The sequence below is a fragment of the Pseudomonas sp. Ant30-3 genome (assembly GCF_000690905.1).
In the GTDB taxonomy this organism is placed as follows: Bacteria; Pseudomonadota; Gammaproteobacteria; order Pseudomonadales; family Pseudomonadaceae; genus Aquipseudomonas.
Window position 1 is genome coordinate 1 of the sequence record NZ_JMCL01000080.1, and the last position, 56,743, is coordinate 56,743.

The 56,743-nt window shown below is 58.7% G+C and carries 45 protein-coding genes, 3 tRNA genes and 1 pseudogene; 39 read left to right on the plus strand and 10 right to left on the minus strand.

All coding sequences use genetic code 11. The annotated features are described in order from the left end of the window. Positions 1-113 precede the first annotated feature (113 nt). Complete coding sequence (gene smpB, locus DU29_RS0119065; RefSeq protein WP_028623113.1) at positions 114-596, minus strand: SsrA-binding protein SmpB; 483 nt, start codon at positions 594-596, stop codon at positions 114-116. Between the two features lie 118 nt (positions 597-714). Between smpB and DU29_RS0119070 the strand changes: the two genes are divergently transcribed. From DU29_RS0119070 to DU29_RS0119080, 3 genes are read left to right on the plus strand one after another with little or no spacing between them, the layout of a single operon-like run. Continuing rightward, positions 715-2,118, plus strand: coding sequence for a sodium-dependent transporter (locus tag DU29_RS0119070; RefSeq protein WP_028623114.1), 1,404 nt, complete (start codon positions 715-717; stop codon positions 2,116-2,118). Between the two features lie 7 nt (positions 2,119-2,125). Further along, on the plus strand, positions 2,126-2,560 hold the full coding sequence (locus DU29_RS0119075; protein WP_028623115.1) for a type II toxin-antitoxin system RatA family toxin: 435 nt from the start codon (positions 2,126-2,128) through the stop codon (positions 2,558-2,560). Beyond that, complete coding sequence (locus DU29_RS0119080) at positions 2,553-2,867, plus strand: RnfH family protein (RefSeq protein WP_028623116.1); 315 nt, start codon at positions 2,553-2,555, stop codon at positions 2,865-2,867. The genes DU29_RS0119075 and DU29_RS0119080 overlap by 8 nt, the downstream gene beginning before the upstream one ends. 62 nt (positions 2,868-2,929) lie before the next feature. Here the strand turns inward: DU29_RS0119080 and DU29_RS0119085 are convergent, their stop codons facing one another. Then, positions 2,930-3,457, minus strand: coding sequence for an outer membrane protein assembly factor BamE (locus tag DU29_RS0119085; protein ID WP_028623117.1), 528 nt, complete (start codon positions 3,455-3,457; stop codon positions 2,930-2,932). Between the two features lie 97 nt (positions 3,458-3,554). Here DU29_RS0119085 and fur point away from each other — a divergent pair, with 97 nt between their 5' ends. Beyond that, positions 3,555-3,959, plus strand: a complete 405-nt coding sequence (gene fur, locus DU29_RS0119090; RefSeq protein ID WP_003197684.1) for a ferric iron uptake transcriptional regulator — start codon at positions 3,555-3,557, stop codon at positions 3,957-3,959. A 75-nt stretch (positions 3,960-4,034) separates the two neighbouring features. Here the strand turns inward: fur and recN are convergent, their stop codons facing one another. Continuing rightward, the gene (gene recN, locus DU29_RS0119095; RefSeq protein ID WP_028623118.1) at positions 4,035-5,708 is read right to left on the minus strand and encodes a DNA repair protein RecN; all 1,674 of its coding nucleotides are present in this window, start codon (positions 5,706-5,708) and stop codon (positions 4,035-4,037) included. A gap of 237 nt (positions 5,709-5,945) precedes the next feature. Between recN and grpE the strand changes: the two genes are divergently transcribed. The 7 genes from grpE (at position 5,946) to greA (ending at position 15,978) form a co-directional block, all read left to right on the plus strand. Beyond that, the gene (gene grpE, locus DU29_RS0119100; protein WP_028623119.1) at positions 5,946-6,512 is read left to right on the plus strand and encodes a nucleotide exchange factor GrpE; all 567 of its coding nucleotides are present in this window, start codon (positions 5,946-5,948) and stop codon (positions 6,510-6,512) included. 102 nt (positions 6,513-6,614) lie between these two features. Then, entirely contained in the window at positions 6,615-8,531 is a 1,917-nt protein-coding gene (gene dnaK / locus DU29_RS0119105; protein ID WP_028623120.1) for a molecular chaperone DnaK, read from the plus strand. A 298-nt stretch (positions 8,532-8,829) separates the two neighbouring features. Further along, positions 8,830-9,954 (plus strand): molecular chaperone DnaJ, encoded by a 1,125-nt coding sequence (gene dnaJ, locus DU29_RS0119110; protein WP_033050695.1) that lies wholly within the window; start codon positions 8,830-8,832, stop codon positions 9,952-9,954. 9 nt (positions 9,955-9,963) lie between these two features. Then, complete coding sequence (dapB, locus tag DU29_RS0119115) at positions 9,964-10,770, plus strand: 4-hydroxy-tetrahydrodipicolinate reductase (RefSeq protein ID WP_028623122.1); 807 nt, start codon at positions 9,964-9,966, stop codon at positions 10,768-10,770. Positions 10,771-11,028: 258 nt separating this feature from the next. Then, positions 11,029-12,165: a glutamine-hydrolyzing carbamoyl-phosphate synthase small subunit gene (gene carA, locus DU29_RS0119120; RefSeq protein WP_028623123.1), complete on the plus strand. Its 1,137-nt coding sequence runs from the start codon at positions 11,029-11,031 to the stop codon at positions 12,163-12,165. A gap of 118 nt (positions 12,166-12,283) precedes the next feature. Further along, positions 12,284-15,505 carry a carbamoyl-phosphate synthase large subunit gene (gene carB, locus DU29_RS0119125; protein ID WP_028623124.1) on the plus strand — a complete coding sequence of 1,074 codons (3,222 nt, stop codon included), beginning with the start codon at positions 12,284-12,286 and terminating at the stop codon, positions 15,503-15,505. After that, on the plus strand, positions 15,502-15,978 hold the full coding sequence (gene greA, locus DU29_RS0119130) for a transcription elongation factor GreA (RefSeq protein ID WP_028623125.1): 477 nt from the start codon (positions 15,502-15,504) through the stop codon (positions 15,976-15,978). Before carB ends, greA begins: the two co-directional genes overlap by 4 nt. A 141-nt stretch (positions 15,979-16,119) precedes the next feature. Here greA and DU29_RS0119135 read toward each other — a convergent pair whose 3' ends face one another. Next, positions 16,120-16,428 (minus strand): YhbY family RNA-binding protein, encoded by a 309-nt coding sequence (locus DU29_RS0119135; protein ID WP_028623126.1) that lies wholly within the window; start codon positions 16,426-16,428, stop codon positions 16,120-16,122. 105 nt (positions 16,429-16,533) lie between these two features. Here DU29_RS0119135 and rlmE point away from each other — a divergent pair, with 105 nt between their 5' ends. From rlmE to DU29_RS0119220, 17 genes are all read left to right on the plus strand, one after another. Continuing rightward, positions 16,534-17,163, plus strand: coding sequence for a 23S rRNA (uridine(2552)-2'-O)-methyltransferase RlmE (gene rlmE / locus DU29_RS0119140; protein ID WP_028623127.1), 630 nt, complete (start codon positions 16,534-16,536; stop codon positions 17,161-17,163). Positions 17,164-17,365: 202 nt separating this feature from the next. Further along, positions 17,366-19,276, plus strand: a complete 1,911-nt coding sequence (ftsH, locus tag DU29_RS0119145) for an ATP-dependent zinc metalloprotease FtsH (RefSeq protein ID WP_028623128.1) — start codon at positions 17,366-17,368, stop codon at positions 19,274-19,276. Positions 19,277-19,284: 8 nt separating this feature from the next. Next, positions 19,285-20,136: a dihydropteroate synthase gene (folP, locus tag DU29_RS0119150; protein WP_028623129.1), complete on the plus strand. Its 852-nt coding sequence runs from the start codon at positions 19,285-19,287 to the stop codon at positions 20,134-20,136. Positions 20,137-20,152: 16 nt separating this feature from the next. After that, the gene (gene glmM / locus DU29_RS0119155; protein ID WP_028623130.1) at positions 20,153-21,490 is read left to right on the plus strand and encodes a phosphoglucosamine mutase; all 1,338 of its coding nucleotides are present in this window, start codon (positions 20,153-20,155) and stop codon (positions 21,488-21,490) included. A 66-nt stretch (positions 21,491-21,556) separates the two neighbouring features. Continuing rightward, complete coding sequence (tpiA, locus tag DU29_RS0119160; protein ID WP_028623131.1) at positions 21,557-22,312, plus strand: triose-phosphate isomerase; 756 nt, start codon at positions 21,557-21,559, stop codon at positions 22,310-22,312. A gap of 4 nt (positions 22,313-22,316) precedes the next feature. Continuing rightward, complete coding sequence (gene secG, locus DU29_RS0119165) at positions 22,317-22,700, plus strand: preprotein translocase subunit SecG (protein ID WP_010463489.1); 384 nt, start codon at positions 22,317-22,319, stop codon at positions 22,698-22,700. A gap of 21 nt (positions 22,701-22,721) precedes the next feature. Further along, positions 22,722-22,807, plus strand: a tRNA-Leu gene (locus DU29_RS0119170). A gap of 96 nt (positions 22,808-22,903) precedes the next feature. Then, positions 22,904-22,980 (plus strand) — tRNA-Met (locus DU29_RS0119175). A 138-nt stretch (positions 22,981-23,118) separates the two neighbouring features. Further along, entirely contained in the window at positions 23,119-23,577 is a 459-nt protein-coding gene (gene rimP, locus DU29_RS0119180; protein WP_010463487.1) for a ribosome maturation factor RimP, read from the plus strand. A gap of 59 nt (positions 23,578-23,636) precedes the next feature. Then, positions 23,637-25,118, plus strand: coding sequence for a transcription termination factor NusA (gene nusA / locus DU29_RS0119185; protein WP_028623132.1), 1,482 nt, complete (start codon positions 23,637-23,639; stop codon positions 25,116-25,118). Positions 25,119-25,145: 27 nt separating this feature from the next. Further along, positions 25,146-27,677 (plus strand): translation initiation factor IF-2, encoded by a 2,532-nt coding sequence (gene infB, locus DU29_RS0119190; protein WP_028623133.1) that lies wholly within the window; start codon positions 25,146-25,148, stop codon positions 27,675-27,677. Positions 27,678-27,836: 159 nt separating this feature from the next. Beyond that, positions 27,837-28,238: a 30S ribosome-binding factor RbfA gene (gene rbfA / locus DU29_RS0119195; protein ID WP_028623134.1), complete on the plus strand. Its 402-nt coding sequence runs from the start codon at positions 27,837-27,839 to the stop codon at positions 28,236-28,238. Positions 28,239-28,241: 3 nt separating this feature from the next. Continuing rightward, positions 28,242-29,159: a tRNA pseudouridine(55) synthase TruB gene (truB, locus tag DU29_RS0119200; RefSeq protein WP_028623135.1), complete on the plus strand. Its 918-nt coding sequence runs from the start codon at positions 28,242-28,244 to the stop codon at positions 29,157-29,159. Positions 29,160-29,301: 142 nt separating this feature from the next. Beyond that, entirely contained in the window at positions 29,302-29,571 is a 270-nt protein-coding gene (rpsO, locus tag DU29_RS0119205; protein ID WP_028623136.1) for a 30S ribosomal protein S15, read from the plus strand. A 195-nt stretch (positions 29,572-29,766) separates the two neighbouring features. Continuing rightward, a complete protein-coding gene (gene pnp / locus DU29_RS0119210; protein WP_028623137.1) occupies positions 29,767-31,872 on the plus strand; it encodes a polyribonucleotide nucleotidyltransferase in 2,106 nt (701 codons plus the stop codon). A gap of 145 nt (positions 31,873-32,017) precedes the next feature. After that, positions 32,018-32,090 (plus strand) — tRNA-Thr (locus tag DU29_RS0119215). A gap of 139 nt (positions 32,091-32,229) precedes the next feature. Beyond that, on the plus strand, positions 32,230-32,535 hold the full coding sequence (locus DU29_RS0119220) for a DUF6388 family protein (protein ID WP_028623138.1): 306 nt from the start codon (positions 32,230-32,232) through the stop codon (positions 32,533-32,535). A gap of 117 nt (positions 32,536-32,652) precedes the next feature. Here the strand turns inward: DU29_RS0119220 and nadC are convergent, their stop codons facing one another. After that, positions 32,653-33,501: a carboxylating nicotinate-nucleotide diphosphorylase gene (gene nadC / locus DU29_RS0119225; protein WP_028623139.1), complete on the minus strand. Its 849-nt coding sequence runs from the start codon at positions 33,499-33,501 to the stop codon at positions 32,653-32,655. Between the two features lie 289 nt (positions 33,502-33,790). Between nadC and DU29_RS0119230 the strand changes: the two genes are divergently transcribed. From DU29_RS0119230 to DU29_RS1000000133805, 5 genes and pseudogenes are all read left to right on the plus strand, one after another. After that, positions 33,791-35,983 (plus strand): DUF1631 domain-containing protein, encoded by a 2,193-nt coding sequence (locus tag DU29_RS0119230; RefSeq protein ID WP_028623140.1) that lies wholly within the window; start codon positions 33,791-33,793, stop codon positions 35,981-35,983. 63 nt (positions 35,984-36,046) lie between these two features. Beyond that, on the plus strand, positions 36,047-36,622 hold the full coding sequence (gene ampD / locus DU29_RS0119235; protein ID WP_028623141.1) for a 1,6-anhydro-N-acetylmuramyl-L-alanine amidase AmpD: 576 nt from the start codon (positions 36,047-36,049) through the stop codon (positions 36,620-36,622). Further along, complete coding sequence (gene ampE / locus DU29_RS0119240; protein WP_028623142.1) at positions 36,619-37,455, plus strand: regulatory signaling modulator protein AmpE; 837 nt, start codon at positions 36,619-36,621, stop codon at positions 37,453-37,455. The genes ampD and ampE overlap by 4 nt, the downstream gene beginning before the upstream one ends. A gap of 1,266 nt (positions 37,456-38,721) precedes the next feature. After that, positions 38,722-38,925: pseudogene (locus DU29_RS1000000133800) on the plus strand (HAMP domain-containing protein); the annotation flags it as partial. Positions 38,926-39,078: 153 nt separating this feature from the next. Next, complete coding sequence (locus DU29_RS1000000133805) at positions 39,079-39,783, plus strand: methyl-accepting chemotaxis protein (RefSeq protein WP_442961320.1); 705 nt, start codon at positions 39,079-39,081, stop codon at positions 39,781-39,783. A 129-nt stretch (positions 39,784-39,912) separates the two neighbouring features. On the opposite strand, the gene DU29_RS0119250 is transcribed toward DU29_RS1000000133805, so the two are convergent. Both DU29_RS0119250 and cra read right to left on the minus strand, forming a co-directional pair. Then, positions 39,913-40,689: a TatD family hydrolase gene (locus DU29_RS0119250; RefSeq protein WP_028623144.1), complete on the minus strand. Its 777-nt coding sequence runs from the start codon at positions 40,687-40,689 to the stop codon at positions 39,913-39,915. Between the two features lie 3 nt (positions 40,690-40,692). After that, a complete protein-coding gene (gene cra, locus DU29_RS0119255) occupies positions 40,693-41,688 on the minus strand; it encodes a catabolite repressor/activator (protein WP_028623145.1) in 996 nt (331 codons plus the stop codon). 288 nt (positions 41,689-41,976) lie between these two features. Between cra and ptsP the strand changes: the two genes are divergently transcribed. The 4 genes from ptsP to DU29_RS0119275 all read left to right on the plus strand — a co-directional run bounded on the left by ptsP (position 41,977) and on the right by DU29_RS0119275 (position 48,132). Next, positions 41,977-44,838: a phosphoenolpyruvate--protein phosphotransferase gene (gene ptsP / locus DU29_RS0119260; RefSeq protein WP_028623146.1), complete on the plus strand. Its 2,862-nt coding sequence runs from the start codon at positions 41,977-41,979 to the stop codon at positions 44,836-44,838. Continuing rightward, on the plus strand, positions 44,838-45,779 hold the full coding sequence (gene pfkB, locus DU29_RS0119265; RefSeq protein WP_028623147.1) for a 1-phosphofructokinase: 942 nt from the start codon (positions 44,838-44,840) through the stop codon (positions 45,777-45,779). The genes ptsP and pfkB overlap by 1 nt, the downstream gene beginning before the upstream one ends. An 11-nt stretch (positions 45,780-45,790) precedes the next feature. Continuing rightward, positions 45,791-47,530: a PTS fructose-like transporter subunit IIB gene (locus DU29_RS0119270; protein ID WP_028623148.1), complete on the plus strand. Its 1,740-nt coding sequence runs from the start codon at positions 45,791-45,793 to the stop codon at positions 47,528-47,530. A 188-nt stretch (positions 47,531-47,718) separates the two neighbouring features. Next, complete coding sequence (locus DU29_RS0119275) at positions 47,719-48,132, plus strand: hypothetical protein (RefSeq protein ID WP_152635564.1); 414 nt, start codon at positions 47,719-47,721, stop codon at positions 48,130-48,132. A gap of 76 nt (positions 48,133-48,208) precedes the next feature. On the opposite strand, the gene DU29_RS0119280 is transcribed toward DU29_RS0119275, so the two are convergent. After that, positions 48,209-50,737: a PepSY domain-containing protein gene (locus DU29_RS0119280; RefSeq protein ID WP_028623150.1), complete on the minus strand. Its 2,529-nt coding sequence runs from the start codon at positions 50,735-50,737 to the stop codon at positions 48,209-48,211. A 242-nt stretch (positions 50,738-50,979) separates the two neighbouring features. Beyond that, positions 50,980-53,295, minus strand: a complete 2,316-nt coding sequence (locus DU29_RS0119285) for a TonB-dependent receptor (RefSeq protein WP_028623151.1) — start codon at positions 53,293-53,295, stop codon at positions 50,980-50,982. 207 nt (positions 53,296-53,502) lie between these two features. Between DU29_RS0119285 and DU29_RS0119290 the strand changes: the two genes are divergently transcribed. Further along, positions 53,503-54,183, plus strand: a complete 681-nt coding sequence (locus DU29_RS0119290) for a Fe2+-dependent dioxygenase (protein WP_028623152.1) — start codon at positions 53,503-53,505, stop codon at positions 54,181-54,183. Further along, entirely contained in the window at positions 54,180-54,947 is a 768-nt protein-coding gene (locus DU29_RS0119295) for a tetratricopeptide repeat protein (RefSeq protein WP_028623153.1), read from the plus strand. The genes DU29_RS0119290 and DU29_RS0119295 overlap by 4 nt, the downstream gene beginning before the upstream one ends. Before the next feature lie 157 nt (positions 54,948-55,104). On the opposite strand, the gene DU29_RS0119300 is transcribed toward DU29_RS0119295, so the two are convergent. Continuing rightward, positions 55,105-56,268, minus strand: a complete 1,164-nt coding sequence (locus tag DU29_RS0119300) for a type III PLP-dependent enzyme (protein WP_028623154.1) — start codon at positions 56,266-56,268, stop codon at positions 55,105-55,107. Positions 56,269-56,743 lie beyond the last annotated feature (475 nt).

Here is a 56,743-nt window from a genome sequence, read left to right on the forward strand (position 1 = left end):
GGCGAGGGAGCTTGCTCCCGCTCGGTTGCGCAGCAGTCGCAAAAGCGAGGGCTGCTTCGCATCCCAGCGGGAGCAAGCTCCCTCGCCACAGTCATCGCCACAGGCGCGGAAAATTAATCTTCCTTGCCCTTGTTGCGCACCGCGCGCTGCAGCTCTCGACCGGCGTCGCGCTCGCGCTCGGTGTCGCGCTTGTCGTATTCCTTCTTGCCCTTGCCCAAAGCAATTTCGCACTTGACCATGTGCTTGCTCCAGTACCAGGACAGGCATACGCAGGCGTAACCCTTTTGCTGCACGGCAGCAGCCAGCTTCTCCAGCTCGCGCCGGTTAAGCAGCAATTTGCGGGTGCGGGTCGGATCAGCGATGACGTGCGTACTCGCGGTCATCAGCGGCGTGATGTGGCTGCCAAGCAACCAGGCTTCGCCATCCTTGAGCAGTACATAACTGTCAACCAGCTGTAGCTTGCTTGCCCGCAGACTTTTTACTTCCCAGCCGGCCAGGACCAGACCAGCCTCGAACCGATGTTCGATGAAGTAATCGTGTCGCGCCTTTTTATTTTGCGCGATGGTCCCTGTTGGGTGTTTCTTCTGTTTAGCCATAGGGGCGGCATTATAGGGAGTTGCGCGCGAGTCGGCTACGGTATCGCTACGTGCTTGAGCAGGTTGATTGAATCCCGGACAATGCGCCCTCTTTTTTGAACGCTTGGGCGTGATAACGATGTCGACAGACAAGGTTTCTGTCCACGGCAGTTGGGCTAGCCGCTGGGTCTTCATACTCGCCGCGACCGGTTCGGCCGTGGGCTTGGGTAGCATCTGGAAATTCCCGTACATGGTTGGCGTCTACGGCGGCGGCGCCTTTGTGCTGATGTTCCTGGCGTGCATCGCGTTGATCGGTGTGCCGGTCATGCTGGCGGAAACCCTGATCGGCCGCCGCGCGCGGCAGAGTCCGGCCAACGCGCTGAAGGTGCTGGCGCTGGAAGCGGGGCATTCGGCGAAATGGTCCTGGGGCGCATTCGCCGGGATGATCACCGCGTTGCTGATTCTGTCCTTCTATAGCGTCGTCGGCGGCTGGTCGCTTGATTACATCATCGACATGGGGCGTGGCGATTTCCAGGGCGTCACGCCTGATCAGGTCGGTGCGTATTTCGGCAATGTGATCGCCGATCCATGGCGCCTGACACTTTGGCACACGATTTTCATGCTGCTTTCAGCACTGGTCATTGCCCGAGGAGTGGTTGCAGGTCTTGAACGAAGCCTGCGCATCATGATGCCGTTGCTGTTTGTAATGATTCTGGTGTTGCTGGGTTACAGCATGACCACCGGGCATTTCATGGAAGGCGTGCACTTCATGTTCGACTTCCACCCGGAAAAGGTCCTCGACGGTTTGCTGCCCGCCATGGGGCACGCCTTCTTTTCGCTGAGCGTCGGCGTGGGCTCGATCATGATCTACGGCGCTTACATGCCGAAGCATTCGTCGATTTCGGGTACCGTAGTTGGCGTCGCGCTGCTGGATACCTTCGTTTCGCTCGTGGCCGGTCTGGCATTGTTTCCGATTGTTTTTGCCGCGGGCCTGAATCCGAGTGAAGGGCCGGGTTTGATGTTCGTCAGCCTGCCTTTTGCGTTCGGTAACGTCGCGTTCGGCCAAGTGATGGGTGTAGTGTTTTTCGTTCTGGTGGCGATCGCCGCCTGGAGTTCGGCCATTTCCCTGCTCGAACCCATGGTGGCTTACTTGGTGGAGCGCTCGAAATTGAGCCGCGCCTGGGTGACGTTCTGGCTCGCATTCACGTGCTGGTTTGTTGGCTTGGGCACGGTGTTTTCCTTCAATATCTGGAAGGAAGCGAAGTTTTTCGTGAACGAAGGCGGGGCGTTTCATCTCTATCAATGGGGAGCGACTGGAGGTCTGGACTTCTTCGGCGTGATCGATTTCTTCACCTCGCGAATCATGTTGCCACTCGGTGGTTTGTGTTTCGTGGTGTTTGCAGGCTGGGTGATGGGCCGCGAGGCGGTGCGCGACGAATTGTCGATCCGCAGCCCGGTGTTGTTCGCCTTCAGTCTTTTCCTGATGCGCTATGTGGCGCCCATCGGCATTCTCGTAGTGTTTGCCGCCCAGCTGTGGAAGTGACGCTGACATGACGACACACATTCAACGTTCGGCCCTGCTGCCGTACCCGGCGCAAGCTCTGTATGACCTGGTAAACGATGTGGCGCGGTATCCGGAGTTTCTGCCGTGGTGCTCGTCGGCCGAAGTTCTGGAGAGCTCTGACGAACATATGCGCGCCAGTGTTGGCGTGGCCAAGGGTGGCCTCAGTCAGCATTTCGTCACGCGCAATACGCTGGTGCCGGGGCAATCGATCGAAATGAATCTTGAAGAAGGTCCCTTTACTCAGTTGCATGGCATTTGGGTATTCAAGGCGCTCACCGACAAGGCCTGCAAAATCAGTCTTGATCTGTCATTTGACTACGCGGGGCCGATCATTCGCGCGACGCTGGGGCCGTTGTTCAATCAGGCGGCCAACACGCTGGTCGATGCGTTCTGTCAGCGGGCGAAGCAGATGCATGGCTGAGGCGACGGTGGAAGTTGAGGTGGTCTACGCCGCTGTGGAGCGGCAAGCGCTCCTCACTGTCGCGGTGCCTGCTGGCACCGCTGTGCGTGCGGCGGTTGCGATGTCCGGAATAGGTGACGCGTTCCCGGAGCTGGACCTGAGCAATTGTCCGGTCGGTATTTTTGGCAAGGTCATTACCGATGCCGATACTCGAATCGTGCAGTCGGGGGATCGGATCGAGATCTATCGTCCGCTACTGGCAGATCCCAAAGAGATCCGCCGGCTTCGCGCCGCCAAGGCTGCCGAGGCTAAAGCGCGTAATCAGTAAACCCGAGCAATCGCCAGACAATAAAAATCCCGGACATGCCGGGTTTTTTATTGCGTCGCAAATTATTGCGGCGAGGTGTCCAACGGTTCTGGAGTCGGGACCGGAACGGTTTCTACACCGTCGACGTCCTTCTGGATTTGATCCAGCAACGAGCCTGGCTTGGCCGGAGTCTCCGGTTTCGGCTGCTCGGCGTTCTGCGCAGGATCAGTGACGGTTGTGTCAGTGTCCTTGCCGAGAATGGCATCGTCGCGACTCACGCCTGGCATGAAATCACCAGAGAGGCTGACAAGTTGGTCATTTGGGTTGAAGATAACGCTAATGCGTTCCTGTTGGCGTTCACCGCCACCCGGTTGCAGGCTGTACAGATAATCCCAGCGATCGGCATGGAACGTGTCGGTCAGCAGAGGGTTACCCATGATAAACCGTACTTGCCGACGGGTCATTCCCGGGCGTAACTGGTCTATCATGTCCTGCGTGACGACATTGCCCTGCTGGATGTCGATTTTGTAAACCCCGGGGAATGAACAACCGGCGAGTGCGAGCAGTCCCACAAAGGTGAAACTGGTTAGCAAGAGCTTGGTGTTTTGCATCGGTGGGCGACTTCCACTATCTTGGCTGGGACAACGTAAACGCCGATCATACCCGCATTAAGAGAAGCTGCGAAGCAGCATCGCGAGAAAGCTGACCATGGTTGAAAATAGCGAACTACGCAAAGCCGGCCTCAAAGTGACCCTGCCAAGGGTCAAGATTCTGCAAATGCTCGATTCCGCCGAGCAACGCCACATGAGTGCCGAGGACGTTTACAAGGCGCTCATGGAGGCTGGTGAGGACGTCGGTCTGGCCACGGTTTACCGTGTTCTGACTCAGTTCGAGGCAGCTGGCCTTGTGGTGCGGCACAACTTCGACGGAGGCCACGCGGTCTTCGAGCTGGATGACGGCAAGCATCACGACCACATGGTCAACGTCGAAACCAGTGAAGTGATCGAATTCTTCGACGAAGAAATCGAGCGCCTGCAGAAAGCCATCGTCGACAAGTATGGCTTCGAGATGGTTGATCACAATCTTGTGTTGTACGTACGCAAGAAAAAGTAAGCATGTCGCGCGAGCATGATGTTCGCGAAACGAGCGAAGGCGACCCCAGGGTCGCCTTCGTGCTGTCTGCCATCTTTATATTTTTGCGGTGACGACCATTTTCTTCGCGTGCGCCAAGGATTCCTTGGTCAGATCAATCCCGCCCAGCATCCGCGCCACTTCTTCCACGCGATCATTTTTACTCAGCTTGGAAACCGCGGTGCGAGTGGCATCTTCACCTCGTACCTTGTGCACAAACAGATGTTGATGCCCTTGGGCCGCCACTTGTGGCAGGTGAGTCACTGTCAACACCTGGCCACGTTCGCCCAGGCGACGCAGCAATTGACCGACGATCTCGGCCGTCGGGCCGCCGATGCCTACGTCCACTTCGTCAAATACCAGCGTCGGTACGCGTGACGTTTGCGCGGTGATCACCTGAATGGCCAGACTGATTCGCGACAACTCACCGCCCGACGCCACCTTGGCCAAGGCCTTCAACGGCTGACCCGGGTTGGCACTGACCAACAATTCAACTTGTTCGAGGCCGTTCGGTAGCAGCTCGTCGCTGCTGTTGGGGCGCAACTCGATAGTGAAGCGGCCGCCCGGCATTCCGAGGCGCTGGATTTCCTGTTCGACTGCACTGGCCAGGCTGCTGGAGGCCTGATGGCGCAGGTCGCTCAACTCCCGGGCTTTCTCCTGATAATGACGGGCATAAGAGGCCAGTTCATCGCTGAGGCGTTCGATCGACTCATCGTTTGCATTCAGGGTCTCGATTTCGTCCAGCAGGCGCTGTTGCATTTCGGCAACCTCGGTCGGCTGGATGCGGTGCTTGCGCGCCATGGTGTAGATCGAGTCGAGACGCTCCTCAAGGTATTGCAGGCGCGCCGGGTCAGCGTCGAAATTGTCGAGAAAGCGATTCAGCTCGCCAACGGCTTCTTCCACCTGAATCTGCGCGCTGGTCAGCAAGCTGCTGGCTTCGCCGAGCGCGCCCACCGAGGTGGTAACGCTCGACAGACGGTTAAGGCTGGCGGTCAGCGCATTCAAGACATTGCCGGAATCACTTTCACTGCATTGCTCAACCACTTGCCGGCAGATACCCAGAAGGGTTTCAGCGTTGGTCAGATTCTTGTGTTCCTGCTCAAGTTGCTCGAGTTCGTTTTCACCGAGACCGAGGTTCTCCAGCTCTTCGAGCTGATAGCTGAGTAACTGATGGCGAGCACGTTGTTCATCGCCGGAATTGGAAAGGCGTTCCAGTTCCTGGCGGGTCTGGCGCCAGCGTTGAGCGGCCAGTTGCACCTGGCGGGCCAGGTCCGTGGCGCCAGCATATTCATCGAGCAGGCGGCGGTGCGTGTCGGTCTTGAGCAGCGATTGATGCTCATGCTGACTGTGGATATCAATCACCAGTTCGCCCAAGGCTTTCAGGTCGCCGAGCGGGCAGGGTGTGCCATTGATATAGCCGCGCGAACGCCCTTCGGCAGTGATGACCCTTCGCAGGATGCACGGCCCGTCGCTCTCGAGATCACGCTCGGCGAGCCAGGCGCTGGCTTCCGGGATGTCGACCAGATCGAACGTGGCAAGGATGTCGGCCTTGTCCGCGCCCGGGCGGACCACGCCGCTGTCGGCGCGGTCGCCGAGCGTCAAGCCCAGGGCGTCGAGCATGATCGACTTGCCGGCGCCGGTTTCACCCGTGATCACGCTCATCCCGCGATCGAGTTCGAGATCGAGATGTTCGACGATGGCGTAGTTGTGTACGGACAGGTGCACCAGCATAAAGGCCGCTCCCAGGCTTGAGGTCTGGTTATTTATACAGTGTTTTGTTTTGACCTGACAATGGCCATTTTTCTCATGATTTGCCTGGGCCGACGAAATGCGCGAAGGCCATCACAGCAATGCAGCTGTTTTTTGTAGGGTTAATCGCGACCGACCCTTGAAGCAGGATTTTGCGGCCCCATATATCGGGACAGAAGCGCGGGTTGAGCTCGCGGACGTTATTGAAAGGAGAAATCTATGGCTGACGAACAGACAGTGGATACGCAAAATCTAGACGCCGATCAGAGTGCCCAGGATTCGGGCAGCGACTTGGCGACTCGTGTACAAGTGCTCGAAGAGCAGTTGGCTGGCGCCCAGGATCAGGCCTTGCGTGTAGCGGCTGATCTGCAAAACGTCCGCCGCCGCGCCGAGCAGGATGTAGAAAAAGCGCACAAATTCGCTCTGGAAAAATTTGCCGGCGATCTGCTGCCGATCATTGACAGCCTCGAGCGCGGACTGGAGCTGTCCAGCCCGGATGACGAAAGCATCCGGCCAATGCGCGAAGGCATCGAGCTGACCCTGAGAATGTTCCAGGACACCCTGAAGCGTTATCAGCTGGAAGCGATCGACCCGCACGGCGAACCGTTCAACGCTGTTCAGCATCAGGCCATGGCCATGCAGGAAAGCGCCGACGTCGAGCCGAACAGCGTACTCAAGGTTTTCCAGAAGGGCTATCAGCTCAATGGTCGCCTGCTGCGCCCGGCCATGGTCGTAGTCAGCAAGGCCCCGGCACCGGTTTCGCCTTCTATTGATGAGCAGGCTTGAAATCGGCCACAAGGCCCCCATTTATAAGTCAAGCGTTTAAGTGCTACCGCAGTTAGCCACCACTGCTGCGGCAACCAAATCCAAAGTTTCGGGAGAGTTAACATGGGCAAAATTATCGGTATCGACCTGGGGACTACCAACTCCTGCGTCTCCGTCATGGAAAACGGCAAATCCAAAGTTATTGAAAACGCTGAAGGCGCGCGTACCACGCCGTCGATCATCGCTTACGCCAACGATGGCGAGATCCTGGTCGGCCAGTCCGCCAAGCGTCAGGCAGTGACCAATCCGCATAACACCCTGTACGCGGTGAAGCGTCTGATCGGTCGCAAGTTCGACGAAGAAGTCGTACAGAAAGACATCAAAATGGTCCCTTACAAAATCGCCAAGGCTGACAACGGCGACGCGTGGGTAGAAGTGAACGGCCAAAAGATGTCGCCGCCACAGATCTCGGCTGAAATTCTGAAAAAAATGAAGAAGACCGCCGAAGACTACCTCGGCGAGCCTGTGACTGAAGCGGTAATCACCGTTCCGGCCTACTTCAACGACAGCCAGCGTCAGGCGACCAAAGACGCCGGCCGCATTGCCGGTCTGGACGTTAAGCGCATCATCAACGAACCAACCGCAGCCGCACTGGCTTACGGTATGGACAAGGCCAAGGGCGATCACACCGTGATCGTTTACGACCTGGGCGGCGGTACTTTCGACGTGTCCGTAATCGAAATCGCTGAAGTTGATGGCGAGCACCAGTTCGAAGTATTGGCCACCAACGGCGATACGTTCCTGGGCGGTGAAGACTTCGACATTCGCTTGATCGACTACCTCGTTGACGAATTCAAGAAAGAAAGCGGCATGAACCTCAAAGGTGACCCGCTGGCGATGCAGCGCCTGAAAGAAGCTGCTGAAAAAGCCAAGATCGAGCTGTCTTCGAGCAATTCGACCGACGTCAACCTGCCGTACATCACTGCAGACGCTACCGGTCCCAAGCACTTGAACGTGAAGATCTCGCGCGCCAAGCTGGAATCGCTGGTAGAAGACCTGGTTCAACGCACCATCGAGCCTTGCCGCATTGCCCTGAAAGACTCCGGTATTGACATCGGCGCGATCAACGACGTGATCCTGGTAGGCGGTCAGACCCGTATGCCGCTGGTTCAGAAGCTGGTTACCGAGTTTTTCGGTAAAGAAGCTCGCAAAGACGTGAACCCGGACGAAGCCGTTGCCATGGGTGCTGCTATCCAGGGCGCAGTATTGGCCGGTGACGTGAAGGACGTTCTGCTGCTCGACGTCAGCCCGCTGACTCTGGGTATCGAAACCATGGGCGGCGTGATGACCGCGCTGATCGAGAAAAACACCACGATTCCTACCAAGAAATCGCAAGTGTTCTCGACTGCCGACGACAACCAGGGCGCTGTGACCATTCATGTCCTGCAGGGCGAGCGCAAGCAAGCCGCGCAGAACAAGTCTCTGGGCAAGTTCGATCTGGCCGAGATTCCACCAGCACCACGTGGCGTGCCACAAATCGAAGTGACCTTCGACATCGACGCTAACGGCATCCTGCATGTTGGCGCGAAAGACAAGGCTACCGGCAAGACTCAGTCGATCGTGATCAAGGCCAACTCCGGTCTGTCCGAGGAAGAGATTCAGCAGATGATCCGCGATGCGGAAACCAATGCTGACGAAGACCGCAAGTTCGAAGAGCTGGCCGCTGCCCGTAACCAGGGCGATGCACTGGTTCACTCGACGCGCAAAATGGTCGCCGATGCTGGCGACAAGGTGAGCGCTGAAGAGAAGACTGCGATCGAAGCGGCAGTGGTTGCGCTGGAAGTCGCTGTCAAAGGCGACGACAAGGCTGCCATCGAAGCCAAGGTTGAAGAGCTGTCGAAAGTCTCCGCTCCAGTGGCGCAAAAAATGTACGCCGAACAGGCCCAGCCTGCTGAAGGCGCTGCACCGCAGGACGAAAAGGCTGAAAAGGCTGACGACGTTGTCGACGCTGAGTTCGAAGAAGTAAAAGACCAAAAGTAAGTTGTTGGTCGCCCGGTTGACTGCCTTCAGGCGGTGACTGGTAGGATGTCGCCGCGCGGGAGCCTGCTCCCGCGTTGGCGTGTCTGGAGTACGCGAATTTTTACAGCATGCGACAAGCGTTCGTTTGCTGCTGGTATGGCCGGGAATGCTCCTGCTTTTCGTGCCGAAAGTACCGTATCGAAACAAGACCAGGATCGTTGAATTGACGTGAGTTGGGTCCGGGCCTGTATTGGGGCTCAACGAGTTTGGCGAAGCTCAGGAGGGGTTTGCCGAACGTCCTTAAGAGTGCAAAAGACTTATGGCAAAGCGTGACTATTACGAAGTATTGGGTGTTGAGCGCGGCTCAAGCGAAGCAGACCTGAAAAAGGCCTACCGTCGCCTGGCAATGAAACATCACCCGGACCGTAATCCCGATGACAAAGCGTCGGAAGAACTGTTCAAGGAGGCCAACGAGGCCTACGAAGTGCTGTCCGATTCCAGCAAGCGCGCAGCGTACGACCAGTATGGTCATGCGGGTGTCGACCCGAGCATGGGCGGCGGCGGTGCAGGTTTCGGCAACCAGAACTTCTCCGACATCTTTGGTGATGTCTTCAGTGATTTCTTCGGTGGCGGTCGCGGCGGCGCCCGTGGCGGTGCCCAGCGCGGCAGTGATTTGCGCTACACCCTGGAGCTGAATCTGGAAGAAGCGGTTCGCGGTACCACCGTGAATATCCGGGTTCCGACGCTGGTCAACTGCAAGCCGTGTGACGGTTCGGGCGCTAAGAAAGGCTCTTCACCGGTTACCTGCCCAACGTGTGGTGGTATCGGTCAGGTTCGTATGCAGCAGGGATTCTTCTCTGTGCAACAGACCTGCCCGCGCTGCCATGGCCAGGGCAAGATCATTTCCGATCCGTGCGATTCCTGTCACGGCGAAGGTCGCGTCGAAGAGTACAAGACCCTTTCCGTGAAAGTGCCACCCGGTGTCGATACCGGTGATCGCATTCGTCTGTCCGGCGAAGGCGAAGCGGGTGCGCAGGGTGGCCCAACGGGCGATCTGTACGTAGTGATCAACGTGCGCGAGCATGCGATCTTCCAGCGCGACGGCAAGCATTTGTTCTGCGAAGTTCCAATCAGTTTTGTCGATGCAGCGCTGGGCGGCGAGCTGGAGATTCCGACGCTCGATGGTCGGGTCAAGCTGAAGATCCCTGAGGGAACGCAGACCGGCAAGCAGTTCCGTGTTCGCGGCAAGGGCGTGGCCCCGGTTCGTGGCGGCGGTGCAGGCGACCTGATGTGTCGTGTGGCGGTAGAAACCCCGGTCAACCTGGGTCGTCGTCAGCGTGAACTGCTCGAGGAATTCCGCAGTTCTCTGGCGGATGACAACAGCCACTCGCCGAAAACCACCGGTTGGTTCGAAGGCGTGAAGCGCTTCTTCGGCGATTTGTAAGGAGTCGGCATGCGACGTATAGCTGTGATGGGCGCTGCCGGGCGCATGGGTAAAATCCTCGTCGAGGCGGTGCAGCAACGCGCGCCGCTGACTGGTCTGACGGCGGCCATCGTCCGCCCTGGCAGCACGCTGATCGGTGTGGATGCTGGTGAGCTGGCGTCGCTGGGCCGTATCGGCGTGCCGCTTTCGGGACACATCGAAGCGGTGGCTGAAGAGTTCGACGTGTTGATCGACTTCACGCTGCCGGAAGTCATGCTGAAAAATCTCGCATTCTGCCGCAAGGCTGGCAAGGCGATGGTCATCGGCACGACCGGGCTGGACGCTGCGCAGAAGCAATTGCTGGCTGAAGCGGGCAAGGTCATTCCGATCGTGTTCGCGGCCAACTTCAGTGTCGGTGTGAACCTGTCGCTGAAACTGCTCGAGATGACCGCTCGCGTGTTGGGCGATGATGCTGATATCGAGATTATCGAAGCGCATCACCGGCACAAGATCGACGCCCCATCAGGAACGGCGTTGCGCATGGGCGAAGTGATCGCCACTGCGCTGGATCGCGATCTGCAGGAAGTGGCGGTCTACGGTCGAGAAGGTCACACTGGCGCGCGTGCGAGGGAAACCATTGGATTTGCCACCGTGCGCGGCGGCGATGTGGTCGGCGACCATACGGTGTTGTTTGCCTGTGAAGGTGAGCGCCTGGAAATCACTCATAAGGCATCGAGCCGGATGACTTTTGCCAAGGGCGCGGTCCGTGCAGCCTTGTGGCTGGATGGGCGTGAGCCTGGTCTCTACGACATGCAAGACGTGCTCGACCTGCGTTGAGATGCGCCTGAAACAGGGTTCAAACTTACGGTTTGAGCCCGGTTTTAATCCGCCAAGCGACGGCCTGTCGCATCCAGCGGTCTTTAAGGCTCATTGGCGGTAGACCAAAAATGCCTTTTTCTGTAAGCTACAGCTTTAGTGTGTTCACTAAAAGCGCGCAGAATAATTCAGTGAATGAGCGGGGTGACGTGTCCATACGTCACTCCGCTTTTTTACACCTGCGATCGCCCTTTCAGGCTTTATTTACGGGAGGTCTTCTTGACTAAGCCAGCCATACTCGCCCTTGCTGACGGCAGCATTTTCCGCGGCGAAGCAATTGGAGCCGACGGTCAAACCGTTGGTGAGGTGGTGTTCAATACCGCCATGACCGGCTATCAGGAAATCCTTACTGATCCTTCCTACGCCCAACAGATCGTTACCCTGACGTATCCGCACATTGGCAACACCGGTACTACACCGGAAGATGCCGAGTCCGACCGCGTCTGGTCTGCAGGCCTGGTCATCCGTGACCTGCCACTGGTTGCGAGCAACTGGCGTAACACGATGTCCCTGTCCGATTACCTGAAAGCCAACAACGTGGTGGCTATCGCCGGTATCGACACCCGCCGCCTGACCCGCATCCTGCGTGAAAAGGGCGCGCAGAACGGTTGCATCATGGCCGGTGACAATATTTCCGAAGAAGCCGCGATCGCCGCCGCTCAGGGGTTCCCTGGCCTGAAAGGCATGGACCTGGCGAAAGTCGTCAGCACCAAGGAAACCTACGAATGGCGCTCGACTGTCTGGGATTTGAAAACCGACAGCCACGCGACTATCGAAGCCTCCGAGCTGCCTTACCACGTAGTGGCCTTTGACTACGGCGTGAAGCTGAACATCTTGCGCATGCTGGTCGAGCGCGGTTGCCGCGTTACTGTAGTGCCGGCGCAAACGCCAGCCTCTGACGTGTTGGCACTCAACCCGGACGGCGTGTTCCTGTCCAATGGCCCGGGCGACCCGGAGCCTTGCGATTACGCCATCCAGGCGATCAAGGATGTGCTGGAAACCGAGATTCCGGTGTTCGGCATCTGCCTCGGCCACCAGTTGCTGGCCCTGGCTTCCGGCGCCAAGACCGTAAAAATGGGCCACGGCCACCACGGTGCCAACCACCCGGTCCAGGATCTGGACAGCGGTGTGGTTATGATCACCAGCCAGAACCACGGTTTTGCGGTAGACGAAGCGACCTTGCCAGCTAACGTGCGGGCGATCCACAAATCGCTGTTCGACGGCACCCTGCAAGGCATCGAGCGTACCGACAAGAGCGCCTTCAGCTTCCAGGGTCACCCGGAAGCCAGCCCTGGCCCTAACGACGTAGCACCATTGTTCGATCGCTTCATCAACGAGATGGCCAAGCGACGCTGATCGCTGGCCTTGATGCAGCAACGCTTGAGGGCGGTCCCGAAACCGGCGGCCCCCTCAACGCTACACAGATTGAACAAGACGGCTTGCCGACTGACCTGCGGATTTGAGTGACGAACCCATGCCAAAACGTACAGACATTAAAAGCATCCTGATTCTCGGCGCTGGCCCGATCGTGATCGGCCAGGCCTGTGAATTCGACTACTCCGGCGCCCAGGCCTGTAAGGCCCTGCGCGAGGAGGGTTACCGCGTCATTCTGGTGAACTCCAACCCAGCGACCATCATGACCGACCCGGACATGGCCGACGCCACCTACATCGAACCGATCAAGTGGCAGACCGTTGCCAAGATCATCGAGAAAGAGCGTCCGGACGCGTTGCTGCCAACCATGGGCGGCCAGACCGCCCTGAATTGCGCACTGGACCTGGAGCGCGAAGGCGTTCTGGAGAAGTTCGGCGTAGAGATGATCGGCGCCAATGCGGACACCATCGACAAGGCTGAAGACCGCTCGCGCTTTGACAAGGCGATGAAATCCATCGGCCTGGACTGCCCGCGCTCGGGCATCGCCCACAGCATGGAAGAAGCCAACGCAGTGCTCGAGAAGCTCGGCTTCCCGTGCATCATCCGTCCGTCCTTCACCATGGGCGGCACCGGTGGCGGTATCGCTTACAACCGTGAAGAGTTCGAAGAAATCTGCGCCCGTGGCCTGGACCTGTCGCCGACCAAAGAGCTGCTGATCGACGAGTCCCTGATCGGCTGGAAAGAGTATGAGATGGAGGTTGTCCGCGATAAGAAGGACAACTGCATCATCGTCTGCTCCATCGAAAACTTTGACCCGATGGGCGTGCACACCGGTGACTCGATCACTGTTGCGCCGGCACAGACCCTGACGGACAAGGAATACCAGATCATGCGTAACGCCTCCCTGGCGGTACTGCGCGAGATCGGCGTGGAAACCGGCGGCTCCAACGTCCAGTTCGGCATCTGCCCGGACACTGGCCGCATGGTCGTCATCGAAATGAACCCGCGGGTATCCCGTTCCTCGGCCCTGGCCTCGAAAGCCACCGGTTTCCCGATTGCGCGGATCGCTGCCAAGCTGGCGATCGGCTATACCCTGGACGAGCTGCAGAACGAAATTACCGGCGGCGCTACGCCGGCTTCCTTCGAGCCATCGATCGACTACGTCGTCACCAAACTGCCACGCTTCGCCTTCGAGAAATTCCCGAAAGCCGACGCCCGCCTGACCACGCAAATGAAGTCGGTCGGTGAAGTCATGGCGATCGGCCGGACCTTCCAGGAATCCTTGCAGAAAGCCCTGCGCGGTCTGGAAGTCGGCGTTTGCGGTCTCGACGAGAAGCTCGACCTGAGCAATCCGGAAAGCATGAGCGTGCTCAAGCGTGAGCTGACCGTGCCGGGCGCCGAGCGTATCTGGTACGTCGCTGACGCCTTCCGTGCCGGCCTGTCGGTCGAAGACATCTTCGGCATGAACATGATCGACCCGTGGTTCCTGGTGCAGATCGAAGATCTGATCAAGGAAGAAGAGAAGGTCAAGACCCTGGGTCTGGCCAGCATCGACCGCGCCATGATGTTCAAGCTCAAGCGCAAAGGTTTCTCCGACATGCGTCTGGCCAAGCTGCTGGGTGTCACCGAGAAAAGCCTGCGTCGCCATCGTCACAAGCTTGAAGTGTTCCCGGTCTACAAGCGCGTCGACACCTGTGCAGCCGAGTTCGCCACCGACACCGCCTACATGTACTCGACCTACGAGGAAGAGTGCGAAGCCGCGCCTTCGGGCCGCGACAAAATCATGATCCTCGGCGGCGGTCCAAACCGTATCGGCCAGGGCATCGAGTTTGACTACTGCTGCGTACACGCGGCACTGGCCCTGCGCGATGACGGTTACGAAACCATCATGGTCAACTGCAACCCGGAAACCGTTTCCACCGACTACGACACCTCCGATCGCCTGTACTTCGAACCAGTGACCCTGGAAGACGTGCTGGAAATTTGCCGCGTCGAGAAGCCAAAAGGCGTGATAGTCCAGTACGGTGGCCAGACCCCGCTGAAACTGGCTCGCGCTTTGGAAGAAGCCGGCGTGCCGATCATCGGCACCAGCCCTGATGCAATTGACCGTGCCGAAGACCGTGAGCGCTTCCAGCAGATGGTTGAGCGTCTGAACCTGCGTCAGCCACCTAACGCCACCGTGCGCAGCGAAGACGAAGCGATTCGTGCTGCCAGCAAGATCGGTTATCCGCTGGTGGTTCGTCCGTCCTATGTACTGGGCGGTCGTGCGATGGAAATCGTCTACGAAGAAGAAGAACTCAAGCGCTACCTGCGAGATGCGGTGAAAGTGTCCAACGACAGCCCGGTGCTGCTCGACCACTTCCTCAACTGCGCCATCGAAATGGACGTGGATGCAGTCTGTGACGGCACCGACGTGGTGATCGGCGCAATTATGCAGCACATCGAGCAAGCGGGTGTTCACTCCGGTGACTCCGCGTGCTCCCTGCCGCCGTACTCGCTGCCTGCGCACATCCAGGACGAGATGCGTGAACAGGTCAAGAAAATGGCCCTGGAACTGGGCGTTGTCGGCCTGATGAACGTTCAGTTGGCGCTGCAAGGCGAAGACATCTACGTCATCGAAGTCAACCCGCGCGCGTCCCGGACCGTACCGTTCGTGTCCAAGTGCATCGGTGTTTCCCTGGCGATGATCGCGGCTCGCGTGATGGCCGGTAAAACCCTGAAAGAAATCGGCTTCACCAAGGAAATCATTCCTAACTTCTACAGCGTGAAAGAGGCGGTGTTCCCGTTCGCCAAATTCCCTGGTGTGGACCCGATCCTGGGCCCTGAGATGAAGTCCACCGGTGAAGTGATGGGCGTCGGCGATACCTTCGGCGAAGCATTCGCCAAGGCGCAGATGGGTGCCAGCGAAGTGCTGCCAACCGGCGGTACCGCATTCATCAGCGTGCGCGACGATGACAAGCCACTGGTTGCAGGCGTGGCCCGTGATCTGATCAACTTGGGTTTCGAAGTGGTTGCCACCGCCGGTACTGCCAAGCTGATCGAAGCCGCAGGCCTGAAAGTGCGTCGTGTGAACAAGGTGACCGAGGGTCGTCCGCACGTGGTCGACATGATCAAGAATGACGAAGTCACGCTGATCATCAATACCACCGAAGGCCGCCAGTCGATCGCCGATTCGTACTCCATTCGTCGTAATGCGCTGCAGCACAAGATCTACTGCACCACGACTATTGCTGCTGGCGAAGCCATCTGTGAAGCGCTGAAGTTCGGTCCAGAGAAGACTGTACGCCGCTTGCAGGATCTACACGCAGGATTGAAGGCATGATCAAGTACCCAATGACAGTCCAGGGTGCGAAAGCCCTGGAAGAAGAACACGCTCACCTGACCAAGGTCATCCGTCCGAAGCTCAGCCAGGACATCGGGACGGCCCGCGAATTGGGTGACCTGAAGGAAAACGCCGAATACCACGCCGCCCGCGAGCAGCAAGGTATGGTCGAAGCGCGTATTCGCGATATCGAAGGCCGGATCCAGAATCAGGTCATCATCGATGTCACGAGCATTCCACACACCGGCAAAGTGATTTTCGGCACCACTGTGGAAATCGCCAACGTCGAGACGGATGAGCGCGTCACTTACCACATCGTGGGTGAGGACGAAGCTGATTTCAAACTCGGTAAGATTTCCGTCGGCTCGCCACTGGCTCGCGCCTTGATTGCCAAGGAAGAGGGTGATGTGGTCGCAGTGAAGACGCCGGGCGGCGTTATCGAGTACGAGATTGTCGAAGTTCGCCACATCTGAAAGCTCGCGCCCGCTTCGTGCGGGTGCCATGCTTTGGTGGCAGATCTGCAAGCGGTGTCGGGTCAGGTTGGCCCGGTGCTGCTGTCGATCAGTTGAAAGTGGAGTGGCCGGGTGCGCGAAGCACACCCATGACCCTTGTCATCACTTGAAGCGATGGACGTTCGACAGCTGCTTGTTGACGCTGAAGTTCTTGCGGTAAATCAGTGCCATCTTGCCGATGACCTGAACCAGATCCGCTTTGCCGACCTTGCACAGTTCTGCAATGGACGCCAGGCGAGCCTCGCGGTCGAGGATGTTAAGCTTGATCTTGATCAGCTCGTGATCCGCCAATGCGCGTTCAAGTTCGGCTACCACACCTTCAGTCAAACCGTTGTCTGCCACGATCAAAACCGGTTTCAAATGGTGGCCAATGGATTTGTACTGTTTCTTCTGCTCTTGAGTGAGCGGCATAATCTGACCCCTGCGTCTGATCTTGTAAAAAGCGGCGGCCAGTTTACCCGAGCGAGTCCGGGACCGCCCAGTTAATCACGACCCGTTTTATTTTCGAGGTGGCCTGTGGCCCGTTCCAAGACAAGCCTTAAGTGGCTGCAAAGACATGTCAATGATCCCTATGTGAAGCAGGCGCAGAAGGATGGTTACCGCTCGCGTGCGAGCTACAAGCTTCTGGAGGTCCAGGAGAAATACAAGCTGATCCGTCCGGGTATGAGCGTCGTCGACCTGGGCGCGGCCCCCGGCGGCTGGTCGCAGGTCACGAGTCGGCTGATCGGTGGTCAGGGTCGCCTGATCGCCTCGGACATTCTGGAAATGGACAGCATTCCGGACGTGAATTTTATCCAGGGTGATTTCACTCAGGACGAAGTGCTCGCTCAGATTCTGGAAGCCGTGGGTAATTCGCAGGTGGACCTTGTGATTTCCGATATGGCCCCCAATATGAGTGGTACGCCTGAAGTGGATATGCCTAAAGCCATGTTCCTATGTGAACTGGCTCTTGATCTGGCGGCTCGGATACTCAAGCCGGGTGGTAATTTTGTGATCAAGGTGTTTCAGGGCGAAGGGTTTGACGCTTACGTGAAGGACGCTCGTCAGAAATTCGACAAGGTCCAAATGATCAAGCCGGATTCCTCCCGTGGCAGTTCCCGCGAGCAATACATGCTGGCTTGGGGCTACCGCGGTCGTAGTGAGTAAATCGAGGTTTTTCTGCGGGTCGATAGGATTTTCGTATTTCGCCCTGTAGGAAATAGCGAATATTGTGTAGGAAGTGTTTCACAAAGGGTTACAGACGGCGTCTGCCAGAGTCGTGGGTAATGTAGTAAGTTAGGCCGGTGAATATCATGCGAAGCACGCGCCATTAGCGGAGCTTGCTTCAGAGGGTAGTTAATTGAACGATATGGCAAAGAATCTGATCCTGTGGTTGATCATCGCGGCTGTCCTGGTGACGGTGATGAACAACTTCTCCAGCCCTAACGAGCCGCAGACCCTCAACTATTCCGACTTCATCCAGCAGGTCAAGGATGGCAAGGTCGAGCGCGTAGCCGTCGATGGCTATGTGATTACCGGCAAGCGCAGCGATGGCGACAGCTTCAAGACCATCCGTCCGGCAATCCAGGATAACGGTCTGATCGGCGACCTCGTTGATAACAACGTCGTGGTCGAAGGCAAGCAGCCTGAGCAGCAAAGCATCTGGACTCAACTCCTGGTCGCGAGCTTTCCGATCCTGGTGATCATCGCCGTCTTCATGTTTTTCATGCGGCAGATGCAAGGCGGTGCGGGCGGTAAGGGCGGGCCGATGAGCTTCGGTAAGAGCAAGGCGCGCCTGCTGTCCGAAGATCAGGTAAAAACTACGTTGGCTGACGTTGCCGGTTGCGACGAAGCCAAGGAAGAAGTCGGCGAGCTGGTCGAGTTCCTGCGCGATCCGGGCAAGTTCCAGCGCTTGGGTGGCCGCATTCCCCGCGGAGTACTGATGGTCGGTCCTCCGGGTACCGGTAAAACCTTGCTGGCCAAGGCGATTGCCGGTGAAGCAAAGGTGCCGTTCTTCACCATCTCCGGCTCCGATTTCGTTGAAATGTTCGTCGGCGTCGGTGCCAGCCGTGTTCGCGATATGTTCGAGCAGGCCAAGAAGCACGCTCCATGCATCATCTTCATCGACGAAATCGATGCCGTCGGTCGCCACCGTGGCGCTGGCATGGGCGGTGGTCACGACGAACGTGAGCAGACACTCAACCAGTTGCTGGTAGAGATGGACGGTTTTGAAATGAATGACGGCATTATCGTCATCGCCGCTACCAACCGTCCGGACGTGCTCGACCCTGCATTGCTGCGTCCAGGCCGTTTCGACCGTCAGGTCGTAGTGGGGCTGCCGGATATTCGTGGGCGTGAGCAGATCCTTAAAGTTCACATGCGCAAAGTGCCGATGGGCGACGACGTTGCTCCGGCCGTAATTGCCCGTGGTACTCCTGGTTTTTCCGGTGCCGATCTGGCGAACCTGGTGAACGAGGCGTCGCTGTTCGCCGCTCGTACCGGTAAGCGCGTCGTCGAGATGAAAGAATTCGAATTGGCGAAAGACAAGATCATGATGGGCGCCGAGCGCAAATCCATGGTCATGTCTGAAAAAGAGAAGCAGAACACCGCTTATCATGAAGCTGGCCATGCCATTGTCGGTCGTGTCGTGCCTGAGCATGATCCGGTCTACAAGGTGTCGATCATCCCTCGCGGTCGTGCGCTGGGTGTGACCATGTTCCTGCCGGAAGAAGATCGTTACAGCCTGTCCAAGCGAGCGTTGATCAGTCAGATTTGCTCGTTGTACGGCGGCCGTATTGCCGAAGAGATGACGTTGGGCTTCGATGGCGTTACCACGGGGGCCTCCAACGACATCATGCGCGCCAGTCAGATTGCGCGGAACATGGTCACCAAGTGGGGGCTATCGGAAAAACTCGGTCCATTGATGTACGCCGAAGACGAGGGTGAAGTATTCCTCGGTCGCGGCGGCGGTGGTCAGAGTGCAAGCTTCTCTGGTGAGACAGCCAAGCTGATCGACTCCGAAGTGCGCAGCATCATTGACCAGTGCTATGGCACTGCCAAGCAGATCCTCACGGATAACCGTGACAAGCTGGATGCCATGGCTGATGCCCTGATGAAGTACGAAACAATTGATGCCGAGCAGATCGACGACATCATGGCGGGTCGTGCGCCTCGCGAACCTCGCGATTGGTCGGGCGGCACCGGTACCTCCGGGACACCTCCAGCCGTCCAGGGCGAGCGTCCGGAAACCCCGATCGGCGGACCTGCTGCTGACGTTTAAGGTTTGAAATGACTTCTGTTCCGTCCTTAACCCGGTTGCCATGCGGCAACCGGGTTCTTGATTTAACCCAGACGCATGTCATGGGTATTCTCAATGTCACTCCCGATTCCTTCTCCGATGGCGGCCTATACAGTCAGCTGGACGCCGCAATGCGCCACGCTGAAGCAATGGTTGTCGCCGGCGCGACGCTGATCGATGTCGGCGGTGAATCGACCCGGCCCGGTGCCAGAGCGGTTTCTCCCCTCGAAGAGCTGGAGCGTGTAGCTCCGATCGTCGAGCGCATCAATCGCGAGCTTGATGTGATCATCTCTGTTGATACCTCGACGCCAGCGGTCATGCGCGAAACTGCGCGGCTGGGTGCCGGATTGATCAATGACGTGCGCTCTCTGCGCCGTGATGGTGCGCTGGATGCTGCAGCGGCAACCGGTTTGCCGGTCTGTCTGATGCACATGCTTGGTGAGCCGGGCGATATGCAGGACAATCCGCATTATCATGATGTGACCAAGGAAGTAAGCGAGTTTCTCGCCGAGCGCATGGCGCAATGTGAACTGGCAGGGATTCCCGCAGATCGGATCATTCTCGATCCGGGCTTTGGCTTCGCGAAAAACCTGCAGCACAATCTAAGCTTGTTCAAACACATGGATGCCTTGCATGTTCTCGGGCGGCCCCTGCTGGTCGGCGTTTCGCGTAAGAGCATGATCGGTCAGGCCTTGAATCGCCCGGTCGGAGAGCGACTGCATGGCGGTCTGGCACTCGCGGCGCTGGCTTCATTCAAGGGTGCGCGTATATTGCGCGTGCATGATGTCGCCGAAACCGTCGATGTAGTGCGGATGATCGCCGCAGTGGAATCAGCCGAATAAGAATGATGGAGCAGTTATGAGCAAAAAATACTTTGGCACCGACGGCATTCGCGGTCGCGTCGGCGAATATCCGATTACTCCTGATTTCATGCTCAAGCTTGGCTGGGCGGCAGGCATGGCGTTCCGCAAAATGGGCGCCTGCAAAGTCCTTGTCGGCAAAGACACGCGAATTTCGGGCTACATGTTCGAGTCGGCGCTTGAGGCCGGCCTGACTTCGGCAGGCGCAGATGTCATGCTGCTGGGGCCGATGCCTACCCCTGCCATCGCTTACCTGACGCGTACCTTTCATGCGGAAGCCGGTATCGTGATCAGTGCTTCGCACAACCCTCACGATGACAACGGCATCAAATTCTTCTCCGGCAAGGGCACCAAGCTTCCTGACGAAGTCGAGCACATGATCGAAGAATTGCTTGATACCCCGATGACTGTGGTTGAGTCGAGCAAGATCGGCAAGGTATCGCGAATCAATGACGCGTCGGGCCGCTATATCGAATTCTGTAAAAGCAGCGTGCCTACCGGAACCAGTTTCGCCGGTCTGAAGATCGTGCTCGACTGTGCTCACGGCGCTACCTACAAGGTGGCTCCAAGCGTATTCCGCGAGCTGGGCGCAGACGTCGTGGTCCTCTCTGCACAGCCGAACGGTCTGAACATCAATGAAAACTGTGGTTCGACCCACATGGGTCAGCTTCAGGCTGCCGTGCTGGCTGAGCACGCGGATCTGGGTATTGCCTTTGATGGCGATGGCGATCGGGTTCTGATGGTCGATCACACGGGCGCCATTGTTGATGGCGATGAGCTGTTGTTCATCATCGCTCGCGATCTGCATGAGCGTAACAAATTGCAGGGCGGTGTCGTAGGCACCTTGATGAGCAACCTGGGGCTGGAGCTGGCCCTTGCGGATCTGTCGATCCCATTCGTGCGCGCCAATGTCGGTGACCGTTATGTCATCGCCGATCTGCTGGAGCGTAACTGGGTGGTGGGTGGCGAGAACTCGGGCCATATCGTCTGCTTCAATCACACCACCACCGGTGACGCGATCATTGCGGCGCTGCAGGTGCTGATGGCATTGAAGAGGCGCTCGGAAGGCCTGGCTCAGAGTCGTCAGGCGCTGCGCAAGTGCCCGCAGGTGCTGATCAACGTGCGCTTCGGCGGCGGTGTGAACCCGCTTGAACATCCTGCGGTCAAGGAAGCCAGTGATCGCGTTACCCAGGCCATGGCTGGTCGTGGGCGGGTGCTGTTGCGCAAGTCCGGGACCGAGCCATTGGTGCGTGTGATGGTCGAAGGCGAAGACGAAACGCAGGTTCGTGGTTACGCTGAAGAGCTGGCAAAACTCGTTACTGAAGTTTCTGCCTGAATTCGGCTTGCCAGCCATGATTGTGTTGGGTAACATCTGCGCCCACTTTGACCGACGAGGTACAGCATGCGTCGCCCTATGGTAGCTGGTAACTGGAAGATGCACGGTACCCGCGCCAGCGTCGCTGAGCTGATCAACGGCCTTAGTCACCTGGCCTTGCCGAGCGGTGTTGATGTCGCGGTATTCCCGCCTTGCCTGTACATCAATCAAGTGATTGATGGTCTGGAAGGCAAGTCGATTTCGGTCGGCGCGCAGAATTCTGCGGTGGAATCGAAGCAGGGTGCGCTGACCGGTGAAGTTGCACCGAGTCAGTTGGTGGATGCAGGGTGTTCCCTGGTACTTGTCGGGCATTCCGAGCGCCGCCAGATTATGGGCGAGCAGGACGGGATGCTGATTCGCAAGTTCGCAGCGGCACAGGCATGTGGCTTGATTCCGGTGTTGTGCATAGGGGAAACCCTGGAGCAGCGTGAAGCCGGTAAAACTCTTGAGGTTGTCGGGCGTCAGCTGGGCAGCATCATCGAGCAGCTGGGTGTCGGTGTCTTTGCCAATGCAGTCATAGCTTACGAGCCGGTCTGGGCCATTGGCACCGGGCTGACTGCTTCGCCGCAACAGGCGCAGGATGTGCACGCCGCCATCCGCGCGCAGTTGGCGGCAGAAAATTCTGAGGTCGCACAAGGTGTGCGGCTTCTATACGGCGGCAGCGTGAAGGCGGCCAATGCGGTCGAACTGTTCGGCATGCCGGATATCGATGGGGGGCTCATTGGTGGAGCTTCCCTGAATGCAGATGAGTTCGGTGCGATTTGTCGCGCCGCGGGAAACTGAAAAAATGCTGGAAACAGTCGTAGTCGTTTTTCATCTGCTGGGTGCATTGGGCGTAGTTGCTCTGGTATTGCTGCAGCAGGGTAAAGGTGCGGATGCTGGTGCGTCTTTCGGTGCAGGTGCTTCAAATACTGTATTCGGAAGCCAAGGTTCCTCTACCTTTCTTAGTAAATTTACTGCTATACTTGCCGCCGGTTTCTTCATAACCAGCTTGGGGTTAGGTTACTTTGCTAAAGAGAAGGCTCAACAGCTGACTCAAGTAGGTTTGCCAAATCCAGCAGTGTTGGAAGTTCCAAAGCAGCAACCGGCTTCTGATGATGTCCCGGTGCTTCAAGAGCAAAAGTCGGCTACTCCAGCGACTGACGTGCCTCCAGCTCAAGAGCAGAAGTAAGAAGGTTTCAAACGTTGTATTGCCGAGGTGGTGGAATTGGTAGACACGCAACCTTGAGGTGGTTGTGCCCATAGGGTGTAGGGGTTCGAGTCCCCTTCTCGGTACCAATTATCAGGAAAGCCCGCTGTTGCGGGCTTTCTTGTAGGTGGAAGGTTACATTGATTCTTTAAGGGATCGGTCGTATACTTCCGCCCCAGCTTTGTCGCGGGGTGGAGCAGTCTGGTAGCTCGTCGGGCTCATAACCCGAAGGTCGTCGGTTCAAATCCGGCCCCCGCAACCAGTTTAAAGAGCCCCTTTTAAGGGGCTTTTTGTTAGCTGGACACTTTCAACGCCGCTGTTCGACGGCGTTTCAAGGATGGGCGTTTCGCCCATTTTTTTATTTTGCATAGCATGCACATACATGCACGAGGGGGTTCAGGTGTCGAGCAAGCTAGAAGAGTTGCAGGCCTTGCTGGCCCCGGTGGTCGTGGCCCTGGGCTATGAATGCTGGGGTATTGAGTTTTCGGCTCAAGGTCGCCACTCAATGTTGCGCGTTTATATTGATAAAGAGGGCGGTGTGCTGGTGGATGATTGCGCCATTGTCAGCCGTCAGATCAGCGGTGTCCTGGATGTTGAAGATCCGATCGCCGTTGAATACACCCTCGAAGTTTCCTCGCCTGGCATGGAACGCCCACTGTTCACTATTGAGCAGTTCGCAAAATTTGCCGGTGAACAAGTGAAGATCAAGCTGCGCTCGCCTTTTGAAGGTCGACGCAACTTTCAGGGCCTTCTGCGCGGTGTAGAAGAGCAGGACGTCGTGGTGCAGGTAGAAGACCATGAATTCCTGTTGCCGATCGATATGATCGACAAGGCCAACATTATTCCCAGTTTTGACTGAGACGTGCCAGAAACTGCGGATCCCGCGGATCCAATGGCTTGCGAAAGGCGAGGCGTACGATGAGCAAAGAAGTACTGCTGGTTGTTGAGTCGGTATCCAATGAAAAGGGCGTACCGGCCAACGTAATTTTTGAAGCGCTGGAGCTGGCTCTGGCCACTGCTACCAAAAAGCGTTTCGAGGACGAAGTCGATCTGCGTGTGGAAATCAATCGCCACACTGGTGCTTACGAGACATTCCGTCGCTGGACTGTCGTCGAAGAAGCAGATCTTGACGATCCGGCCATTGAAACCTGGCCGAGCAAGGTTGCTGAAACGCATCCTGGTGCTCAGGTAGGTGACGTAGTCGAAGAGAAAATCGAATCCATCGAGTTCGGCCGCATCGCTGCACAAACTGCCAAGCAGGTCATTGTGCAGAAAGTACGCGAAGCCGAGCGCGCTCAAGTCGTTGATGCTTATCGCGAGCGCTTGGGGGAAATCATCTCCGGCACCGTGAAAAAAGTTACCCGCGACAATGTGATCGTCGACCTGGGCAACAACGCTGAAGCGTTGCTGGCTCGTGAAGACATCATTTCTCGCGAAACTTTCCGGGTCGGCGTGCGCTTGCGTGCGCTGCTCAAGGAAATCCGCACCGAGAACCGCGGCCCGCAGCTGATCCTGTCGCGTACCGCGCCGGAAATGCTGATCGAGTTGTTCCGCATCGAAGTGCCGGAAATTGCTGAAGGCCTGATCGAAGTGATGGCTGCGTCCCGTGACCCGGGTTCGCGCGCCAAGATCGCGGTCCGCTCCAAGGACAAACGCATCGACCCGCAAGGCGCTTGCATCGGCATGCGCGGTTCGCGTGTCCAGGCAGTGTCCGGCGAGTTGGGCGGTGAGCGTGTTGACATCGTGCTGTGGGACGATAACCCGGCCCAGTTCGTGATCAATGCAATGTCGCCGGCTGAAGTGGCGGCAATTATCGTTGACGAAGATGCCCATGCAATGGACATCGCCGTTGGCGCAGACAATCTGGCTCAGGCCATCGGTCGCGGTGGTCAGAACGTGCGTCTGGCTAGCCAGTTGACTGGCTGGACCCTGAACGTGATGACCGAATCGGACATCCAGGCTAAGCAGCAAGCAGAAACCGGCGACATCCTGCGCAACTTCATCGACGAGCTGGAAGTCGACGAAGACCTCGCACAGGTGCTGGTAGATGAAGGCTTCACCAGTCTGGAAGAGATTGCCTACGTACCGTTGGAAGAAATGCTCAACATCGACGGCTTTGACGAAGAAACCGTCAACGAGCTTCGCGCTCGTGCCAAGGATCGTTTGTTGACCAAAGCCATCGCTACTGAGGAAAAGCTGGCAGACGCCCATCCGGCCGAAGACCTGCTCTCGCTTGAGGGTATGGACAAGGATCTGGCGATGGAACTGGCGGTGCGCGGCGTAATTACCCGCGAAGACCTGGCCGAGCAGTCTATTGACGATCTGCTCGACATCGACGGCATTGACGAAGATCGTGCCGGCAAGTTGATCATGGCCGCCCGAGCCCATTGGTTCGAGTAATTAGGCGCGGCCTGAGGAGAGAAGTGCATGACGCAAGTCACGGTGAAACAACTGGCCGATGAGGTCAAAACACCGGTAGAGCGCCTGTTGCAGCAGATGCGTGAGGCAGGTCTGCCGCACACCGCCGCCGAAGAAAATGTGACTGACAGTGAGAAGCAATCTTTGCTGACTCACTTGAAAAGCAGCCACAAGGCGAAAGTGGAAGAACCACGCAAGATTACACTGCAGCGTAAAACTACCAGCACCCTGCGTGTTGCTGGCAGCAAAAGCATCAGTGTTGAAGTCCGCAAGAAGAAAGTTTTCGTACAGCGCAGCCCGGAAGAAATCGAAGCCGAACGCAAGCGCGAACTGGATGAACGTCGTGCAGTAGAAAATGCTGCCCGTCAAAAGGCTGAAGAAGAATCCAAGCGTCGCGCCGAAGAAGACGCGCGTCGCCAGCCTGCTGCTGCGCAAACCGCGACTAACGACGCTGTTGCTGCACCGGCTGCAGTTGCCGAGCCAGTACGTGAAAGCGCACCGGTGACCACTGCGCCAGCGCCTTCTGCAGATGTTCGTAACAAGCAGAACGAACAGCGCCGTCCGGACAAACCACGTGCAGACGATAACAATCGTCGCAGCGGTGGTGGTGGCGACGGCGAGCGTAAAAACGCTCCGCATCGTGCCTCGGTTAAAGAGAAAGCGCCTGCTCCACGCGTTGCCCCACGTACTACCGACGAAGAAAGCGACAGCTTCCGTCGCGGTGGTCGCGGCAAGGCCAAGCTGAAGAAACGCAACGCTCACGGTTTCCAGAGCCCAACCGGCCCTGTCGTGCGTGATGTGCAGATCGGCGAGACCATCTCTGTTGGCGATCTCGCCAATCAGATGTCGGTCAAGGCAGCTGAAATCATCAAGTTCATGTTCAAACTGGGTACTCCAGCGACGATCAACCAGGTGCTCGATCAGGAAACTGCTCAGCTTGTAGCTGAGGAGTTGGGCCACAAAGTGACCCTGGTCAGCGACACTGCCCTGGAAGATTCCCTGGCCGAGTCCCTGAAGTTTGAAGGTGAGACGTTCTCCCGTGCACCGGTTGTGACCGTAATGGGCCACGTTGACCACGGTAAGACCTCGCTGCTCGACTATATCCGTCGTGCCAAGGTAGCTGCTGGCGAAGCCGGTGGTATCACCCAGCACATCGGTGCATACCACGTTGAAACCGAACGCGGCATGGTCACCTTCCTTGACACCCCGGGTCACGCTGCGTTTACCGCAATGCGTGCTCGTGGTGCCAAGGCGACCGACATCGTGATCCTGGTAGTTGCAGCGGACGACGGCGTAATGCCGCAGACCATTGAAGCTGTCCAGCACGCCAAGGCTGCTGGTGTTCCACTGGTTGTTGCAGTGAACAAAATTGACAAGCCGGGCGCCGATCTCGATCGCATCCGTAGCGAACTGTCGGTTCACGGCGTAACTTCCGAAGAGTGGGGCGGTGATACGCCGTTCGTTTCGGTTTCGGCGAAAGTCGGTACCGGCGTGGACGAGTTGCTCGAAGCTGTCCTGCTGCAAGCTGAAGTTCTCGAACTGAAAGCGACGCCTTCGGCTCCTGGCCGTGGCGTCGTGGTTGAATCGCGTCTCGACAAAGGTCGTGGCCCGGTTGCAACCGTTCTGGTTCAAGACGGTACCCTGCGCCAAGGCGACATGGTCCTGGTCGGTTCGAACTATGGCCGTGTACGTGCCATGCTCGACGAGAACGGCAAGCCAATCAAGGAAGCCGGTCCATCCATCCCTGTCGAGATTCTCGGCCTGGACGGTACCCCGGACGCTGGCGACGAGATGAGCGTGCTGTCGGACGAGAAGAAAGCCCGTGAAGTGGCTCTGTTCCGTCAAGGCAAGTTCCGCGAAGTCAAACTGGCTCGCGCTCACGCCGGCAAGCTGGAAAACATCTTCGAAAACATGGGTCAGGCAGAGAAGAAGACGCTCAACATCGTCCTCAAATCTGACGTCCGTGGTTCCCTCGAAGCGTTGAACGGCGCCTTGAACGGCCTGGGTAACGACGAAGTGCAAGTGCGTGTAGTGGGCGGCGGCGTCGGTGGTATCACCGAGTCCGACGCCAACCTGGCACTGGCTTCCAACGCTGTACTGTTCGGCTTCAACGTGCGTGCCGATGCTGGTGCACGGAAGATCGTCGAGCAGGAAGGTCTGGATATGCGTTACTACAACGTCATCTACGACATCATCGAAGACGTCAAGAAAGCCCTCACCGGTATGCTGGGCAGCGATGTTCGCGAGAACATCCTGGGTATCGCTGAAGTGCGTGACGTGTTCCGCTCGCCGAAGTTTGGCGCGATCGCCGGTTGCATGGTTATCGAAGGTGTTGTTCACCGTAACCGTCCAATCCGTGTACTGCGTGAAGACATCGTTATCTTCGAAGGCGAGCTGGAATCCCTGCGCCGCTTCAAGGATGACGCTGCCGAAGTACGTGCCGGCATGGAATGCGGTATCGGCGTCAAGAGCTACAACGACGTCAAACCTGGCGACAAGATCGAAGTCTACGAGAAGGTTCAGGTTGCTCGCAGCCTCTAACTCGCGCACTTCAAGGGTCACTCGGGGCCGTTGCATGAAAATGCACGGCGCCGCGTCAGGACTCTAAACGCAACGCCCGGTCTGGCTTTTGTCAGGCCGGGCGTTTGCCGCTTTCAGACCCGTCGGGTTTCACCGTCGGGCAGTAACAGGTAACAAGACATGGCAAAAGAATACAGCCGTACCCAACGTATCGGCGATCAGATGCAGCGTGAGCTGGCACAGCTGATCCGTCGTGAAGTCAAAGACCCGCGCGTCGGCCTGGTCACCATTACCGCTGTTGAGGTCAGCCGTGACGTCGGTCATGCCAAGATCTTCATCACCGTGATGGGACAGGACAGCGCCGAAGACATCGCGCAAAGCATCAAGGTGCTCAACTCGGCCGCCGGTTTCCTGCGCATGCAGCTGGCCCGCGAAATGAAGTTGCGCAGCGTTCCACAGTTGCACTTCCACTACGACGAAAGTGTCGTGCGTGGCGCGCATCTGTCGGCCCTGATCGAACGTGCGGTGGCTGAAGACAGCCAGCGCCCGGAAGCGACAGCACCCGAAGACACCAAGGAGTAATCGGTGGCTCAGGTCAAACGTATCCGTCGTAACGTCAGCGGCGTCATCCTGCTCGACAAGCCGTTGGGGTTTACCTCCAACGCCGCGTTACAGAAGGTTCGCTGGTTGCTGAACGCCGAGAAAGCCGGGCACACCGGCAGTCTTGATCCGCTAGCCACCGGTGTATTGCCGCTGTGCTTCGGTGAGGCCACCAAGTTTTCGCAGTATTTGCTCGACTCCGACAAGGGTTACGAGACCCTGGCGCAACTGGGCAAGACCACCACCACGGCAGATGCCGAGGGTGAGGTTTTACAGGAACGTCCGGTGACCGTTGGTCGTGCCGACGTTGAAGCGGTGTTGCCGAAATTTCGCGGCCAAATCAGCCAGATACCGCCCATGTACTCGGCTCTCAAGCGTGATGGCCAGCCGCTGTACAAGCTGGCGCGTGCAGGCGAAGTAGTGGAGCGCGAACCGCGTTCTGTTACTATTGCGCGCTTGGAATTGCTGGCCTTCGAAGGTGATACTGCGCGGCTCGCGGTGGATTGCAGCAAAGGCACCTATATCCGCACCCTGGTGGAGGATATCGGTGAGCAACTCGGTTGTGGCGCTTACGTTGCTCAATTGCGACGTACCCAGGCCGGGCCTTTCACGCTGGCGCAGACGGTAACGCTGGAAGAGCTGGAAGCGGTCCATGCCGAAGGTGGCAACGAAGCGGTTGATCGTTTCCTGATGCCTTCGGACAGCGGGCTGCTGGACTGGCCATTGTTGCAGTTCTCGGAGCACAGCTCGTTCTACTGGCTTAACGGCCAGCCGGTACGAGCCCCGGATGCACCGAAGTTCGGCATGGTACGGGTACAGGATCACAACGGTCGCTTCATTGGAATCGGTGAAGTGAGCGAAGACGGGCGCATCGCGCCGCGTCGACTGATTCGGTCGGAATGACCGAAACCAGTCTGTGTCAAAGCAGGCTGGCGAGGGTGGCTGTCAACAGGCACGGTCACTACTCATTTATAGATACAGGGATTTGTCCCTGGCCTGTTGAAACTGTGTTTCTGAAACAGTTTCCTGATAAAAGGATTGCCTCATGGCTCTCGACGTTCAAGAAAAAGCTCAAATCGTTGCTGACTATCAGCAAGCTGTTGGTGACACTGGTTCGCCAGAAGTGCAAGTTGCACTGCTGACCCACAACATCAACAAACTGCAAGGTCACTTCAAGGCCAACGGTAAAGATCACCACTCCCGTCGTGGTCTGATCCGCATGGTTAACCAGCGTCGCAAGCTGCTGGACTACCTGAAAGGCAAAGACGTGAGCCGTTACAGCGCTCTGATCGGTCGCCTGGGTCTGCGTCGCTAATAAGCGATTGCGCTATGAGGTTGGTTGTTTGCTGTGCGTCAGCGGGTTTCCCGCTGGCGCATGGCAGGCTCCCAGCCTCAAGTTTTATCTGGATACACGTTTTACCCTGGACAGGCGTTGGGCCGATTCCCGACATTGCCCAAGAATTTCGCAAGAAGACAAGTTCCCCAAGAGCCACAAAGAAGGTAGGACACCGTGAACCCGGTTATCAAAAAATTCCAGTTCGGTCAGTCGACCGTTACCCTCGAGACAGGCCGTATCGCCCGTCAAGCCTCCGGCGCAGTGCTGGTTACCGTTGATGATGACGTCACCGTATTGGTGACCGTTGTTGGCGCCAAAACCGCTGACCCAAGCAAAGGCTTTTTCCCTCTTTCCGTTCACTACCAGGAAAAGACTTACGCTGCCGGTAAGATCCCTGGCGGTTTCTTCAAGCGCGAAGGCCGTCCTTCCGAGAAAGAAACCCTGACTTCCCGACTGATCGACCGTCCGATCCGTCCGCTATTCCCGGAAGGCTTCATGAACGAAGTGCAGGTTGTCTGCACCGTCGTTTCCACCAGCAAAAAAACCGATCCGGACATCGCTGCGATGATCGGTACCTCGGCTGCGCTGGCGATCTCCGGCATTCCTTTCGATGGCCCGATCGGCGCTGCCCGCGTTGCGTTCCACGAAAGCACTGGCTACCTGCTGAACCCGACTTACGAGCAACAGAAAGCATCGAGCCTGGACATGGTCGTTGCCGGTACGTCGGAAGCCGTGCTGATGGTTGAATCGGAAGCCAAAGAGCTGACCGAAGACCAGATGCTGGGCGCCGTACTGTTTGCTCACGACGAGTTTCAGGTGGTGATCAACGCCGTTAAAGAATTGGCTGCCGAAGCTGCCAAGCCGACCTGGACCTGGGCTCCACAGCCTGAAGCCACCGCTCTGCTGGGCGCTATCCGTGCCGAGTTCGGCGACGCGATCTCCCAGGCTTACGCCATCACCGTCAAGGCCGACCGTTACACTCGCCTGGGCGAGTTGAAGGATCAGGTGGTTGCCAAGCTCTCCGGTGAAGAAGGCCAGCCTTCTTCCAGCGAAGTCAAAGCGGCGTTCGGCGAAATCGAATACCGCACCGTTCGCGAAAACATCGTAAACGGCAAGCCGCGTATCGACGGTCGCGACACCAAGACCGTACGTCCGTTAAACATCGAAGTCGGCGTACTGCCAAAGACTCACGGTTCGGCACTGTTCACTCGTGGCGAAACCCAGGCGCTGGTCGTTGCAACACTGGGCACCGCCCGTGACGCGCAACTGCTGGATACTCTGGAAGGCGAGAAAAAAGACCCGTTCATGCTGCACTACAATTTCCCTCCGTTCTCGGTCGGCGAGTGTGGTCGCATGGGTGGCGCTGGTCGTCGCGAAATCGGTCACGGCCGTCTGGCCCGTCGCTCGATTGCAGCCATGCTGCCTGCTGCCGACGTGTTCCCGTACACCATTCGTGTTGTGTCGGAAATCACCGAGTCCAACGGTTCGAGCTCCATGGCTTCGGTCTGCGGCGCTTCCCTGGCTCTGATGGATGCCGGCGTTCCAATGAAGGCACCGGTTGCCGGTATTGCCATGGGTCTGGTTAAAGAAGGCGAGAAATTCGCCATCCTGACCGACATCCTGGGTGACGAAGACCACCTCGGCGACATGGACTTCAAAGTAGCGGGTACCGCCAAGGGTGTTACCGCGCTGCAGATGGACATCAAGATCAAAGGCATCACCGAAGAAATCATGGAAATCGCTTTGGGCCAAGCCCTTGAAGCGCGCCTGAACATTCTCGGTCAGATGAACCAGATCATTGGCCAGTCGCGTACCGAGCTGTCGGAAAACGCTCCGACCATGATCGCGATGAAGATCGACACCGACAAAATCCGTGATGTCATCGGTAAAGGCGGCGCGACCATCCGTGCGATCTGTGAAGAGACCAAGGCTTCGATCGATATCGAAGACGACGGCTCGATCAAGATCTTCGGCGAAACCAAGGAAGCGGCTGAAGCAGCACGTCAGCGCGTTCTGGGCATCACTGCCGAGGCCGAGATCGGCAAGATCTACGTCGGCAAGGTTGAGCGCATCGTCGATTTCGGCGCATTCGTCAACATCCTGCCTGGCAAGGACGGCCTGGTTCACATCTCGATGCTGAGCGACGCTCGCGTTGAAAAAGTGACCGACATCCTGAAAGAAGGCCAGGAAGTGGAAGTACTGGTACTGGACGTGGACAACCGCGGCCGTATCAAGCTGTCCATCAAAGACGTAGCAGCAGCCAAGGCTTCGGGCGTTTAATCGCGCCCCACGCCTGATCGCTTCAACGTTGTAAAAAATGCCCCGCCGTGCAAACGGCGGGGCATTTTTTGTGTCCGGAAAAGATTTGTTTTTAAAGGTAAGTGAAGTTGCCTGACCTGTTGGTCAGTGCTAGGTTTAGCCCACCGCCCGTGTAGCTCAGCTGGTAGAGCAGCGCACTCGTAACGCGAAGGTCGCAGGTTCGATTCCTGTCTCGGGCAAAAAAGCGACACGTTGTTTTCAGATGATCCCCGAATGGTTCTGAAGGCCAGAAAAACCGGGCTTCACCCGGCTATTTGCGTCAGAGAGATCCTTGATGATCCAGTTCCATCTTCCATTCCCCCGATCAGCGAGAACGCCATGACCGTTAAAGAATTGACCCAGGAAGCACGTCACGAAGAAGCGCTGAAGAAGTACGTGCAGGACACGCCTCAGCTAGCTGACGAGATCAAAGACCTGCCCGCCGACGACCAGAAAGACCAGATCCAGTGGGCATTCGAGGATGAGGCAGAGTCTCAGGGCTTGCAGCCTTGGGAACTGACGCTCAAGTACACCTCCACCCCGGAAGAGTTTGAGGCACAGCGCCTGGTATTGCATAAAGAGGCGGCCGAAGTGCTAGGCGTCGAGTGGGACGAGTACTGCGAGATGAATAATCTGGTGGTCTGACCTGGTATCAACGCAACACCTGTGGGAGCGGGTTTGCTCGCGAAGAGGTCGACACATCTGACAATGATGGTGCCTGACACAACGCCTTCGCGAGCAAGGCCGCTCCCACATTTTTCGTCAGAGGCTCAAGCGCATCGACAGGTCCACGGCCTTCACATCCTTGGTCATCGCACCAATCGAAATGTAATCCACCCCGGTTTCCGCGATCGGCAACAGTGTGTTCTCGTTGATCCCGCCACTGGCTTCCAGTTTTGCCTTACCGGCATTCAGGCGCACTGCTTCGCGCATATCGTCCAGGCTCAGTTCGTCGAGCATGATGATATCGGCACCCGCCGCCAGCGCTTCTTTCAGCTCCCCCAGACTTTCCACTTCGATCTCCACCGGTTTGCCCGGCGCGATCCTGTGCGCTGCGTTGATGGCTTCAGCGATGCCACCGCAGGCGGCGATGTGGTTTTCCTTGATCAGGAACGCGTCGTACAGGCCGATGCGATGGTTGTGGCAACCGCCGCATGTCACCGCGTACTTTTGCGCCAAGCGCAGGCCAGGGAGGGTTTTGCGGGTATCGAGCAGCTTCACTTGGGTTTCGGCAACGAAATCCGCCAGGTATTGCGCTCGCGTGGCTACACCGGAAAGCAATTGCAGGAAATTCAGCGCGCAGCGTTCGCCGGTTAACAACGAACGTGCCGGGCCTTCCAGATGAAACAGCGCCTGATTGGGATTCACCCGATCACCGTCGCGTACCTGCCAATGCACGGCAACACGCGGGTCCAGCTGCCGAAAAACCGCGTCGACCCACGACGTGCCTGCAATAACGGCGGCATCGCGGGTGATGATGGTGGCTTTGGCCAGGCGTTCGGCCGGGATCAGCTGTGCGGTGATGTCGCCGCTGCCGATGTCTTCGAGTAACGCGCGGCGCACGTTGGCTTCGATTTCGGCAGTCAAATCGGCGAGACGTAGGTTCGGCATAACGGACTCCACAAACAAAGTGGCCCGATTATAGGGCCATGGCCCGCAGCAACCCAAGGCATGCGGCCCTCTCAAATGGCTCTGAATGGTGCATTTGGTCGATTTCAGCGTGTGCGCTTGCTAACTTGTTGCCGGCAGCAGACGTCTGTTTCAATACAGGTCCAAAGCCCGCTGGCAAATGTAACGTCTTTTATCCGATAATTCGCCTCACATTTGACGTCATGACTTTGACAGGCTGTATGCTCGGTCATAGATGACGATCCCCGCATCATCGGTTCAGGAGGCCTGGATGCACAATGACGGCAATGTAGTGCCCCTGCGCAAGGCCGCAACCGAGCATTCGGATGACTCGCCGCTTGCCCGCATGCCGCTGATTCTGCTGCAGGTTCGCGACTCGGTCGCGCAACAGCTCGGGCATGGCCTCCAGCAACTTTTCGAAAATGCCGACGACACGCTGTTCGAAATGGCTGACCGGGCACGGAACGATGTCGACCAGAACATTTTCTTCGAAGCCATGCGCGATTTGCGCCTCAAACGCAAAAGTATCGAACGGGTATTTTTCGAGCAGTTCTTCGACTCTTTCATTCGCCTGACGCAAGACAAAAACAGCAAAACGCCCTCTGTGCTGGCAGTCGATGTGGCAGGGTGCTCACCCGATGACCTTGAACGAACAGTGGCGGTGGAGGCGATGGTCGGCAAAGTGCTGAACCGGGACGGCTACGCGCTTGACCAGTTGACCGCCAGACTGAGCATGTTAGTGGGCCGAAAACTCATCGCCGGGCATAACCCGATGGGGCCGGCGATGATCTGCGAGTATTTTGTGCAGGCCGCACAGACCCTTGGCGTGGTAATCCAGGTCAAGCTGGTCATCCTCAAACTCTTCGAGCGCTATGTCCTAAGCGACGTTGATCTGCTGTATTCGCAAGTTAATCAGTTGCTGATGAGCAACGGCATCCTGCCCGGCCTCAAACCGGCCCCGGCGCGACCTGTCAGCGATCCCGCGACTGCCGGTGTCCGTAGCAAATCCGTGGATGCCCACCCAGCCGTCAGCGTGCCCCTCGATAGCAGCGTTCAAGCGGTTTTCGCCGCCCTGCAGACGCTGTTGTCTCACGTGCGCGGCAGCGTGGCGCCCACTCTGGAAGCCAGTGCGCCCGCGCAACCGATTTCCACCCGCGACCTGTTGCGCATGCTCTCGCATTTGCAGCAATACGTGCCTGAACCTGCAATACAGGACGACTTCGACCTGCGCAACCAGCTCGAACAGTTATTGACCCGGGTCAGCGTCAAGACCGGCACGTCACGCGTGGTTGCCGTGGCTGACGAGGATGTCATCAATCTGATTGCGATGCTGTTCGACTGCATCCTTGATGACCGCAACCTGCCGGACTCGCTCAAGGCGCAGATCGCGCGTTTGCAGATCCCGATGCTGAAAGTTGCCGTCCTCGATAAAAGCTTTTTCAGTCGCAGTAGCCACCCGGCGCGGCGTCTGCTCAATGAGATCGCGGACGCTGCGAAGGGGTGGGGCGAGAGCGATGATGATGCACGCGACAGCCTGTATGTACGCATCGATCAGGTCGTGCAGCGCTTGCTGAGCGATTTCGTTGACGACCCGGCTATTTTTTCCGAATTACTGGCTGATTTTTTGGCGTTCACCAGCGACGAACGCCGGCGCAGCGAGCTGCTGGAACAACGTACCCGCGACGCTGAAGAAGGTCGCGCGAAAACCGAGCTTGCCCGTCAGCGCATCCGGCTGGCAGTGAATCGGGCCTTGCTGGGCAAGGTGTTGCCACAACGGGTTGTGACGTTCGTGCAGGAAGCTTGGGCTCAGGTCCTGTTGCTGACGTTTTTGAAGCACAGCGATCAGTCGGCTGAGTGGCACGCCGATGTGCACACCATGGAGCAATTGATCTGGAGTGTGCAGCGTCACGACGAGCCCGATGCGAACGTGCGTTTACTGGCGTTGGTGCCGAGCCTGCTGAAATCGTTGCGCGATGGCTTGAGCGCCTCGGCGTTCGATCCATTTGCTACCAGCGAGTTTTTCAGCGACCTGGAGACATTGCATCTGCAATTGTTCGAGCGCGCGGACCAACCGCTGACACTTGTGAGAGCGGCCGATGCGGCGATGGTAGAAGTGCGCGAGGACGTCGTCCTGCAGAACGCTGAAGCCGCAGAGGCTTTGGCCCGATTGCCGACCGATGATGCCGGCCTGCAGCAGGTCGATCAACTGGTGCCGGGCAATTGGGTCGAGATCGAGGAAGACCAGGAAAACACGTTGCGCTGCAAGTTGACCGCAATCATCGACGCTACGGGCAAGTACATTTTCGTCAACCGCACCGGCCTGAAAGTTCTGGAGCGCAGCCGTACGGAGTTGGCGCACGATTTTCAGCGAGGCGCAGTGCGAGTCCTGGCTGACACGTTACTGTTTGATCGCGCGCTGGAGTCGGTGATAGGCAACCTGCGGCGGCTCGATCACGGCAAGTGATCGCCCGTTGAGGACTATCGCGGCATACTGAGCGCCAACACTGTCGTCGCTGAAGGAACCTGTATGCAGTTGGACCCCGCGAGTGGTTGGTGTCAGGAAGTGCAATCGTGCCCCTCACCCAACTTCAATGCGCGCCCCACGGACGAAATTTCCCTGCTGGTGATTCACAACATCAGTCTGCCTCCGGCGCAATTTGCCACCGGCAAGGTGCAGGAATTTTTCCAGAACCGGCTGGATGTCACAGAGCACCCCTACTTTGAGGGGATCGCTGACCTACGGGTGTCTGCGCATTTTCTGATAGAGCGAGACGGCACCGTCACCCAGTTTGTCTCTTGTCTTGAGCGCGCCTGGCATGCCGGCGTTTCGTGCTTTGAGGGGCGGGAAACCTGTAACGATTTTTCCATAGGCATCGAACTCGAAGGCACCGATGATCTGCCGTTCACCGATGCGCAATATGCTGCGCTGACGGCATTGACCGTGCTGTTGCAAAGGACCTTCCCGGCGATCACCACGCAACGCATTTGCGGGCACAGCGACATCGCGCCGGGGCGCAAGACCGATCCGGGGCCGGCGTTCGACTGGGTTCGCTATCGCGCTGCTTTGGCACAGGCTGTAAAGGAAAAAGAGGAAGGACAATGAGTTTTCTGGTGTTGCTGCTGGCGGTCTGGGTCGAGAAATTCTCGGCACTGCGCCATCGGATTCAACGTGACGGCGGCTGGGTGCGAGAGCTGCACAAGCTCGAATCCAGTACGCGTATGGCGCCCCGTCCCTGGCTGATCCTGACGATTCTGGTGTTGCTGCCGGTGGCGTTGCTGGGTCTGTTGTTGGTGGTGCTGGAACCGGTGGCATATGGGCTTCTGGCACTGCCGGTGCATTTGCTGGTGGTGATTTACAGTCTGGGGCGCGGCGATCTGCTGGCCGGCCTCGGACCGTTCCGCGACGCCTGGCGCCGTGAAGACCTGCAAGCGGCCGCGCACGTGGCCCAGCGCGACCTGGATATCGGCGCCGACAGCGGTGAACAATTGCTGGAGAAGGTTCAGGGCCATTTGCTGTGGGAGGGTTATCAAAGCTTTTTCGCCGTCATTTTCTGGTACATCTTGCTGGGGCCGGTCGCGGCATTGAGCTATCGACTGCTGGCGCTCGCCGAAGAGCACGGGCAAAACCCGGCGGTCGTGGAACGTGCGGGGCAATTGCGACATGCGTTCGATTGGGTGCCGGTGCGTCTGCTGGCCGCCAGTTTTGCCCTGGTCGGCAACTTTGTGGCGGTCAGCCGCGTGATGCTGCACGAACTGCTGAACTGGAACATTAGCGCCGCGCAATTGATCGAGAAAGTCGGTCTGGCGGCCGGTGAGATTCCCGCGCCGGTGGCGGGACCGGATGGCATCAACAGCCTCGACAACCTTTGGGAATTACTGCTCCGCGCAGCACTGCTCTGGTACGCCGGCTTCGCGCTGTGGACAGTTCTCCCCTGAACACCACAAATCCGTAGGAGCCGGCTTGCTGGCGAAGGCATCAACGCGGTGTTCCTGAAGCACCGAGGCGCAGCCATCGCCAGCAAGCCGGCTCCTACGGCCCGTGTTGTCACGCGCAGCATGTAATAGGCAGGTCCGTTCCCTTCAATGGCGGGACTCGCTTGGCCCCCGTTAACCTTAAGTTACAAAACCTCCTGCCGATTTAAGCTATACAGAGCTGGCGCAAAATAGTGGCTATCTGCCGCTGGTCTGCGCCTGCCATATAAAAACAAGAAAAATCAGAAAGGGAGACTTCCAGTGAAGAGCTTGCTCTATCCCGCCGTTGCACTGATGAACCGCCTGAGCTTCGGCATGAAGTTCAGCCTGATCAGCGTGCTTTTTCTCATCCCGATGCTGGTCACCAATTTTTATCTGGTGCGCGATTCCTATCGCGAGTTTCAGGGTACCCAGGTCGAACTGCAAAGCCTCGACCTGCTCGGTAGCAGCCTGACCCTGCGGCGTGATCTGGAAACCCTCAACAATCTGGTGCAGATCAACGTCTACCTTGGCCAGGCCGGCAAGGCCAGTAATGTCGAGGCGCAAATCGGCAGCCTTGAGCAAAGTGTGTTGGCGCGTCTTGAGGGGCTGACGGCCATGACCACCGATCCGGAGCAGATCGCGGTTTTCGATGCCAAGCGCGATGAAATGATCACTGCGTTCAAGGTTCAGCAAACGGAAAACTCCCTGCAAAGCAAAAGCGCGCTGATCGGCAAGTTGCTCGGCAATGCGCAGATTTTCAGTCAGATCATCGCCAGTCAGGCCGGTTTGAGCCGCGACCATCAAAGTGACATACGCCAGCTCAGCGAACTGATCACCCACACTACGCCGGCAATCACTCAAACCCTGGGCGATGGTCGGGCGATGGGCTCCTACTCCCTCGGCCAGGGCTTTCTCAACTCGTCTTCGAGCACCCGTTTCGATGAGTTGATGGCGCAGATCGAAAAGCTGCAGGCCGAGTACGGCCTGAAGTTGCAGGACGCGCTGGGCTCAAGCAAAGCGGCGCGCGAGCATTTGAGTGCCCCTGCGCAAGGCAGCCAAGCGTCGCTCAAACAGGCCAGTGACCTGTTCGAAGAACAAGTGGTGATGGCCGATACGCTGGATGCACCGTGGCAGGCCTTTTACGATCAGGTCACCGGTCTCATGGACCAGACCTACCAACTCAACGAAGCCACTCTGAAATTTCTTGGCACGCAGTTGCAACATCGGCTGGAGCAGAACCGCACTCACATGATTCTGCAGGCCGTCGCGTTGTCGGCGGTGTTCGTGCTGATTTTCTATCTTTACGGTGGCTTCTACGCGTCGACCCGCACCACCCTCAGGCGTCTTGGGGCGGTGATGGACAAGGTTGCGGCAGGCGACATGACGGTGACGTTCAGTGCCAACAGCCGTGATGAACTCGGCGAGTTGGGCGAGGTGTTCAACGGCACCGTGAAGAAAATTCACGACCTGATCGAGCGGGTCGGGCAGACAGTAGAGGAGGTCGAGCGTCAGGCCGGGCAGGTCGAAAGTGTCTCCTCCCAAAGTAACCAGGCCGTGGCGGGGCAGCGCTCGCAGATCGAGCAAGTCGCTACGGCGATGAACCAGATGTCGGCCACTTCGCTGGAGGTGGCGCGCAGTGCTGCTGCGGCCGTCAGCAGCGCTCACAGCGTCAACGACGAGACCCTCAGCGGTCGCACGCTGGTGGAGTCGCAACAGGGCAGTATTGCCGCACTGGCCAGCGAAATCGATCAGTCGGTGCTGGTGATCAATCAACTGGCCAGCGACAGCCAGTCGATCAGCCGCGTGCTGGAAGTGATCAAAAGCATCGCCGAACAAACCAACCTGCTGGCGCTCAACGCGGCCATCGAGGCGGCGCGCGCCGGTGAGCAGGGGCGAGGTTTTGCGGTGGTGGCGGACGAGGTGCGCACGCTGGCCAAACGCACGCAGCAGTCGACCGAGGAAATCGAGCAGATGATCGCCAAGCTCCACAGCGGTGTCGGCGCGGCGGTGAAAGCGATGGGCAGCAGTCATCAAATGGCCAATGGCACGGTCGGGCAATCGGAAAAAGTCCAGCAGGCGCTGGACAATATCCTTGGCGCCGTCGGCATGATCGTCGATCAGAACCAGCAGATTGCCGCTGCGGTGGAGCAGCAGACCGCCGTGGCGCATGACATTGATCAGAACATCGTCGAAATCAACCGCGCGGGCGAGCGCACGGCTGAAGGCGCGCACCAGACCGAAGATGCCAGCCGGGCGTTGTCTGTGCAGGTGGTGGAGCTGAAACAGCTGATCAGTGCGTTTCGGGTTTAGTTTGCCAACCGGTTTACTTGTGGGAGCGAGCCTGCTCGCGATGGCGGTGTAACAGTCAACAAAGAAGCTGACTGTTATGCGCTCATCGCGAGCAGGCTCGCTCCCACAGGATTTGTGTGGGGCAGCAAGTTACCAGTTGAACACCTCACACGCATTCGCCGTGCTGACCGCCGCCAACTGCTCGGGACTCACCGCCATGATCCCCGCCAGTGCGGTGCAAATCGCCGGCAAATGCACCGGGCTGTTGCGTTGGCCGGGGAACATCACCGGCGCCATGTCCGGCGAGTCGGTTTCCAGTACCACTGATTCCAGCGGCAATTCTGCCAGCACGCGGTGCATGCGCAGCGCTTGCGGCCAGGTCGCGGCGCCGCCGAGGCCGAGTTTGAAGCCTAACTTGATGTATTCGCGGGCTTCCTCCCTGCTGCCGGCGAACGCGTGGATGATGCCTGCGCGCTTCAACTTGAAACGCTTGAGCGTCGCAACCACCGCTGCATGGCTGCGCCGCACATGAATCAACGCCGGTAGATTGAAGTCCGCCGCCAGTTGCAGCTGTGCTTCGAACAGCGTCTGCTGCCGTTCGCGATCAAGCGATTCGATGAAGTAATCCAGACCGATTTCGCCCACTGCACAGAGCTGTCGATGTCCGGCGAGCCGCGTCAGCCAATCGGCGAGTTCGGACAAATGTTCAGGCCGGTGATCATCCAGAAATACCGGGTGCAGACCAAACGCCGCGTGCAGGTCCGGATCGCTTTGAACCAGTTCCCAGACCCGCTGCCAATTGCCCTGATCAACGCCCAACACGACGATCTTGCGGACACCGACGGCGCGACTGTCGGCGAGCAGCGCCGTGCGATCGGCATCGAAGTCCGGAAAATCCAGATGCGTGTGGGTGTCGATCAGCTCCACGAGCTACTCCTGATGGATACGCTGCTTGAACGTTCGCGCAATGGCGTGCACCCCGGGCTGATAGTCGGATTGCTCAATGGCGGCCAAGGCCAGGTCCAGCGCTTTGTCGGCGATCAACTGATGCTGCTGGGCCATGGCATTGACCGGCAGCGGCAGAAAATCCAGCAGTTGCGTGTCGCCGAACGTGCCAAGACGCAGTGGTCGGTTCTTCAGCGGGAAATCGTGCAGGGCATCGAACACACCCTGAAGCAGCACGTAGGACGTCGTCACCAACGCGTCCGGCAAATGGCCCAGGCGTTGAAGCAATTCTTCCATCAGTTGTTTGCCGCACTCGCGGCTGAACGATTCCGCATGTTCGATGAGGATGTCGCCGGTGAAGCCGGCCAGCGCCTCTTTGAAACCAGCGGCGCGTTCCTGACTGATGCTCAGTTCAGGCCGCGCACCGATCAGGACGATCTGCCTGGGCAGCGGCTCGAGCAAACTGCGCGTGAGTTGCAGGCTGGCTTCACGGTCGTCGCTGATCACCGAGCAGAAATGCTCGGGCTTCATGACCCGGTCGATGGCAATGATTGGAGTGCCCTTGGCCTGCAACTGACGATAACTGTCATCGTCAGCCGGCAGGCAACTGGCGACGATCAACGCGTCGCAACGACGGGCGCGAAACAGTTGCAGCAACTGCCGTTCGCTGCCCGGGGCGTCATCGGAGCTGGCAATCAGTAATTGATAGCCGCGCGCCCGGGCGCCTTGTTCCAGCAATTTGGCAATGCGCGCGTAACTGGGGTTTTCCAGGTCCGGCAGGATAAAGCCCAACGTCCGAGTGTGCCGACTGCGCAACCCGGCGGCTTGCGGGTTGGGCGTGAAGCCATGCTGTTCGACCACCGCGCGCACGCGCTCCACGGTGGCGCTGCTGATCCGCTGCTGCTGGGCCTTGCCGTTGATGACATAACTGGCGGTGGTCACGGACACGCCGGCCAACTGTGCGATATCACTGAGTTTCAACTCGGGTTTCCTTGTTTTGTCGAGCTTGCCCGATAGTTTCGCCAATCCTAACCGATTCACGCACACGACCACTGTCGCAACGCTTCCGACAAGTTGGACTTCAAGGATGGGACATAATCGAGTAACGTGCCAATCATTCTAGATTAAACGTTTCAGCATTAGCGTTTTCTACCAGATAAGGGCATTTGGCCGGTTCTGCCGTGAAACCGCCAAAAGTGAAGCCCAAGCGCCTAAGCTGAAACAGTCAAAACAATACCTGGCGTCATCAGGCGCCAAAAAGGAGAACGCATGCTCGAGCTCACCATAGAGCAGATATCCATGGGCCAGTCGGCCGTGGACAAGCCCGCCGCGCTGCAATTACTGGCTGCACATCTGGTCGCCGACGGCCTGGTTGCCGAGGGTTACCTCGCCGGGTTGCAAGCGCGCGAGGTGCAGGGCTCGACCTTTCTCGGGCAAGGTATTGCCATCCCCCACGGTACCCCGGAGACCCGCGATCAGGTGTTTTCCACCGGCGTGCGCCTGATGCAGTTTCCCGAGGGCGTGGATTGGGGCGATGGTCAGATCGTTTATCTGGCGATCGGCATTGCGGCCAAATCCGATGAGCACCTCAGACTTCTGCAACTGCTCACCCGCGCTCTTGGCGAGACCGATTTAGGTCAGGCTCTGCGCCGTGCCGGTTCCGCCGAAGCACTGCTGAAACTGCTGCAAGGCGCGCCGCAGGAACTGGCGCTGGATGCGCAGATGATCGGCCTCGGTGTGTCCGCTGACGACTTCGAAGAACTGGTCTGGCGCGGCGCCCGTTTGTTGCGCCAGGCCGATTGTGTGAGCAATGGCTTCGCGGCCGTGCTGCAACAAGTCGAAGCGCTGCCGCTGGGCGACGGCTTGTGGTGGTTGCACAGCGAGCAAACGGTGAAACGTCCGGGGCTGGCCTTCGTCACTCCGGACAAACCGATGCGCTACCTCGGTCAACCGCTGAGCGGTCTGTTCTGCCTGGCCAGCCTGGGTGAAGCGCATCAGGCATTGCTCGAACGTCTGTGCGCGTTGCTGATCGAGGGGCGCGGCCACGAATTGGGCCGTGCGACCAGCAGTCGAAAAGTCCTCGAAGTGCTTGGCGGCGAACTACCCGCCGATTGGCCGAGTGCGCGCATCGCCCTGGCCAATGCCCACGGTTTGCACGCACGACCAGCGAAAATCCTCGCGCAGTTGGCGAAAAGTTTTGACGGCGAAATTCGCGTGCGGATTGTCGATGGCCAGGACAGCGCGGTATCGGTGAAGAGTCTTAGCAAGCTGCTCAGCCTTGGCGCCCGTCGCGGTCAGGTGCTGGAATTCATTGCCGAGCCGAACGTTGCCGCCGATGCGTTGCCGGCCTTGCTGGCTGCGATCGAAGAAGGCCTCGGCGAAGAAATCGAGCCATTGCCTGCCGTCAGCCAACAGCCCGAAATGCTCGCAGACATCGCCGAAGTACTGCTCGCGCCGGCGTCCGGCAGCCTGGTTCAAGCGATCCCCGCGGCCCCGGGCATCGCCATCGGCCCGGCGCATATTCAAGTGCAGCAAATCATCGAATACCCGCTGCGCGGCGAATCGGCGACCATCGAGCGCGAGCGACTGAAGCAGGCGCTGGCGGACGTTAGACGCGACATCGAAGGACTGATCGAACGCAGCACCTCCAAAGCGATTCGCGAGATTTTCATCACGCACCAGGAAATGCTCGACGACCCGGAATTGACCGATGAAGTCGAGACCCGCCTCAAGCAAGGAGAGAGCGCCGAAGCAGCGTGGATGGCGGTGATCGAAGCCGCTGCGAAACAACAGGAAGCGCTGCAGGATGCGTTGCTGGCTGAACGCGCCGCCGACTTGCGTGACGTTGGTCGCCGGGTGCTGGCGCAACTGTGCGGCATCGAAAACCCGGGCGAGCCCGAGCAACCGTACATTCTGGTGATGGACGAAGTCGGTCCGTCCGACGTTGCGCGGCTTGATCCGGCACGTGTAGCTGGCATCCTCACCGCACGCGGCGGCGCCACCGCGCACAGCGCCATCGTCGCCCGTGCGCTCGGGATTCCGGCGCTGGTGGGGGCGGGCGCAGCCGTGTTGCTGCTGGCGCCGGGCACGCCGTTATTGCTCGACGGTCAGCGCGGTCGCCTGCACGTGGACGCCGACGCGGCCACCCTGCAGCGCGCCACGCAAGAGCGCGACACCCGTGAGCAACGCCTCAAAGCGGCCGCCGAACAGCGTAATCAACCGGCACTGACCCGCGATGGTCACGCGGTGGAAGTGTTCGCCAATATCGGTGAAAGCGCTGGCGTGATCAGCGCAGTCGAGCAGGGCGCTGAAGGCATTGGCCTGCTGCGTACCGAACTGATTTTCATGGCCCACTCGCAGGCGCCGGACGAGGCCACCCAAGAAGTTGAATACCGTCGCGTCCTCGATGGCCTCGCAGGTCGGCCGCTGGTGGTGCGCACGCTTGACGTCGGCGGCGACAAACCGCTGCCTTACTGGCCGATCGCCAAGGAAGAAAATCCGTTCCTCGGCGTGCGCGGCATTCGCCTGACCTTGCAACGTCCGAAGATCATGGAAGCGCAACTGCGCGCCTTGCTGCGTGCCGCCGACAACCGTCCGTTGCGGATCATGTTCCCGATGGTTGGCAGCGTCGACGAGTGGCGCCAGGCGCGAGACATGACCGAGCGTTTGCGCCTGGAAATCCCGGTCGCGGATCTCCAACTGGGAATCATGATCGAAGTGCCTTCAGCGGCGTTGCTGGCGCCGGTGCTGGCCAAGGAAGTCGACTTTTTCAGCGTCGGCACCAATGACCTGACCCAGTACACCTTGGCCATCGACCGTGGCCATCCGACCTTGTCGGCCCAGGCGGACGGTTTGCACCCGGCGGTTTTGCAACTGATCGACATCACCGTGCGAGCGGCGCACGCCCATGGCAAATGGGTTGGCGTCTGCGGCGAGCTGGCGGCCGATCCGCTCGCGGTGCCGGTGCTGGTCGGCCTGGGTGTCGATGAATTGAGCGTGTCGGGGCGCAGCATCGCCGAGGTCAAGGCGCGCATCCGCGAACTCAGCTTGACCCAGTCTCAAACCCTTGCCCGACAGGCCCTGGCCGTCGGCAGCGCAAATGAAGTGCGCGCATTAGTGGAGGCCCTGTAATGGCCAGGATTTTAACGCTGACCCTCAACCCGGCGCTCGACCTCACGGTCGAATTGCCGCGTCTGCAGCCCGGTCAAGTCAACCGCAGTGAAGCGATGCACACCCACGCGGCCGGTAAAGGTGTCAACGTCGCGCAAGTGTTGGCCGACCTCGGGCATCAGCTCACGGTCTGCGGTTTTCTCGGCGAGGACAATCAGCAAGCGTTCGAAGCATTGTTCGCCAAGCGCGGGTTTGTCGATGCCTTCATCCGCGTCCCCGGCGAGACCCGCAGCAATCTGAAACTCGCGGAAAGCGACGGCCGTATCACCGACATTAACGGCCCCGGGCCGATGGTCAGCGACGCGGCGCAACAGGCGTTGCTGGATCGTATCGACCAGATCGCGCCGGGGCATGACGCGGTGGTCGTCGCCGGCAGCCTGCCGCAAGGCATCAGTGCGCAGTGGTTGCAGGCGTTGATCGTGCGCTTGAAAGATCTCGGCGTGCGGGTGGCGCTCGACACCAGTGGCGAGGCCTTGCGCGCAGCGCTTGAAGCCGGACCGTGGCTGATCAAGCCCAACACCGAAGAGCTTGCCGATGTGCTCGGCATCGAGGTGACTTCGGTGACGGCGCAAGCGCAGGCCGCGAGTCGTCTGCACGCCCAAGGCATCGAGCACGTAGTGATTTCCGACGGCGCCGAAGGGGTGAACTGGTTCAGTGTCGGCTCGGCCCTGCATGCCACGCCGCCCAAGGTCACTGTCGCCAGTACGGTCGGTGCCGGCGACTCGTTACTGGCCGGCATGCTCCATGGTCTGCTCAGTGCCGACACGCCTGAACAGACCCTGCGCACCGCCACGGCGATTGCCGCGCAGGCGGTCACCCAGATTGGTTTCGGAATCGCCGATGCGGCGCAATTGGCGCAGCTCGAACAGGGTGTGCGCGTGCGTCCCCTGACAGAACAATAAGAGGGTTTGTGATGAAGTTAGCCATTGTTACGGCCTGTCCGAACGGCATGGTCACCAGTGTGCTGTGCGCCCGTTTGCTTGACGCTGCAGCGCAACGTCAGGGCTGGAGCACCAGCGTAGAAGTGGTGGATGCGGCGCATCCCGAGCGCGAGTTGTCGGCGGCCACGATTGAGGCGGCCGAGTGGGTATTGCTGGTCGCCACCGGAGCGGTGGACATGACCCGGTTCGTCGGCAAACGCGTCTTTCAGATTGCCCCGGCGCAAGCCCTGCAAGATGTCGAAGCAGTGCTGCGGCGCGGTGCAGAAGAGGCGCAGGTTTACGTCGCGCCCGATGCGCTCGACGCACCTGAAACCATCGTCAAGAATGCACCGCGTCTGGTCGCTATTACGGCGTGCCCGACCGGTGTAGCCCACACCTTCATGGCGGCCGAAGCCTTGCAGCAAGCGGCCAAGCGTCTGGGTTATGACTTGCAGGTCGAGACCCAGGGCTCGGTCGGCGCGCGCAATCCACTGAGTGCGGCAGCGATTGCCGATGCCGACGTGGTGCTGCTGGCGTGCGACATCGAAGTGGCGACCGAGCGTTTTGCCGGCAAGAAAATCTACCGCTGCGGCACGGGCATCGCCCTCAAGCAAGCCGAAGCGACGCTGAACAAAGCCTTGGCCGAAGGTCGTCAGGAGAGCGCGGCAAACGCTGGAACAGGTCCGGTTAAACAGGAGAAAACCGGCGTCTACAAACACCTGCTGACTGGCGTCTCGTTCATGCTGCCGATGGTGGTGGCGGGCGGTTTGATGATCGCGTTGTCGTTCGTCTTCGGCATCAGCGCCTTCAAGGAGGAGGGCACGCTGGCCGCCGCGCTGATGCAGATCGGTGGCGACACCGCGTTCAAGCTGATGGTGCCGCTGCTGGCGGGTTACATCGCCTACTCGATTGCTGACCGTCCGGGCCTAGCGCCGGGAATGATCGGTGGCCTGTTGGCGAGCACCCTGGGCGCCGGGTTTATCGGCGGGATCATTGCCGGTTTCATCGCCGGGTATGCGGCGCAGGCGATCAATCGTTATGCGCGTTTGCCGCAGAGCCTGGAAGCGCTGAAACCGATTCTGATCATCCCGTTATTTGCCAGCCTGTTCACCGGCCTGGTGATGATTTATGTCGTCGGCAAACCGGTCGCCGGCATGCTCGCCGGGCTGACGCAGTTCCTCGACAGCATGGGCACCACCAATGCGATTCTGCTCGGTGTGTTGCTGGGCGGCATGATGTGCGTCGACCTCGGCGGGCCGATCAACAAGGCGGCTTATGCCTTCTCGGTGGGGCTGCTGGCCTCGCAGAGTTATGCACCAATGGCCGCGACCATGGCCGCCGGTATGGTGCCGCCGATTGGCCTGGGCATCGCCACGTTCATCGCCCGGCGCAAATTCGCTCAGACCGAGCGCGAGGCCGGTAAGGCCGCGTTGGTGTTGGGCCTGTGCTTCATCTCCGAAGGCGCGATTCCGTTTGCCGCCAAGGACCCGTTGCGGGTGATCCCGGCGAGCATTGCCGGCGGCGCGCTGACCGGTGCCTTGTCGATGTATTTCGGCTGCAAACTGATGGCGCCGCACGGCGGGCTGTTCGTGATGCTGATCCCGAATGCGATCAACCATGCGCTGCTTTATCTGCTGGCGATTGTGGCGGGGAGTCTGGTGACGGCGGTGGCGTATGCGTTGCTCAAGCGGCCTGAGGTTGTCGAGCTGGCGGCGGAACCCGTGAGCGTTTGATACAAGAACTTGAGGAGCAAGGTGATCGCTTTCGGTGAAGTATCGTCCTCACTTCACCGGGGCAATGTATTTCTGCGTTTTTTATATCGAATCAGCTTGAAGATCTGTCATTTATCACAGGTGTTTGTAGCTCGTGTTTATCTGAAGCTTGCAGGGAGGGGCATTCGGATAAACAGTCGGGGTAAACAATGACGCTTATTAATATTCAACCAGCAGCATCATTCAAGGCAGCTGTGTCCTTGATCGTCTGTGCATTTTCGCTGTCAGCCTGCACCAACGACAATCAACCCAGCGCAGCATTATGCAATGGGGAGTGGGGGATGGCGGGAGCTTATTACTGCGATATAGCCCCTATCGGCGGAGGCACTTTTCTATGCGTTTTTTTAGGAAAAGACAATGACTCCAACGGTGTCTATCAAAGCGGCACTGCAGACAGATGTCGGATCGACGATCACAAGGACATTTCCTGCGACGAAATGTGTAAACGGAACAACAACTGCTCGAAGGTCGTCTGTCTTGGCCAGAAAGAGGATGACGAGATCAAGTCGCGAGGCAAGCTCGAAGAGCCCGCTCCACAGGGTAAGCTACCAGAATCGCGCTGAGCTGTGTTTGAGTGCGGGGTAACCCTGACATCACGTTTCGCGCGGCGTCAGGGGGCTCCCGAACGGTGGCATTGCGTCAGTAAACATCCCGCCGGTAACGGCCCTGCTCAATCAGGCGATCGACTTCTTCAATGCCGAGCAGTTCGTTCAGCGCGTGATCCACGCCCGAAGCCATGCCCTGCAAGCTGCCACAGATGTAAATTACCGCGCCGTCCGCCAGCCATTGCTTGAGCACATCAGCCGACTCGCGCAGACGATCCTGCACGTAAATCTTCTCTGCCTGATCCCGCGAAAACGCCAGGTCCAGCCGCTCCAGATCGCCCGAAGTCAGCCATTCCCCCAACTCGTCGCGGCACAGGTAATCGAATTCGCGATTACGTTCGCCAAACAACAGCCAATGGCGTTGTTGCCCATCGGCGATACGCGCCTTTAGCAAACTGCGCAACCCCGCCAGGCCGGTGCCGTTGCCCAGCAGAATCATCGGCACCGGTTCGACCGGCAGATGGAAGCCGCTGTTGCGCCGCACCCGCAGGCTGATGGCGCTGCCCACCGGTGCGTGTTCGGTCAGCCAGCCTGAGCCGATACCGAGGCTGCCGTCGGGGTGCAGTTCCTGACGCACGATCAGCTCCAGCACACCGTCGGCAGCAATCGAGGCGATCGAGTATTCGCGCATCGCCAATGGCACCAGCGCATCGACCAAGGCTTGCGCATGCAGGCCGACCAGGTGAGTTCGATTCTCCGGCAATTGCCGAGTGGCGAGCGCTTGCTCCAGCGGTTGTGAGAAACCCTCCAGCGTCACCGCCGCGCGACCATCGATCCCCAAGCCATCGAGGAAATGTTCGATCGCCCACGGGCAGTTGCGCGGCAGGACTTCCACCAGGTCACCGGCCAGCCAGCTGCTGGTGGTCGGAGCGCTGAGGCCGAGCAGATAGACCGGCCCGCCGCTGCTGCCAGGGTTCATCAACTCGCGGCGGGTGAGCGTCCAGTTGTCGTAGCTGGGTGCCTGCCAGGTGTCTACGGGCGCCTGTCCGGTCAGCAGGCCGAGTTGCTGCTGCCAGTGACGCAAAGCGTAGGGGTCGCCGCAGTCGACTTCCACCGGGGCGAACAGATGCTTGCCGCCGTGTTCGCTAAGCCAGGTGTGCAGGCGTCGAGCGAAACCGCAGAAATGCTGGTACTGCCGGTCACCCAGTCCGAGCACGGCGTAGTTGAGGCTGCCCAGGCTCGAGGCCCGGCTCAGCACTTTGCGTTCGAACCCACGGGCGCTGTCGGGTGCTTCGCCGTCGCCGAAGGTGCTGACCACGAACAGCGCGTTGCTTGAGTCCAGCAGATCCTGCTCGCTGACTGTCGCCAATGGCTGAACCTTCACCGGCAGTCCGGCGGCCTGTAATTGCCCGGCGGTCTGCCACGCCAGTTGTTCGGCAAACCCGCTCTGACTGGCAAAACCGATCAGCCATGCCGGTGTGTCGCTGCCCGGTTGCACAAGGCCTTGGCGCGCGTCCCTGATCTGCTTTTTCTTGCGTCGACGATCCAGGTAGAGCAACCAGCCGGTGATGAAAAACAGCGGCATGGTCAGCGCGCTGATCGTCAGGATGATCCGCCCGATCATGCCGAAATAACTGCCGACGTGCAGCGCGTAGATACTGGTCAGCAGTTGCGCCTTGAGGCTTTTGTCGCTGTAGCGATCGTGACGTTTGACGATGCCGGTCGCCGGATCAAGGCTGATCTGGTTCAGCGCGCGGTCATGCGGCGAGGAGTTCAGCAGGTAGAACACCGTGGCTGGTTGGCCGGCCACGGGTGGCATGCGGATGTTGTAGGAGCTCAATGCCGGGCCGGCAGCGCTGTAGATGCTGCTCCACATCGCCGCGTAATCGGCGGTTGGCGCCGGACCACTCGGCGCCGGGCCGCGACCACCACGAACACGCTCGCTCTTTGGCGAATCGGAAAGTAGACGGGTCAGGCCTTTGTTGTACCACTCGTAGGACCACGACAAACCCGTCAGTGCGGCCAGCAGGTAAAACATCAGGCACCAGGTGCCAGCGACCGAGTGCAGGTCCCAGTTGAAGCTACGGCCTTTTTTCTTCCAGTCGAGGGTCAGCCAGGCGCGCCAGTTTCTCCACTGGCGTGGCCAGCGCAGGTACAGGCCGGACAGGCAAAAGAAAATCAGGATCAGCGTACAGGCACCGGTGATTTGCCGACCGGTGTCGCCGATGGCGAGGAAGCGGTGCAGACGTAGCATCAGGCCGAAGAATTCCTGGCCCGTGGCAGCGCCCATGAATTCGCCGGTGTAGGGATCGAAGTAACGCATCTCGCCACGCCGCTCGCCGGGCGGCGGGGTGAAGAACACCCGCGCGGCATTGCCGCTGTCGGTCTCGACCGTGAGCATCGAGACTTTCTTGCCGGACGCGCCTTCGATTTTTTCCACCAGTTCGGCGGGCGGCAGGACGCCGGCAACCTGCTTCTCGACCTGCAACACCGAGGGGTTGAGTGCGCGCAGGATTTCATCCTGGAACGACACCGTCGCTCCGGTGATGCCCATCAGGGCCAGGACCAGCCCGGCACTGATGCCGAAGAACCAGTGCAACTGGAACAGGGTTTTCTTCAACACATCACTCGCCTTGTTCGTTCGAAAATGATCATCACGGCGGGCATTATGCCGTGGGTTGTCGAGAAGCTTGGTGTTTACGCACAAAAGCCCCGTTCATGCAGATGAACGGGGCCTGGCTCTGATCTGCGATCCATGTAGGAGTGAGCCTGCTCGCGATAGCGGTGTGTCAGCCAACATTGATATTGCCTGACCCACCGCGATCGCTGGCAAGCCAGCCCCTACTTGGGTTGCGTGGCTGACAATCAAAAGTGGAAGTTGGTGCTCACCAACGCTGTACGGCCCGCCGCCTGATTGGCGAAGTGGGTCGAGAACGCTTTGTCGTAGTAGGTTTCGTCGGTCAGGTTCTGCACGTTCAGCTGCAGGTCGAGATTTTTGCTGACCTTGTAGCTGGCCATGGCGTCGTAACGCACATAGGAGTCGACCATGGTGGTATTCGCTGTGCTGCCGTACACGTCGTCGACATAGAACGCGCCGCCGCCGATGGTCAGCTTCGGCGTGATGGCGTAAGTCGTCCACACGCTGGCGCTGTTCTTCGGCGTGTTAGGCAACTGGTTGCCGTCGTTCGCTGCACCCAATGGGCCACCGTCAACCTGCTTGCCGTCGAGGTAGCTGTAACCGGCGAACACTTGCCACTGTTCGGTGATCTTGCCGGTGGCCGACAATTCCAGACCGTCGACGCGGGTGGTCCCGGCGTTCTCGTACGAAGTGGTATCGACCTGCACGCGAGCGTTGTCTTTCTCGGTGCGGAAGATCGCAGCGGTCAGCGACAGACGATCATTGAGCAGGTCCCACTTGGTACCGATCTCGTAGTTCTTGGTGGTTTCCGGCTCCATGTCGCTGCTCAGCAGATTGCCGGCCCGATCGGTGGAACCGCCCAGCGGATTGCCTTCCTGACCTTCGCCCAAGGTCGCGCCCGGTGGCGTTGCCGACGTGGCGTACGACGCATAGATGCTGCCGTTCTCGGTAGGCTTGTACACCACGCCGAACTGACCGGTGACGAACTCGCTGACGTCGTCGCCCTTGGCGGTGGTGGTGCCGGCGGCGTTGTAGGTTTTGTAATCGGTGTCGAAATGGTCGTAACGCAGGCCCATGTTCACCAGCCATTGCTCGGACAACTCGAGGGTGTCGAAGGCGTACAGCGCGTAGGTATCGGACTGCGTGTCGGTGCCGGCGTAGTTGCGCGAGATCGCACCATTCCAGGGATCGTTCGCGTTCGGGTTCGACAGCGAGGTGCAGTTGTAACCGCTCGGCGCACCGATGATTGCCGGACGGCAGTTGGTGGTGACGGCAGCTGTCGCCGGCGTCGTATCAGTGTTGACGTTGTAAGAGGATTTCTCGCTTTGTTCACGGCTCAATTCGATGCCGGTGGAGAAGCTGTTCTTGAAGCCGGCGACGTACACATCACCAAACAGATCGGTCTGGTTGGTGGTGGTCTGAGTATTGCTCACGCGGGTATTCGCCCGACGCCAGACGGTGCCGTTGTTGACGTTGCCCTTGCTGTCGTCCGGCTGGGTGAGGATGTAATCCTGCATGCTGTTGCCGTGGCGCAGGGTGTTCTTGACGGTGAGCGCGTCGCTCAGATCATGCTCGATGGCGAAGGTCGCGGTGTCGGTGCGGCCCTTGCGGAAATCGCGGCCCAGGCCATAGAAGTTGCTGTCATCGCCACCGGCATAAGGCTTGTCCGGGTTGGATTTTGTGCGCCCTGCGGAACCTGCTACAGGAATGGAATACGGAATGCCCGAGTCCGGCGTGTCGTTGCTTTCCAGATGGTAGTAATCGAGGTTGACGCGAGTGTCGGTGCCCAGGCCGAAGACCAGCGATGGCGCGACGCCCCAGCGGTCGTAATCGACGCTGTCACGGCCGGCGACGTTGCTTTCGTGGCTCATCAGGTTCAGACGGCCAGCGGCGGTGTCGGTGAACTGATAGTTGCCGTCCATGGTGTAGCGCTGGGTCTGATCGGAACCCCAGGTGAAGCCGCCATCGAACGAGTTGCCAGCGTGCGCCTTTTTGCTCACCAGGTTGATCGTGCCACCCGCCGCGCCACGGCCACCGATGGCCGAGTTCGGACCCTTGCTGACTTCGATGGACTCAACAGCAAAGATCTCGCGGCTCTGCGAACCGGTATCGCGTACGCCATCCAGGTAGGTGTCGCCCTGGGCATCAAAACCACGAATGAACGGACGGTCGCCCTGCGGGTTGCCACCTTCACCGGCACCAAAGGTGATGCCCGGCACAGTGCGCAGCGCGTCCTGCATGTTGAGCGCACCGGTGTCCTTGAGCACTTGCTGCGGGATCACCGTGACCGAACGCGGCGTGTCCACCAGCGGCGCGGTGTACTTGGGTGAGGAAGCTTTTTCGACGTTGTAGCTGGTCTCGTCCTGGGTCTCGCCGGTGATGGCGGTCGCGTCCAGGGAAATCGCATTGGTCGGCGCTTTGTCGTCAGTCTTCTCGGCGGCGAAAACCATGTGGCCTGCGGAGCCGGCGGTGATAGCCACGCCAATTGCAGAGGCGAGCAAACGCGGTGAGCTGACAGGTAATTGTGGTTGTTGGCGTGACATGCGGAATTCCCCTCCCCAAGGATTTGAGGTCGCGGAATATAGGGTAGACGCGTATCGGTATCAATTGCGAAACGTTACTATTTGCACTGAATTTACATTCTTTACATTTTGCCCTTACGGTTTTGGATGATTCGTTCGTCGCGATGGTTTTACATGGGCAATAAGAATCAATACCATTGCCATCCTTTCGATATCAGGTGTCGTCTCATGCTGCTGCACATTCCCGGCCTGTTCGCTAAAGAAGAAGTGCAGCGTATCCGTGAGGCACTGGAACAGGCGGATTGGGCCGACGGCAAAATCACCGCGGGTTTCCAGTCCGCCAAGGCCAAGCACAATCTGCAGTTGCCTGAGGGGCATCCGCTGGCCAAGGAAATTGGCGCGGCAATGCTGGAACGGCTGTGGAAAAACCCTTTATTCATGTCGGCAGCGTTGCCGCACAAGGTCTTCCCGCCGTTGTTGAACTGTTATACCGCCGGTGGCAGTTTCGATTTCCACATCGACAATGCCGTGCGCCAGCCCAAGGGCAGCATCGAGCGCGTACGCACCGATCTGTCGGCGACGCTGTTCTTCAGCGAGCCCGAGGATTACGACGGCGGCGAACTGGAAATCCAGGACACTTACGGCACCCAGCGCGTGAAGTTGCCCGCCGGTGACATGGTTCTGTACCCCGGAACCAGCCTGCACAAGGTTAACGCGGTCACACGTGGCACACGCTTCGCTTCATTTTTCTGGACGCAAAGTCTGGTACGCGAAGACAGCCAGCGGGCGCTGCTGTTCGAGATGGACGCAGCGATCCAGCAACTGACCCGGGACGTGCCGGACCATCCTTCGCTGATTCGCCTCACCGGTACGTATCACAACCTTTTGCGCCGCTGGGTCGAGGTATGACGTTTCAATTGCGCCGCGAAGAAGTGCTTGATGGTGATCAGCTGAAATCCATGCTTGAGGAAAGCCCGGCGCGGGCGGCTCAGGCCATTCTGATGGCTGCCGGTGAAGGGGTGGTCGATGCCCAAGCGTTGCTCGGGCAGATTCTGTTGGACGGACGTGGCATTTCCCAGGACCAGCCGCTAGCCGTGCGCTGGTTCAACATTGCCGCGCAGCGCGGGCATCTGATGGCGCGCAACATGCTCGGGCGTTGTCATGAGCATGGTTGGGGATGTGTGGCGGATGCTGCGGTGGCTGCGCGGCATTATCGAATGGCAGCCGAAGCCGGGCTGGATTGGGCGATGTATAACTACGCAAACCTGTTGGCGACCGGCCGCGGTGTGACGGCCGACCCGTTGCGGGCGTTGAACCTCTATCGTCGGGCTGCGGAACTGGGCCACGGCAAATCGATGAATCTGCTCGGGCGTTATCTGGAGGAGGGCCAGGTTTGTCCGGCTGACCCACCAGCTGCACGCGATTGGTATCGACGCTCGGCGCTCGCCGGAGATTTTCGTGGGCAATTCAGCCATGCCGCAGTGCTGGCGGATGAAGGTTTTATCGATGAGGCAATGGTCTGGTTGCGTGCGGCGCTGGCCGGCGGAAATCTGAATTTCCTGCGGGTGGCGAGTAAAGCCTTATTGAATGCAGCCGATCCGCAGATTCGCACTCTTGCCACCGACTACGATCAGCGTCACGCCGAGCTGAAGCTGGAATCCGATCGCTTGTAGGAGCCGGCTTGCTGGCGATTGACGAACACGCGGTGTGTCTGGTGTACCGCGGGGTCTGGATCGCCAGCAAGCCGGCTCCTACGGGGATTGCGTTTAATTCCATATACAAAAAAAGCCCATGACAGGTCATGGGCTTCTGATTTTTACGTGCAGCGCTTTACAGGTAAAACGACTTCAGCGGCGGAAAGCCATTGAATTCCACCGCGCTGTAACTGGTGGTGTAAGCACCGGTCGACAACCAGTACAAACGATCACCAATGGCCAGGTTCAGTGGCAAACCGTACTTGTAGTTTTCATACATGATGTCGGCGCTGTCGCAGGTAGGGCCGGCGATGACGACTTCTTCCACTTCGCCTTTCTTCTCGGTCCAGATCGGAAACTTGATGGCTTCGTCCATGGTTTCGATCAGGCCGGAGAACTTGCCCACATCCGTGTACACCCAGCGCTCTACGGCAGTACGGGATTTGCGCGCCACCAGCACCACTTCGCTGACCAGAATACCCGCGTTGGCAATCAACGAACGGCCGGGCTCAAGAATGATTTCCGGCAGGTCATCACCGAAATCTTCCTTGAGGAAACGGATGATTTCTTCAGCGTACGTTTCCAGGCTGTTGGTGCGGGTGATGTAGTTGGCCGGGAAGCCGCCGCCCATGTTGATCAACTTGAGAACGATGCCGTCTTCTTCTTTCAGACGCTCGAAAATAACTTTGACCTTGGCAATAGCCGCGTCCCAGACGCTGATGTCACGCTGTTGCGAGCCGACGTGGAACGAGATGCCGTACGGCACCAGGCCCAGGTCCCGAGCGAGAATCAGCAGGTCCATGGCCATGTCGGTCTGGCAGCCGAATTTGCGCGACAGCGGCCAGTCAGCCGTGGTCGAGCCTTCGGTGAGAATGCGCACATAGACTTTTGAACCCGGCGCAGCCTTGGCGATGTTGCGCAGGTCGGCTTCGGAGTCGGTGGCGTATAGGCGCACGCCCTTCTCGTAGAAGTAACGAATGTCTTTGGATTTCTTGATGGTGTTGCCGTAGCTGATGCGATCCGGGCCAACGCCCTGATTCATCACTTTGTCGAGCTCGTAAATAGAGGCGATGTCGAAGTTCGAGCCTTTTTCCTTGAGCAGATCGATGATTTCAACGGCCGGGTTGGCCTTGACCGCATAGTAGACCTTGGCGAATTCGAAACCGGCGCGCAGATCGTCATAGGCCTTGCTGATCATCGCGGTGTCGATCACCACGAACGGGGTTTCCTGCTGGTCGGCGAACGCTTTCATTTTCTGAAAGGTATCGCGCGCAAAATAGTCATCGACGTTGATCGACATGCTGGGGGATCTCCTGCTGGCAAACTTGAATGAACAATGGGTGCAATGAACGTCCTCCGTATCCCCACTTTGGTTCGCCTACTTCCCAAGGCATGTCGCCGAAAGCAAAAAGGCCACGGGAGGCGGTGCTGCCCTTGGCCTTGCTGTCTCGTCGTCAGTACTTGAGCCGGATGGATCGTTTCCAGCATGGACGTTCGGCGCGAACTTTAGGGCGTGAGGGGCTCGAGATCAACAAAAAATGTCGCGTTTTTGCACGGTTCCGTCGTGCGGTCGTGATCAGCTATTGATGTAACCGACCGGCATGACAGAGTGATGTCCCCGTAGGGAATATGCACCGCGTCCATTGTGGCGAGGGGATTTATCCCCGCTGGGTTGCGAAGCAGCCCCATAAACTGCAACTACGGCGTGTCTGATACACCGCATTCTTTAGTTTTGGGACTGCTCCGCAACCCAGCGGGGATAAATCCCCTCGCCA

What these genes read in the sequence shown, in the direction of transcription:
- smpB (WP_028623113.1), bottom strand. Translation starts at nt 596, where the DNA reads ATGGCTAAACAGAAGAAACACCCAACAGGGACCATCGCGCAAAATAAA.
- DU29_RS0119070 (WP_028623114.1), top strand. Translation starts at nt 715, where the DNA reads ATGTCGACAGACAAGGTTTCTGTCCACGGCAGTTGGGCTAGCCGCTGG.
- DU29_RS0119075 (WP_028623115.1), top strand. Translation starts at nt 2,126, where the DNA reads ATGACGACACACATTCAACGTTCGGCCCTGCTGCCGTACCCGGCGCAA.
- DU29_RS0119080 (WP_028623116.1), top strand. Translation starts at nt 2,553, where the DNA reads ATGGCTGAGGCGACGGTGGAAGTTGAGGTGGTCTACGCCGCTGTGGAG.
- DU29_RS0119085 (WP_028623117.1), bottom strand. Translation starts at nt 3,457, where the DNA reads ATGCAAAACACCAAGCTCTTGCTAACCAGTTTCACCTTTGTGGGACTG.
- fur (WP_003197684.1), top strand. Translation starts at nt 3,555, where the DNA reads ATGGTTGAAAATAGCGAACTACGCAAAGCCGGCCTCAAAGTGACCCTG.
- recN (WP_028623118.1), bottom strand. Translation starts at nt 5,708, where the DNA reads ATGCTGGTGCACCTGTCCGTACACAACTACGCCATCGTCGAACATCTC.
- grpE (WP_028623119.1), top strand. Translation starts at nt 5,946, where the DNA reads ATGGCTGACGAACAGACAGTGGATACGCAAAATCTAGACGCCGATCAG.
- dnaK (WP_028623120.1), top strand. Translation starts at nt 6,615, where the DNA reads ATGGGCAAAATTATCGGTATCGACCTGGGGACTACCAACTCCTGCGTC.
- dnaJ (WP_033050695.1), top strand. Translation starts at nt 8,830, where the DNA reads ATGGCAAAGCGTGACTATTACGAAGTATTGGGTGTTGAGCGCGGCTCA.
- dapB (WP_028623122.1), top strand. Translation starts at nt 9,964, where the DNA reads ATGCGACGTATAGCTGTGATGGGCGCTGCCGGGCGCATGGGTAAAATC.
- carB (WP_028623124.1), top strand. Translation starts at nt 12,284, where the DNA reads ATGCCAAAACGTACAGACATTAAAAGCATCCTGATTCTCGGCGCTGGC.
- greA (WP_028623125.1), top strand. Translation starts at nt 15,502, where the DNA reads ATGATCAAGTACCCAATGACAGTCCAGGGTGCGAAAGCCCTGGAAGAA.
- DU29_RS0119135 (WP_028623126.1), bottom strand. Translation starts at nt 16,428, where the DNA reads ATGCCGCTCACTCAAGAGCAGAAGAAACAGTACAAATCCATTGGCCAC.
- ftsH (WP_028623128.1), top strand. Translation starts at nt 17,366, where the DNA reads ATGGCAAAGAATCTGATCCTGTGGTTGATCATCGCGGCTGTCCTGGTG.
- folP (WP_028623129.1), top strand. Translation starts at nt 19,285, where the DNA reads ATGACTTCTGTTCCGTCCTTAACCCGGTTGCCATGCGGCAACCGGGTT.
- glmM (WP_028623130.1), top strand. Translation starts at nt 20,153, where the DNA reads ATGAGCAAAAAATACTTTGGCACCGACGGCATTCGCGGTCGCGTCGGC.
- tpiA (WP_028623131.1), top strand. Translation starts at nt 21,557, where the DNA reads ATGCGTCGCCCTATGGTAGCTGGTAACTGGAAGATGCACGGTACCCGC.
- secG (WP_010463489.1), top strand. Translation starts at nt 22,317, where the DNA reads ATGCTGGAAACAGTCGTAGTCGTTTTTCATCTGCTGGGTGCATTGGGC.
- nusA (WP_028623132.1), top strand. Translation starts at nt 23,637, where the DNA reads ATGAGCAAAGAAGTACTGCTGGTTGTTGAGTCGGTATCCAATGAAAAG.
- infB (WP_028623133.1), top strand. Translation starts at nt 25,146, where the DNA reads ATGACGCAAGTCACGGTGAAACAACTGGCCGATGAGGTCAAAACACCG.
- rbfA (WP_028623134.1), top strand. Translation starts at nt 27,837, where the DNA reads ATGGCAAAAGAATACAGCCGTACCCAACGTATCGGCGATCAGATGCAG.
- rpsO (WP_028623136.1), top strand. Translation starts at nt 29,302, where the DNA reads ATGGCTCTCGACGTTCAAGAAAAAGCTCAAATCGTTGCTGACTATCAG.
- DU29_RS0119220 (WP_028623138.1), top strand. Translation starts at nt 32,230, where the DNA reads ATGACCGTTAAAGAATTGACCCAGGAAGCACGTCACGAAGAAGCGCTG.
- nadC (WP_028623139.1), bottom strand. Translation starts at nt 33,501, where the DNA reads ATGCCGAACCTACGTCTCGCCGATTTGACTGCCGAAATCGAAGCCAAC.
- DU29_RS0119230 (WP_028623140.1), top strand. Translation starts at nt 33,791, where the DNA reads ATGCACAATGACGGCAATGTAGTGCCCCTGCGCAAGGCCGCAACCGAG.
- ampD (WP_028623141.1), top strand. Translation starts at nt 36,047, where the DNA reads ATGCAGTTGGACCCCGCGAGTGGTTGGTGTCAGGAAGTGCAATCGTGC.
- ampE (WP_028623142.1), top strand. Translation starts at nt 36,619, where the DNA reads ATGAGTTTTCTGGTGTTGCTGCTGGCGGTCTGGGTCGAGAAATTCTCG.
- DU29_RS1000000133805 (WP_442961320.1), top strand. Translation starts at nt 39,079, where the DNA reads ATGTCGGCCACTTCGCTGGAGGTGGCGCGCAGTGCTGCTGCGGCCGTC.
- ptsP (WP_028623146.1), top strand. Translation starts at nt 41,977, where the DNA reads ATGCTCGAGCTCACCATAGAGCAGATATCCATGGGCCAGTCGGCCGTG.
- pfkB (WP_028623147.1), top strand. Translation starts at nt 44,838, where the DNA reads ATGGCCAGGATTTTAACGCTGACCCTCAACCCGGCGCTCGACCTCACG.
- DU29_RS0119270 (WP_028623148.1), top strand. Translation starts at nt 45,791, where the DNA reads ATGAAGTTAGCCATTGTTACGGCCTGTCCGAACGGCATGGTCACCAGT.
- DU29_RS0119275 (WP_152635564.1), top strand. Translation starts at nt 47,719, where the DNA reads ATGACGCTTATTAATATTCAACCAGCAGCATCATTCAAGGCAGCTGTG.
- DU29_RS0119285 (WP_028623151.1), bottom strand. Translation starts at nt 53,295, where the DNA reads ATGTCACGCCAACAACCACAATTACCTGTCAGCTCACCGCGTTTGCTC.
- DU29_RS0119290 (WP_028623152.1), top strand. Translation starts at nt 53,503, where the DNA reads ATGCTGCTGCACATTCCCGGCCTGTTCGCTAAAGAAGAAGTGCAGCGT.
- DU29_RS0119295 (WP_028623153.1), top strand. Translation starts at nt 54,180, where the DNA reads ATGACGTTTCAATTGCGCCGCGAAGAAGTGCTTGATGGTGATCAGCTG.
- DU29_RS0119300 (WP_028623154.1), bottom strand. Translation starts at nt 56,268, where the DNA reads ATGTCGATCAACGTCGATGACTATTTTGCGCGCGATACCTTTCAGAAA.